Annotated in this window: 48 protein-coding genes and 3 pseudogenes (2 of these 51 only partly in view); 28 read left to right on the plus strand and 23 right to left on the minus strand. The window is 42.8% G+C overall.

What is annotated here, in order from left to right; all coding sequences use genetic code 11:
* The 3 genes from ACM0OT_RS09445 to ACM0OT_RS09455 form a co-directional block, all read left to right on the plus strand.
* Window positions 1-145: the final stretch of a caspase family protein gene (locus ACM0OT_RS09445; RefSeq protein ID WP_414564117.1), read on the plus strand. It extends 5,015 nt beyond the left edge of the window; the window shows 145 of its 5,160 coding nt (coding positions 5,016-5,160); its start codon lies off the left edge, out of view; its stop codon occupies window positions 143-145.
* Between the two features lie 46 nt (window positions 146-191).
* Window positions 192-686, plus strand: coding sequence for a peptide-methionine (R)-S-oxide reductase MsrB (gene msrB, locus ACM0OT_RS09450; protein ID WP_414564118.1), 495 nt, complete (start codon window positions 192-194; stop codon window positions 684-686).
* Window positions 687-883: 197 nt separating this feature from the next.
* Complete coding sequence (locus tag ACM0OT_RS09455; RefSeq protein ID WP_414564119.1) at window positions 884-1,624, plus strand: HAD family hydrolase; 741 nt, start codon at window positions 884-886, stop codon at window positions 1,622-1,624.
* A gap of 3 nt (window positions 1,625-1,627) precedes the next feature.
* On the opposite strand, the gene ACM0OT_RS09460 is transcribed toward ACM0OT_RS09455, so the two are convergent.
* The gene (locus ACM0OT_RS09460; RefSeq protein WP_414564120.1) at window positions 1,628-2,764 is read right to left on the minus strand and encodes a substrate-binding domain-containing protein; all 1,137 of its coding nucleotides are present in this window, start codon (window positions 2,762-2,764) and stop codon (window positions 1,628-1,630) included.
* A 128-nt stretch (window positions 2,765-2,892) separates the two neighbouring features.
* Here ACM0OT_RS09460 and ACM0OT_RS09465 point away from each other — a divergent pair, with 128 nt between their 5' ends.
* The 6 genes from ACM0OT_RS09465 to ACM0OT_RS09490 all read left to right on the plus strand — a co-directional run bounded on the left by ACM0OT_RS09465 (window position 2,893) and on the right by ACM0OT_RS09490 (window position 12,774).
* Window positions 2,893-6,705, plus strand: coding sequence for a GAF domain-containing protein (locus tag ACM0OT_RS09465; protein WP_414564121.1), 3,813 nt, complete (start codon window positions 2,893-2,895; stop codon window positions 6,703-6,705).
* Between the two features lie 714 nt (window positions 6,706-7,419).
* Window positions 7,420-9,543, plus strand: a complete 2,124-nt coding sequence (locus tag ACM0OT_RS09470; RefSeq protein ID WP_414564122.1) for an acylase — start codon at window positions 7,420-7,422, stop codon at window positions 9,541-9,543.
* An 81-nt stretch (window positions 9,544-9,624) separates the two neighbouring features.
* On the plus strand, window positions 9,625-10,656 hold the full coding sequence (locus ACM0OT_RS09475) for a FecCD family ABC transporter permease (RefSeq protein ID WP_414564123.1): 1,032 nt from the start codon (window positions 9,625-9,627) through the stop codon (window positions 10,654-10,656).
* Entirely contained in the window at window positions 10,653-11,693 is a 1,041-nt protein-coding gene (locus ACM0OT_RS09480; RefSeq protein ID WP_414564124.1) for a FecCD family ABC transporter permease, read from the plus strand. The genes ACM0OT_RS09475 and ACM0OT_RS09480 overlap by 4 nt, the downstream gene beginning before the upstream one ends.
* Window positions 11,694-11,711: 18 nt before the next feature.
* Complete coding sequence (locus ACM0OT_RS09485) at window positions 11,712-12,524, plus strand: ABC transporter ATP-binding protein (RefSeq protein WP_414564125.1); 813 nt, start codon at window positions 11,712-11,714, stop codon at window positions 12,522-12,524.
* Window positions 12,525-12,549: 25 nt separating this feature from the next.
* Window positions 12,550-12,774, plus strand: coding sequence for an MbtH family protein (locus ACM0OT_RS09490; protein ID WP_414564126.1), 225 nt, complete (start codon window positions 12,550-12,552; stop codon window positions 12,772-12,774).
* Window positions 12,775-13,002: 228 nt separating this feature from the next.
* On the opposite strand, the gene ACM0OT_RS09495 is transcribed toward ACM0OT_RS09490, so the two are convergent.
* On the minus strand, window positions 13,003-13,596 hold the full coding sequence (locus ACM0OT_RS09495; protein ID WP_414564127.1) for a Uma2 family endonuclease: 594 nt from the start codon (window positions 13,594-13,596) through the stop codon (window positions 13,003-13,005).
* A 180-nt stretch (window positions 13,597-13,776) separates the two neighbouring features.
* Between ACM0OT_RS09495 and glyS the strand changes: the two genes are divergently transcribed.
* The 3 genes from glyS (at window position 13,777) to ACM0OT_RS09510 (ending at window position 17,667) form a co-directional block, all read left to right on the plus strand.
* On the plus strand, window positions 13,777-15,927 hold the full coding sequence (gene glyS, locus ACM0OT_RS09500) for a glycine--tRNA ligase subunit beta (protein ID WP_414564128.1): 2,151 nt from the start codon (window positions 13,777-13,779) through the stop codon (window positions 15,925-15,927).
* An 83-nt stretch (window positions 15,928-16,010) separates the two neighbouring features.
* Window positions 16,011-17,381 (plus strand): UDP-N-acetylmuramoyl-L-alanine--D-glutamate ligase, encoded by a 1,371-nt coding sequence (murD, locus tag ACM0OT_RS09505; RefSeq protein ID WP_414564129.1) that lies wholly within the window; start codon window positions 16,011-16,013, stop codon window positions 17,379-17,381.
* A 151-nt stretch (window positions 17,382-17,532) separates the two neighbouring features.
* On the plus strand, window positions 17,533-17,667 hold the full coding sequence (locus tag ACM0OT_RS09510) for a hypothetical protein (RefSeq protein WP_414564130.1): 135 nt from the start codon (window positions 17,533-17,535) through the stop codon (window positions 17,665-17,667).
* Window positions 17,668-17,704: 37 nt separating this feature from the next.
* Here the strand turns inward: ACM0OT_RS09510 and ACM0OT_RS09515 are convergent, their stop codons facing one another.
* Both ACM0OT_RS09515 and ACM0OT_RS09520 read right to left on the minus strand, forming a co-directional pair.
* On the minus strand, window positions 17,705-18,250 hold the full coding sequence (locus ACM0OT_RS09515) for an SDR family NAD(P)-dependent oxidoreductase (protein ID WP_414564131.1): 546 nt from the start codon (window positions 18,248-18,250) through the stop codon (window positions 17,705-17,707).
* Window positions 18,251-18,258: 8 nt separating this feature from the next.
* Window positions 18,259-19,038, minus strand: a complete 780-nt coding sequence (locus ACM0OT_RS09520; RefSeq protein ID WP_414564132.1) for an MBL fold metallo-hydrolase — start codon at window positions 19,036-19,038, stop codon at window positions 18,259-18,261.
* Window positions 19,039-19,161: 123 nt separating this feature from the next.
* On the opposite strand from ACM0OT_RS09520, the gene ACM0OT_RS09525 reads away from it, so the two are divergent.
* Window positions 19,162-19,365, plus strand: a complete 204-nt coding sequence (locus ACM0OT_RS09525) for an RNA-binding S4 domain-containing protein (RefSeq protein WP_414564133.1) — start codon at window positions 19,162-19,164, stop codon at window positions 19,363-19,365.
* Between the two features lie 67 nt (window positions 19,366-19,432).
* On the opposite strand, the gene ACM0OT_RS09530 is transcribed toward ACM0OT_RS09525, so the two are convergent.
* The 5 genes and pseudogenes from ACM0OT_RS09530 to ACM0OT_RS09550 form a co-directional block, all read right to left on the minus strand.
* Window positions 19,433-20,440 (minus strand): S66 peptidase family protein, encoded by a 1,008-nt coding sequence (locus ACM0OT_RS09530; RefSeq protein WP_414564134.1) that lies wholly within the window; start codon window positions 20,438-20,440, stop codon window positions 19,433-19,435.
* Window positions 20,441-20,640: 200 nt separating this feature from the next.
* A complete protein-coding gene (locus tag ACM0OT_RS09535) occupies window positions 20,641-21,027 on the minus strand; it encodes a nuclear transport factor 2 family protein (RefSeq protein ID WP_414564135.1) in 387 nt (128 codons plus the stop codon).
* A gap of 59 nt (window positions 21,028-21,086) precedes the next feature.
* Window positions 21,087-21,302, minus strand: a pseudogene (locus ACM0OT_RS09540) (DNA-binding response regulator); the annotation flags it as partial.
* A gap of 136 nt (window positions 21,303-21,438) precedes the next feature.
* Entirely contained in the window at window positions 21,439-22,395 is a 957-nt protein-coding gene (era, locus tag ACM0OT_RS09545) for a GTPase Era (RefSeq protein ID WP_414542061.1), read from the minus strand.
* Window positions 22,396-22,627: 232 nt separating this feature from the next.
* Window positions 22,628-22,849 (minus strand): annotated as a pseudogene (locus tag ACM0OT_RS09550) (succinylglutamate desuccinylase); the annotation flags it as partial.
* 366 nt (window positions 22,850-23,215) lie between these two features.
* On the opposite strand from ACM0OT_RS09550, the gene ACM0OT_RS09555 reads away from it, so the two are divergent.
* The 3 genes from ACM0OT_RS09555 to ACM0OT_RS09565 all read left to right on the plus strand — a co-directional run bounded on the left by ACM0OT_RS09555 (window position 23,216) and on the right by ACM0OT_RS09565 (window position 26,696).
* Window positions 23,216-24,127, plus strand: a complete 912-nt coding sequence (locus ACM0OT_RS09555) for an ABC transporter substrate-binding protein (protein WP_414564136.1) — start codon at window positions 23,216-23,218, stop codon at window positions 24,125-24,127.
* A gap of 332 nt (window positions 24,128-24,459) precedes the next feature.
* Window positions 24,460-25,293 (plus strand): segregation/condensation protein A, encoded by an 834-nt coding sequence (locus ACM0OT_RS09560; protein WP_414564137.1) that lies wholly within the window; start codon window positions 24,460-24,462, stop codon window positions 25,291-25,293.
* Between the two features lie 233 nt (window positions 25,294-25,526).
* The gene (locus ACM0OT_RS09565; protein WP_414564138.1) at window positions 25,527-26,696 is read left to right on the plus strand and encodes a sugar phosphate nucleotidyltransferase; all 1,170 of its coding nucleotides are present in this window, start codon (window positions 25,527-25,529) and stop codon (window positions 26,694-26,696) included.
* Between the two features lie 120 nt (window positions 26,697-26,816).
* Here ACM0OT_RS09565 and speA read toward each other — a convergent pair whose 3' ends face one another.
* A complete protein-coding gene (speA, locus tag ACM0OT_RS09570) occupies window positions 26,817-28,832 on the minus strand; it encodes a biosynthetic arginine decarboxylase (protein WP_414564139.1) in 2,016 nt (671 codons plus the stop codon).
* Between the two features lie 241 nt (window positions 28,833-29,073).
* Between speA and ndk the strand changes: the two genes are divergently transcribed.
* Window positions 29,074-29,523: a nucleoside-diphosphate kinase gene (gene ndk, locus ACM0OT_RS09575; protein ID WP_414564140.1), complete on the plus strand. Its 450-nt coding sequence runs from the start codon at window positions 29,074-29,076 to the stop codon at window positions 29,521-29,523.
* A gap of 58 nt (window positions 29,524-29,581) precedes the next feature.
* Here ndk and ACM0OT_RS09580 read toward each other — a convergent pair whose 3' ends face one another.
* Together ACM0OT_RS09580 and ACM0OT_RS09585 are read right to left on the minus strand one after the other, a co-directional pair.
* Window positions 29,582-30,310 carry a TerC family protein gene (locus ACM0OT_RS09580; RefSeq protein WP_414564141.1) on the minus strand — a complete coding sequence of 243 codons (729 nt, stop codon included), beginning with the start codon at window positions 30,308-30,310 and terminating at the stop codon, window positions 29,582-29,584.
* Between the two features lie 161 nt (window positions 30,311-30,471).
* On the minus strand, window positions 30,472-31,824 hold the full coding sequence (locus ACM0OT_RS09585; protein WP_414564142.1) for a TIGR00341 family protein: 1,353 nt from the start codon (window positions 31,822-31,824) through the stop codon (window positions 30,472-30,474).
* A 1,052-nt stretch (window positions 31,825-32,876) separates the two neighbouring features.
* Between ACM0OT_RS09585 and ACM0OT_RS09590 the strand changes: the two genes are divergently transcribed.
* Complete coding sequence (locus ACM0OT_RS09590) at window positions 32,877-33,719, plus strand: lysophospholipid acyltransferase family protein (RefSeq protein ID WP_414564143.1); 843 nt, start codon at window positions 32,877-32,879, stop codon at window positions 33,717-33,719.
* Here ACM0OT_RS09590 and ACM0OT_RS09595 read toward each other — a convergent pair.
* On the minus strand, window positions 33,709-35,217 hold the full coding sequence (locus tag ACM0OT_RS09595; RefSeq protein WP_414564144.1) for a TrkH family potassium uptake protein: 1,509 nt from the start codon (window positions 35,215-35,217) through the stop codon (window positions 33,709-33,711). The two genes, ACM0OT_RS09590 and ACM0OT_RS09595, sit on opposite strands and share 11 nt — an antisense overlap.
* On the minus strand, window positions 35,214-35,615 hold the full coding sequence (locus tag ACM0OT_RS09600) for a potassium channel family protein (RefSeq protein WP_414564145.1): 402 nt from the start codon (window positions 35,613-35,615) through the stop codon (window positions 35,214-35,216). Before ACM0OT_RS09600 ends, ACM0OT_RS09595 begins: the two co-directional genes overlap by 4 nt.
* A gap of 113 nt (window positions 35,616-35,728) precedes the next feature.
* Here ACM0OT_RS09600 and mtnA point away from each other — a divergent pair, with 113 nt between their 5' ends.
* Both mtnA and ACM0OT_RS09610 read left to right on the plus strand, forming a co-directional pair.
* On the plus strand, window positions 35,729-36,760 hold the full coding sequence (gene mtnA, locus ACM0OT_RS09605; RefSeq protein ID WP_414564146.1) for an S-methyl-5-thioribose-1-phosphate isomerase: 1,032 nt from the start codon (window positions 35,729-35,731) through the stop codon (window positions 36,758-36,760).
* A gap of 227 nt (window positions 36,761-36,987) precedes the next feature.
* The gene (locus ACM0OT_RS09610) at window positions 36,988-37,746 is read left to right on the plus strand and encodes a hypothetical protein (protein ID WP_414564147.1); all 759 of its coding nucleotides are present in this window, start codon (window positions 36,988-36,990) and stop codon (window positions 37,744-37,746) included.
* Window positions 37,747-37,766: 20 nt separating this feature from the next.
* Here the strand turns inward: ACM0OT_RS09610 and ACM0OT_RS09615 are convergent, their stop codons facing one another.
* Together ACM0OT_RS09615 and ACM0OT_RS09620 are read right to left on the minus strand one after the other, a co-directional pair.
* Window positions 37,767-38,882, minus strand: a complete 1,116-nt coding sequence (locus ACM0OT_RS09615; protein ID WP_414564148.1) for an ABC transporter ATP-binding protein — start codon at window positions 38,880-38,882, stop codon at window positions 37,767-37,769.
* Window positions 38,883-38,954: 72 nt separating this feature from the next.
* Window positions 38,955-39,683, minus strand: a complete 729-nt coding sequence (locus tag ACM0OT_RS09620; protein WP_414564149.1) for a GUN4 N-terminal ARM-like repeat domain-containing protein — start codon at window positions 39,681-39,683, stop codon at window positions 38,955-38,957.
* A gap of 225 nt (window positions 39,684-39,908) precedes the next feature.
* On the opposite strand from ACM0OT_RS09620, the gene ACM0OT_RS09625 reads away from it, so the two are divergent.
* Together ACM0OT_RS09625 and ACM0OT_RS09630 are read left to right on the plus strand one after the other, a co-directional pair.
* A complete protein-coding gene (locus ACM0OT_RS09625) occupies window positions 39,909-41,330 on the plus strand; it encodes an NADP-dependent isocitrate dehydrogenase (RefSeq protein WP_414564150.1) in 1,422 nt (473 codons plus the stop codon).
* Window positions 41,331-41,413: 83 nt separating this feature from the next.
* Window positions 41,414-41,989, plus strand: coding sequence for a Uma2 family endonuclease (locus ACM0OT_RS09630; RefSeq protein ID WP_414564151.1), 576 nt, complete (start codon window positions 41,414-41,416; stop codon window positions 41,987-41,989).
* A 7-nt stretch (window positions 41,990-41,996) separates the two neighbouring features.
* Here the strand turns inward: ACM0OT_RS09630 and ACM0OT_RS09635 are convergent, their stop codons facing one another.
* Window positions 41,997-42,506, minus strand: coding sequence for a DUF29 family protein (locus ACM0OT_RS09635; RefSeq protein WP_414564152.1), 510 nt, complete (start codon window positions 42,504-42,506; stop codon window positions 41,997-41,999).
* A 328-nt stretch (window positions 42,507-42,834) separates the two neighbouring features.
* Between ACM0OT_RS09635 and ggt the strand changes: the two genes are divergently transcribed.
* Entirely contained in the window at window positions 42,835-44,601 is a 1,767-nt protein-coding gene (gene ggt / locus ACM0OT_RS09640) for a gamma-glutamyltransferase (RefSeq protein WP_414564153.1), read from the plus strand.
* A 1-nt stretch (window position 44,602) separates the two neighbouring features.
* On the opposite strand, the gene ACM0OT_RS09645 is transcribed toward ggt, so the two are convergent.
* Window positions 44,603-44,866 carry a hypothetical protein gene (locus ACM0OT_RS09645; RefSeq protein WP_414542054.1) on the minus strand — a complete coding sequence of 88 codons (264 nt, stop codon included), beginning with the start codon at window positions 44,864-44,866 and terminating at the stop codon, window positions 44,603-44,605.
* A 404-nt stretch (window positions 44,867-45,270) separates the two neighbouring features.
* Entirely contained in the window at window positions 45,271-46,926 is a 1,656-nt protein-coding gene (locus ACM0OT_RS09650) for a DUF3352 domain-containing protein (protein WP_414564154.1), read from the minus strand.
* Between the two features lie 195 nt (window positions 46,927-47,121).
* On the opposite strand from ACM0OT_RS09650, the gene ACM0OT_RS09655 reads away from it, so the two are divergent.
* From ACM0OT_RS09655 to ACM0OT_RS09665, 3 genes are all read left to right on the plus strand, one after another.
* The gene (locus ACM0OT_RS09655) at window positions 47,122-47,481 is read left to right on the plus strand and encodes a rhodanese-like domain-containing protein (protein WP_414542056.1); all 360 of its coding nucleotides are present in this window, start codon (window positions 47,122-47,124) and stop codon (window positions 47,479-47,481) included.
* A gap of 409 nt (window positions 47,482-47,890) precedes the next feature.
* On the plus strand, window positions 47,891-48,988 hold the full coding sequence (gene hrcA / locus ACM0OT_RS09660; protein ID WP_414564155.1) for a heat-inducible transcriptional repressor HrcA: 1,098 nt from the start codon (window positions 47,891-47,893) through the stop codon (window positions 48,986-48,988).
* Between the two features lie 12 nt (window positions 48,989-49,000).
* Window positions 49,001-49,666: a DUF2834 domain-containing protein gene (locus tag ACM0OT_RS09665; protein ID WP_414564156.1), complete on the plus strand. Its 666-nt coding sequence runs from the start codon at window positions 49,001-49,003 to the stop codon at window positions 49,664-49,666.
* 3 nt (window positions 49,667-49,669) lie between these two features.
* Here the strand turns inward: ACM0OT_RS09665 and ACM0OT_RS09670 are convergent.
* From ACM0OT_RS09670 to ACM0OT_RS09680, 3 genes and pseudogenes are all read right to left on the minus strand, one after another.
* Window positions 49,670-50,427, minus strand: a pseudogene (locus tag ACM0OT_RS09670) (ISL3 family transposase); the annotation flags it as partial.
* Window positions 50,428-50,795: 368 nt separating this feature from the next.
* Window positions 50,796-51,461 carry a molybdenum cofactor guanylyltransferase gene (locus ACM0OT_RS09675; RefSeq protein ID WP_414564157.1) on the minus strand — a complete coding sequence of 222 codons (666 nt, stop codon included), beginning with the start codon at window positions 51,459-51,461 and terminating at the stop codon, window positions 50,796-50,798.
* A 5-nt stretch (window positions 51,462-51,466) separates the two neighbouring features.
* Entirely contained in the window at window positions 51,467-53,524 is a 2,058-nt protein-coding gene (locus ACM0OT_RS09680) for a thioredoxin domain-containing protein (protein ID WP_414564158.1), read from the minus strand.
* A gap of 804 nt (window positions 53,525-54,328) precedes the next feature.
* On the opposite strand from ACM0OT_RS09680, the gene clpP reads away from it, so the two are divergent.
* Entirely contained in the window at window positions 54,329-54,940 is a 612-nt protein-coding gene (clpP, locus tag ACM0OT_RS09685; protein ID WP_414545979.1) for an ATP-dependent Clp endopeptidase proteolytic subunit ClpP, read from the plus strand.
* A 78-nt stretch (window positions 54,941-55,018) separates the two neighbouring features.
* Here the strand turns inward: clpP and ACM0OT_RS09690 are convergent, their stop codons facing one another.
* Window positions 55,019-55,861 (minus strand): hypothetical protein, encoded by an 843-nt coding sequence (locus tag ACM0OT_RS09690; RefSeq protein ID WP_414564159.1) that lies wholly within the window; start codon window positions 55,859-55,861, stop codon window positions 55,019-55,021.
* Window positions 55,862-56,728: 867 nt separating this feature from the next.
* Between ACM0OT_RS09690 and ACM0OT_RS09695 the strand changes: the two genes are divergently transcribed.
* Window positions 56,729-57,671, plus strand: partial view of a ribonuclease R family protein gene (locus ACM0OT_RS09695; protein WP_414564160.1) — the start only. The gene runs 1,415 nt beyond the window's last position; 943 of the gene's 2,358 nt are visible here — the first part of the coding sequence; its start codon is at window positions 56,729-56,731; its stop codon lies beyond the right edge, outside the window.

Here is a 57,671-nt window from a genome sequence, read left to right on the forward strand (position 1 = left end):
CACAATTAAATTGTGGAATTTACAGCAAATAGAACTGCAAACATCAAATCTCGATCAGCTGCTGGACTTAGCTTGCGATCGCCTGAGTAATTATCTGCAAACCAACCCTAATGTGACCACAGAAGAGTTCCAACTGTGTTTTTAAGAGGGTGACAGCACAGCGAAATATTTTTTCAAGATAAAATAGGTATATGAACAGACGCTATTTTTTAGAGAGTAGTGCAGTCATCATCGGCACCACATTTTTAGTACGCAATATCAACTGGGGTTCAGCAAACATGACAACTTCTCAAAGTAACTTTGAAATTACCAAAACAGAACAAGAGTGGAGTACCACTTTAACACCAGAACAATTTCGCGTTTTACGCAAACATGGAACTGAACCCGCCTTTACCAGCCCACTAGATAAACAATATGCTGAAGGCACTTTTATCTGTGCAGGCTGTGAACAACCACTATTTACATCTGAAACCAAATTCAACAGTGGTACCGGCTGGCCTAGCTTTTATCAACCAATTGACGGTGCGATCGCCACTACCGTAGATCGGTCGTTTTTTATGACCAGAACAGAAGTACATTGCAGTCGTTGTGGTGGTCATTTAGGTCACGTATTCAACGATGGCCCGGCACCCACTGGTAAACGCTACTGCATGAACGGTGTAGCAATGGAATTTATTCCTGCTTAGTGGGGAAAGAGGCAGGGGGTAGGGGGCGAAACCGAGACGAAGCTTGGACTCCGCCCCTTATGAGCATCCCAGAAGCGGCGCACTGAGCGGTTCGACCCTTCGGCAAGCTCAGGGCATCGCAGGCTCACTGTATCATTTGCTGAAGTGGACGGGGCTTGTACCCGTGTTCTGCTCTGCTCCACGCAGGAGAAAAGGGCTTGTTTACCCTGCCTCTTCCGGTCACTGGGATTCCCCACTCCCTACTCCCCACTCCCTACCAAATCAAAGGACTTAATGTGTTACCAAGTTTTCAAGCCGCAATTTTCGATATGGATGGTTTGCTTTTTGATACGGAAAGCATTGCTCGATGGGCTTGGAAGCAGGCTCTCAGTAATTTTGGCTATATTATGAATGATGATTTATACCTCGAAATTGTTGGTCGAGATTTGTCATGGCGGGAAAAATTACTCAAAAAGAAATATGGGGATAGCTTACCTTTTGATTCTGTGACCACAAAACGCATTGAAATAGGCGATGCACGAGAAATCGAAGAAGGTCTACCATTAAAGCCTGGTGTCTTAGATTTGCTGAAGCAACTCAGTAGCCTAAATGTAACTATTGGATTGGCAACCGGGACAGACCGCGTTAGAGCCATCCGCCGATTGACAAATGCTGATATTCACCAATACTTCACTACTATTGTTACTAGTGAAGATGTTGCCGAGGGCAAACCTGCACCAGATATTTTTTTAGAAGTCAGCCGCCGGATGAATATTGCACCTATGCAGTGTGTAGTTTTTGAAGACTCATGTGTAGGTGTGAAAGCTGCTTTTCAAGCAGGTATGTGTCCTATTATGATTCCCGATATAGAACAGCCATCTTGGGAAATTACAAATTTGGCTTATTGCGTATTTAACTCTTTAGAGCAAGTAAGCGCATTATTAACAGACATTAAATAAAAATTAGTCCTCAATTGTAGCCACAACTTCCCCAGTTTGGCTAGTATTATAACCACCTATAGCTTCTAACTGTGAGAGTACCCGGCGATGTCCTAAAGTGCCTAATAATTGTTGTACTGGGGCTTCGTCTAAGTATGACTTGAGAACCGCCAAATCATAGCGTGATTCTTGTAAAGGGATAAATCCTAACCCGAAGGCGGCGGCTACAGATGCAGTGCTAATACCAGATGTAACTTTTCCACTAGCCACTGCTTGGGCTACTTCTAGATGCCCGTGGACAATGTAGTCAAATCCTTTGACGGCTGTAAAAGGAATATTGGCATCGTTAAGCGATCGCTCTAAGACTTGGCGACTACCTGAACCTTCTTCGCGGTTGGCAATGGTCACACCAGGTTGTACTAAGTCTGCAATAGTTTTCAAACCTAGAGGATTATTTGGCTGAGTTAATATTCCTTCCTCCCAAACCCCAAGATTAATTAGTACAGCCGCTGCGCCTTGAAGAACAGAACGCACAAAAGGAGTATTATATTCCCCCGTTTGGGGATCGTACATATGCATCCCCGCAAAGTGAACTTCTCCCCGACGTAGGCGGTGCAATGCCGTCATACTGTTATCTAATGTCCAATGTACCCTCAAATTGGGATGCCAACGTTCCGCAGCCCGGGCCCATAAAGATAAAGCCGGCGCACAACCAGCTAAAATCACCGTCTGATGCAAATTACCGGGATCATCTAAGAGCTGGACACGAATTGTCTGTGTCCCAGGCAGGCGATCGCCTTCCCCATCAGCTGGTACCATCTCTGTACGAAAAGCATCTTGACCAATCAAGGGATGAGCAATCCATTGTTTGCCAACTTGAGCCAAAATTAACCGTAAACGCTGACCTAATGGCACATTGTAAGCGGGTACGGCTTCTATTTCTGGTAAATCTTGCTCTAACCAAAATAAATCTTCCACCTGACAACCCAGGGCTTTTGCCAACCGCAGGGCGATGGTGGTGGATGGTGCATATTGTCCTGATTCCACACCACTAATAGTTTGACGAGTCACGCTAGCCAAATTAGCCAAATCTTGCTGACTCATACCCAAGCGGATTCTCGTTTGCTTTAATTTGTTGCGAAGTTCGTCCTGTTTTACCACGTTTTAGTTTTTTGCGGTTATCCTTTTCCTTAAATTAGCGTGAATTGGTTAGGCACTCTAGCAGCAGGTAATAATAAGATAATTCCCATTACTTTCCAGCCTTCTACTCGCCCATTGACTCAACGTCCATGACTGAAACTTCCCCTAAACCCATTGCAACAACTACCCCTTTACCTGCAAATGAAGGAGAACGCTTAGAGGCACTGCGGCGATACAATATTCTCGACACACCAGCGGAAGTTGCCTTTGATCGCATCACTTCTTTGGCAGCGCGTTTATTTAATATGCCCATGGCACTGGTTTCCCTGGTTGATGAATCGAGAGGCTGGTTTAAATCTTCCTATGGCATTGATATACGTGAGGTGCAGCGAGATGCAACTATTTGCAGCTTGACGCTATTATCTAACGAGGTTTTAGTGATTCCCGACACCAGGCAAGACAATCGGCTCGCCTTTAATCCATTTGTCCAAAATGAACCGGGTTTGCGGTTCTATGCCGGCGCACCATTGCTGACTCCAGATGGCTTCAACTTAGGCGCTCTTTGTTTGTTAGATACACAACCGCATGATGGCTTAACTAATGAACAAAAAGCCGCCTTGGCGGATTTTGCCGCAATGGTGATGGATGAACTAGAACTACGACTGGTAGCCAGTAAAATTGCTCAAATCGATGCAGCATTGCTAGAAGTGACTCAAGGTGTTTCTGCTGTCACGGGTGAAGCATTTTTCTTGGCTTTGGTAGAACATTTGAGTAAAGTACTGGGGGTTGATTACAGCTACATTGGTTTGGTGGACGCAGATCAGCACGAAGCAATTCGGACGATCGCTGCCTATGGACAGGGGCAAATCATCGACAACTTTGAATACCAGCTGCATGACACCCCTTGCCGGGAAGTACTTCAGACAAAAAAATTGTGCTGCTATCCCCATCGAGTCCAAGCTTTGTTTCCCAACGCGCCGCTGCTGAAACCTCTCAAGGTGGAAAGCTATGTAGCAATTCCCTTTTTTGACGCAACAGGCGTACCTATGGGGCTACTGGGGGTGATGGATAGTAAGGCATTGACAAATGTTCAACTTGCCGAATCCCTATTGACCATCTTTGCTCTGCGGATCGCCACCGAACTGGAGCGACAGCAAACAGAAGCAGCACGGCAACAAGCCCAGCAGGAGTTGGAGCTTTTAGTTGCCCAACGAACGGCTGAATTATCCCAAGCCAACGAATTACTCCACTGGGAAATTGCCGAGCGGCAGCAAGCCGAAGCTGATTTGGCAACAGAACAGGAATTACTCAAAGTACTGCTTGATAATGTGCAGGCAGGAATCGTAGCGTGTAATGCCGAGGGAATTTTAACTTTATTTAATCGAGCCGCACGAAAATTTCATGGTTTGCCGGAGCAACCACTACCACCTGATCAATGGGCAGAATACTATGACTTGTATTTACCAGATGGCACAACGCTGATGCCCAAACACGAGATCCCGCTATTTCGAGCATTACAGGGTGAAATAGTTGAGAATGTGGAAATGGTGATTTCGTCCACACAGGGAAGGGCAAAAACGCTGCTTGCCAGTGGACAGGCCATCGTTGATAGCCAGGGCAAAAAACAGGGGGCAGTCGTTGTCATGCATGATATTACCGAACGTAAACAGGCAGAAGCCGAACGCGCCGAATTGATCCGGCAGCAGGTTCAAGAGCAAACTGCACGCATCAAAGCAGAAGCCGACCAGCAACGATCAGCATTTCTCGCAGAAGTCAGTACAGCACTAGCATCCTCATTGGATGATGAATGTACTTTAAAAAGTGTGGCGAATCTAGTGGTGCCATTCTTTGCGGACTGGTGTGCCATCGACCTGCTGGAAAACAATCAATTCATTCATCGGGTTGCAGTGGCTCACTGTGATCCCACAAAAGTGGCATTGGCCTGGGAAATTCATCGACAATATCCCAGACACATGGACGAAACAGAGGGAGTACCCAAGGTGCTACGAACTGGAAAAACCGAAATAGTGTCAGAAATTCCCGATGCTGTATTGGAAATGGTGGCTCAAGATCCTGAACATTTACAAATATTACGCGAACTGGGCTTAAGGTCTGGCATGATCTCACCATTAATTGCCCGGGGACAGATTTTAGGGGCAATTACCTTTGTCACGGCTGAATCCCATCGCCGTTATAGTCCAGCAGATGTATCCTTAGCAGAAGACATCGCCCATCAAGCAGCCATCGCCATTGATAATGCTCGCCTCTACCGGGAGGCACAGCAGTCGCAACAAGCCGCAGAGGAATCTGCCGAGCGCATTACCCGGCTTCAATCTGTAACGGCTGCTTTTTCGGAATCCCTAACTCCCATCCAGGTGGCAGATGTGATTGTAGATCAAGGAATTGCCGCTCTGGGCGCTAATTATGCCCTTGTGGCTTTAGTGGATGACAGTGGTACGGAACTCGAAGTCGTCCGCAACGTGGGCTGTAAACTAGAGCAACTCAACGGTTGGCAGCGTTTTTCGCTCGATGCGTCTGTACCTTTAGCAGAAGCCGTACGCACCGGACAGCCGATTTGGGCAGAATCATCACAAAAACGAGCAATGCGCTATCCGCATCTCAGGGAACAGTATCAGCGGTACAACTTTGAAGTCTGGATTTCCATTCCCCTGATGGTTGAAGGTCGGGCCATCGGAGGCATGTCCTTTGGTTTCACGGAGCCGCAACAGTTGGAGAGAGAGCAACAAGTGTTTATCTTATCCCTGGCCCAACAATGTGCCCAGGCGATTACCCGTACCCGCCTCTACGAAGCAGAACGAACAGCAAGAAGTGCCGCAGAAACAGCCAACCGAGTCAAAGATGAATTTCTCGCAGTGCTGTCCCATGAGTTGCGATCGCCTCTCAATCCAATTTTAGGCTGGTCAAGGCTACTTCAGAACGGCAAGCTAGATCAAGCGAAGACGGCACAAGCCTTGGCAACTATCGAGCGCAATGCCAAGCTACAATCGGAGCTGATTGAAGACTTGCTTGATATTTCCCGGATTTTGCAAGGAAAACTCAGTTTGAATGTCAGTCCAGTAAATTTAGCATCGACTATTCAAGCTGCCCTGGAAACCGTGCGACTGGCAGCAGAAGCTAAATCCATCACCATAGAAACAAGTTTGGCATCTCAGGTGAAACTTGTCTTAGGAGACTCTACTCGCTTGCAACAAGTAATGTGGAATCTGCTTGCCAATGCCGTTAAATTCACCCCCGCAGGCGGTAAGGTTGAGGTGCGACTAGAGCAGATAGATCATCATGCTCAAATCACCATCGGCGACAACGGCAAGGGCATTGCTTCAGATTTTTTGCCATACATCTTTGACTACTTTCGTCAAGCCGATAGTACTACAACACGTAAGTTTGGCGGATTAGGATTAGGATTAGCTATTGTACATCATCTCGTGGAATTACATGGTGGCACCGTGGAGGCAGACAGCCCCGGTGAAGGGCTAGGAGTCACTTTTACCATCAGGTTACCACTCCAGCCCATAAGTCCAGCAGCAAATCAAAAGGAGCAATTCTCCCAGTCATCCCTCAATTTGCAAGGCATTCAAGTTTTAGTGGTGGATGATGATACCGATACACGAGAGTTGATTGTGTTTTTGTTAGAGCAGGCCGAGGCCAGCGTCATTTCCGCAACTTCAGCCAGTGCAGCCTTGGCAGCGTTAACACAATCTCCGCCACATATCCTCGTCAGTGACATTGGAATGCCAGATATGGATGGCTACATGCTAATACGGCAAGTGAGAGCTTTGCCACCAGAACAGGGCGGGCAAATGCCGGCGATCGCACTGACTGCTTATGCTGGAGACTTTAATGAAAAACAAGCTCTCGCTGCTGGCTTTCAACGTCATATAGCAAAACCTGTGGAACCCAATGAGTTAATCAACGCCATCGTCTCATTGCTCGTTGAACACTAATTAGCCACAATTGAGATGACAAATCTGCAATTAACCTAGCTTTTCTGAGCAGGAATTTCCTGTAGAGAGAGTCATTAAAAGAGCGATCGCTCATCTCTGCATAAAGGTCAGAATTATCTCTGTACCAAGTTTGTACCATAAGTTACTAATTTGGGAGTTTCACTCGTATTTATTGATAGTATTTTTCTTTTATTCTTTAAAATAAAACCATTTGACGTAAATTTAAAGCAATAAATATTTATAAGATTAACTTTAGATTATAGCTAAAAACAGATGTAGTCTAGAATTGATCACAAAACTATTTACCCATAATAACAAAATATTGCAATTAATACTCGTATAATCTTGACACAGGTTCTGTTTTATTTTAGTGTTTATTAGTAATAAATTGCATTTAATTTCAACGCCTTGGCATCTTGTGTTGTTGCTGCGGCTGATTGCTACTGCTTGCATAATTTGCAGGAAAGTACCCCAGGTAACATCTAGTATCGACTTCGCTATTCATGTTCTAGCCTTCATTGTTTTTTAAATCGTGGTCGTTTTCCCCGTTTCTTGTTCTTGTCTGGTATCAACTATGGTATTTGCTTGGCGATCGCGGAGTGCGCCCTACGCCCCAACCAAGATCTCCTTGGTTGACCCAAATCAGAGATTTGGAAGGAAAAAACCCCTGGGCGCATACGAGCGAGCAGCCTTTAATCTGTAACTACAAATAAAATGCTTTTTACGGCTAAAACTAAGCTTGATAGTCCTTTAAGCTGGCAGAAACAATTAAAAAGATTTTTACCTTTTTTACTCACCATCATATTTACGGTGGTAGTGAGTAGCCAAAGTATCAGCTCTGCACCCAAAAATACAGAAATTCTCTGGGATACCTACGGCATACCTCATATTTACGGAAAAAATACCCAAGGTGCTTTTCAAGCCTTCGGTTGGGCGCAAATGCAAAGTCACGCTAACTTGCTGTTGCGCCTCTACGGACAAGCACGGGGACGGGCTGCGGAATATTGGGGAGAGGAATATCTAGATTCAGACAAATGGGTATTGACAATGGGCGTACCTAAAAGTGCTAGTGCTTGGTATCAAGACCAGAGTTCTGCTTTTCGCAGTTACATAGATGCCTTTGCCAATGGAATTAATACTTATGCCCAAGAGCATCCCAATTTAATTGACGATGAAGTAGAAGTAGTTTTACCTGTGACGCCAGAGGATGTATTAAGTCACCTGCAACGAGTACTGCTTTTTACTTTTATAGTCAATCCGGAGAGTGTTGCCGATCTCAGCCAGTCCCAGTCTCCAGGAGCCTCTAATGGTTGGGCGATCGCCCCAAAACGATCTGCTAGTGGTAAAGCGATGCTGCTAGCCAATCCTCACTTGCCTTGGGGAGATTTATTTTTGTGGTACGAAGCACAAATTACCGCCCCAGGTATTGATGCTTATGGGGCAACATTGGTGGGCATTCCAGTATTAGCGATCGCCTTCAACGATAATTTAGGTTGGACTCATACTGTCAATACTCACGATGGCTGGGATGCCTACGAACTGAAATTAAAAAACAACGGTTATCTCTTTGATGGCAAAGTTCGCCCCTTTCAAACAGCAAACTTTCCATTAAAGGTGAAGCAAAAAAATGGCTCGTTGCAGGAGCAAATATTCTCAGTCAAAAGTTCTATTCACGGGCCAGTTATTAAGCAGAAAAATGGTAAAACCGTGGCGCTGCGGGTTGTGGGACAAGACAGTCCGGGTGTTTTAGAACAGTGGTGGGATATGGCCAGATCTAAAAATTTCACCCAATTCCAAAAGGCTCTGCAGCGCTTGCAACTACCGATGTTTACCGTCATGTATGCCGACCGTGAGGGGCATATTATGCATTTATTCAACGGTTTGGTTCCCGTGCGTCAAGCCGGAGACTTTGCATACTGGCAAGGTATAGTTCCCGGCGATACATCCAAAACTTTGTGGACTAAAAATCACCCTTACCAAGATTTACCCAAAGTCATTGATCCTCCAAGCGGTTGGTTACAAAATGCCAATGATCCACCGTGGACTACTACTTTTCCCCCAGCTATCAAAGCAGCAGATTATCCATCCTATATGGCCCCACGAGGGCCAATGTACTTCCGGGCCCAAAGTTCTGCTTTGATGTTAGCTGAAGATAAAAGCATTTCTTTTGCAGAAATGATTGCCTATAAGCATTCTACAAAGATGGAACTGGCGGAGCGGATTCTCGATGATTTAATTGCAGCAGCCCAACAGCAAAAGGATGAATTAACACTCCGCGCCGCCGAGATATTGGCAGCATGGGATCGCAAAGCCGATGCTAATAGCCAAGGGGCTGTACTGTTTAATTTTTGGTTAGACGATATAGATTTTGATACATTGTTTAGCACTCCTTGGAACGAAAAATCCCCACACACAACACCTAAAGGCTTGGCTGACCCTAAAAATGCCGTAAAAGTACTGACAGAGGCAGCAAAAAAAGTAGAAAAAGCTTATGGAAAACTAGATGTCCCTTGGGGTGATGTCTTTCGGTTACAGTATGGCAATTTCGACTTACCTGCCAACGGCGGTGATGGTTATAACGGCATCTTCCGTGTAGTGAATTTCGCTCCAGCAGGTAATGGGCGCTTTCGACCAGTCGCTGGTGATTCTTATGTTGCGGCTGTTGAGTTTTCCCAACCAGTCAAAGCAATGGCTCTCACTAGCTATGGTAATGCCACTCAACCTCATTCACCCCATGTTGGCGATCAACTGGAATTTTTTGCCCGCCAGAAGTTACGTCCGGTATGGCGAACCCAAAAAGAAATTACAACCCACTTGGAGGAGCGTCAAGTATTTTAACTACAAGGTAGGAGGTTTCTGAACATCCCCAAACTGCGGTTTTGACTAGATATAGACTCATCAAGGCTAAATGTAGAGAGAATGGCAAAAGCAACCACAACTTTACCGAGAAAACTGAAACAGCCACCAATATCACCTTTAGTTGGTCTTGTTCTAGGACTAATTATCTTGCTCATCAGCTTGGTATACAGTGTAACTCTAGGTGCAGCAGAAATACCTTTAAGGCAGATTTTGGCATCCTTTGTCACCTTTGACGGTTCCTATGATCACCTAGTGATTCAGACCGTGAGATTACCGCGATCGCTAGTTGCTCTTTTAGTAGGTGCAGCCCTAGCAGTATCTGGAGCCTTAATGCAAGGTTTGACGCGCAACCCTTTGGCAGATCCCGGTATTTTAGGCATTGAGTCGGGGGCTGCATTGGCTGTGGTTGCCACAATTTTTGTGTTTGGCAGCTCTTCCTTGGGGGTTTTAACCGTTATGGCCTTTTTGGGTGCAGGTGTAACAGCAATGTTAGTATATTTCCTGGGTTCTCTGGGGCGGGGAGGCCCGACGCCACTGAATCTGACAGTCGCAGGTGCGGCGCTCACGGCTTTGATTTCTTCCCTCACCACGGCTATTCTGATTGTCAGTCAACGCACCTTAGAAGAAATTAGATTTTGGTTAGCTGGTTCTCTGGCGGGACGAGATTTTAACATCCTCTTGCAAGCATTACCTTTCGTTGTTATTGGCTTAGTAGTGGCCTTTGCCCTGGGTAGACAAATTACTACTATGAGTCTCGGTGAAGATGTGGCCAAAGGTTTAGGTCAACAAACAGCTTGGGTGAAAATCATGACAGCCATCAGCGTTGTTTTACTGGCGGGGAGTTCAGTATCTCTTGCTGGGCCCATTGGCTTTATTGGCTTAGTTGTTCCCCACATGGTGAGATTTTTCATCAAAGCTGATTATCGGTGGATTTTGCCTTATTCCGCCGTGTTAGGCGCAACTTTACTTTTAATTGCGGATATTGCCGCCCGGATATTACTTAAACCCCAGGAATTACCAGTGGGAGTTATGACAGCACTGGTTGGTGCGCCCTTTTTTGTCTACTTGGCTAAATCAAAGGTGAAAAAATGAAGGTTGATTGGCTCGTCATCCGTTCTGAGGCCATATCTTTGCGGATAGACCGACGCGTACCATTGATCCTGCTATGTCTGTTAGTAGTTATTGGGGTAGCGATGGTGATGAATGTGGGTAGGGGTGAATATCCAATTTCGCCCTTAGATATTATCAAAACTATCTTAAATCTAGATACAGGCAACCCAGACCATGCTTTCGTGATTCACAACCTGCGTCTACCCCGGACCCTTGTCGCGTTTATGGTGGGAGTGGCGCTAGCAATTTCTGGCACTATCTTTCAAGGACTGACACGCAACCCGTTGGCTGATCCCGGTATTATTGGCATCAATGCCGGTGCGAGTCTGGCAGCAGTGACAGTAATTATTTTATTTCCTTCAGCCCCAATTTACACTTTGCCGCTATCAGCCTTTGTCGGCGCTTTATTGATGGCTGTACTAATTTACTCCTTAGCTTGGAACAATGGTAGTTCCCCCATTTTGTTAATTTTAATGGGTGTGGGGTTGTCTGCGATCGCCAGTGCTTTCACCAGCTTGATGATTACCTTTGGCGAAATCTACAGCGTCAGTGATGCTTTGGTGTGGTTGGCTGGTAGTGTTTATGGACGCACCTGGGAGCAAGTCTTTTCCTTCTTACCTTGGTTAATTGTATTCGTACCGATGGCGTTGACATTGGCAAGACATTTGAACGTTTTAAATTTAGGGGATGATGTCGCTAAAGGCTTAGGTACTCGTGTGGAATGGCAACGTGGTTTACTCGTGCTAGTGGGTGTAGCCTTAGCCGGTGCAGGAGTCGCTACTGCGGGAATGATTGGCTTTGTGGGTTTAATTGCACCCCATTTAGGCAGACAGTTGGTAGGTACAAATCATGAAGGCTTGATTCCTACTTCTGCATTGTTAGGGGGAGTGATCGTCGTGGCGGCAGATTTGCTAGGAAGAACCTTGTTTGCACCTATTGAAATTCCTTGTGGGGTGGTAACGGCTGCTATCGGCGCTCCTTATTTTTTGTATTTGTTAATTCGTAACCGTAAAAAATAAATTTGAGAAATATTAATTATGAAAGGATTATCAACCAAGAGTCTGTCTTTAGCTTACGATGGTGCGCCAATTATCCGTGACTTGAATTTAGCAATTCCTTCCGGACAAATTAGTGCTTTAGTTGGTGCCAATGGTTGTGGTAAATCAACATTATTACGAGGTTTAGCAAGATTACTGAAACCTTGTGGTGGTAAAGTATATCTTGATGGCACTTCAATTTTCAATCTTTCTACCAAAGAAGTTGCACAGCAGTTAGGAATTTTACCCCAAAGTCCAGTTGCGCCAGAAGGATTAACAGTCAGAGATTTAGTGGCGCAAGGACGTTATCCTTATCAAAATTGGTTGCAGCAATGGTCAGCAAAAGACGAACAAATTGTCCAACAATCACTAGAAATTACATATCTATTAGAGTTGGCAGATAGAGCATTAGATACTTTGTCTGGTGGACAACGCCAACGAGCTTGGATTGCAATGGCACTCGCCCAGGATACAGATATTTTACTGTTGGATGAGCCAACTACTTTTTTAGATTTAGCCCATCAAATAGAGGTTTTGGATTTGTTATATGAGTTAAACCATACTCAGGGAAGAACTATTGTTATGGTATTGCATGACTTAAATCAGGCATGTCGTTATGCAGATTATCTAGTTGCTGTCAAAGAAGGTCGAATTTTTACGGCTGGAGAGCCGAATCAGGTAATGACTGAGGAGATGGTAAAAGAGGTGTTTGGATTACAGTGTCGTATTGTTCCTGACCCAGTTGTGAGAACACCAATGTGTATTCCCATAGGACGTAAGGGAGAAAGGACATTACAACTTCCGATACATTAATAGACAAATATGGAGAAAATAAATAATGAATAATGCAGATACAGAAGACCAAACTATTTACAAAGTTGTAGTTAATCACGAGGAGCAATATTCTATTTGGCCTGCTGATAGAGAAAATGCACTTGGTTGGAGAGAGGCAGGTAAAACTGGAATCAAATCAGAATGCCTGGAATACATTAAGGAAGTATGGACTGATATGAGACCACTAAGTTTGCGAAAGAAAATGGAGGAATTAATTAGTAAAAATTAATGATTAGAGGTTTACAGGACTTACGCAAAATCATGAAAAAACGTATAGCCTTCGGCATAGCTTCCGCTTACCGCGTAGCGTGCGCGCAGCGCATACCGCAAAGGACACACGCGCGCAGCGATGCCCGTAAGGGCTGTAGAACACTAAGGAAAGAGGGTTTCAAAGAGTTCTTGCGTAAGTCCTAGTTTAATATAAGTTGATCAATGAAAGTTTTCTGTAAGCTGTTAACTATGGATTTAAAATAATCGTTAAATCTAAAACAAAACCAGGTAAAACTGATTCACCGGAAAGTTGAGGAGGTTGATTAAAAGAAAAGTTTAAAACTTCTACGTTTTGTCCTGGTCGATAAATTTCTACTAAGGGAGTTTGCGGGTCAATTAACCAACCTAAACGCGCACCATTTTCTTGATATTCCCGCATTTTAGCGCGGAGCTTATCTAGGTTATCAGTTTCTGAACGCAATTCAATTACAAAATCAGGACAAAGAGGCGGAAAACGTCGTTTTTCATCTTTTGTTAAAGCTTCCCAGCGTTCTAATTTTACCCAAGCAGCATCAGGACAGCGATAAGCACCATTGGGTAATTTAAATTCGGTGGAGGAGTCAAAGACTTTGCCTGATTTGGTTTGACGGTTCCATAAACCTAGTTCAATATTAATATCGGAGTTTCTAATTCCGCTTTCTCCGCCTGTTGGGGGCATAATAATTAATTCTCCTGTGTGGGTAAGTTCTAATTGCCAAGGTTCGTTAGCAATGCAGAGTTGATAAAACTGCTCATCAGTTAAACCTACGGCTGGAGGTATATGTAAGGTGAGGGTTTCCATGATAATTTTTTTGTAGGCATTGATTCTATATTATCGTGGGTAAAATTCGCGTAAATCATATTTTAGATATCAGCCGCAACGCCAAATAACTGTCGCCCGTAGCATATGTCAGGCTGCCGACAAGGTAAACTTGGAAGTTGACTGATAAAGTTGAGCTACGCAAAGTTAAAATATAGTCCTATGCCTGCGTTTTTATTGGAAGTTGGTACAGAAGAATTACCCGCAAGTTTTCTCCGTGATGCCATATTACAATGGCGATCGCGTGTTCCCCAAAGTCTAGAAGCCAATACTCTCTCTAGCACTTCTGTGGAGGTTTACGGTACTCCCCGGCGGTTGGCGGTACTCATCACAGGTCTTCCCTCCCAGCAACCAGACAGGGAAGAGGAAATTAAGGGGCCTCCCGCCCAAGCTGCTTTTAAGGATGGTAAACCGACACCAGCGGCTATAGGGTTTGCGAAAAAGCAAGGTGTAGAACTGTCAGCTTTGGAAATTCGCCCTACAGAAAAGGGGGATTTTGTCTTTGTTAAAAAAAGTATTGCTGGTCGTCCAGTAGCGGATATCTTAACTGAATTGGTACCGCAGTGGATTTCCGGTTTAGAAGGTAAGCGGTTAATGCGCTGGGGTGATGGCGATGTGCGGTTTTCTCGCCCCATCCGCTGGCTGGTGGCTTTGTTAGATGAGCAAGTTTTACCTATTGAATTGGTTAACGGATCAAAGATAATTACAAGCGATCGCCTTTCTGAAGCTCATCGGGTTTTACATCCAGAATCTGTGACTATTGCCCAAGCTACAGATTATGTAGAAACTCTGCGTTCTGCCTATGTTATCGTTGACCAGGAAGCACGGGCTAAGATTATTCAAGAACAAGTGCAAGCCGCAGCGCAAAAAGTCGGCGGTTCGACGGTTATTTACCCAGATTTGTTAGAAGAAGTTACAAATTTGGTGGAATATCCTTCTGCTGTAGTCGGTAATTTTGAATCGGAATTTTTACAGTTACCCACGGAAGTAATTACCGAAGTGATGGTGACTCACCAGCGTTATTTTCCGGTATTTAAAGCTGAGGATAGTAAAGAATTATTGCCTCACTTCATTACAGTTTCTAATGGTGATCCTAGTAAATCGGATATTATTGCTGTTGGAAATGAAAGGGTAATTCGGGCTAGATTAGCTGATGGACAATTTTTCTACAAAGCTGATTTATCTAAATCTTTAGAAAGCTTTTTACCACAGTTAGAAACGGTTACTTTCCAAGAAGAATTAGGTTCGGTTCGTACCAAGGTAGATAGAATTGTTAAGATTGCTGATTACATTAGTAGCCAACTACAATTAGCAGAAAATCAACGCCAACAAAATCAACGAGCAGCTTTATTATGTAAAGCAGATTTAGTGAGTCAAATGGTGTATGAATTTCCCGAATTGCAAGGTATTATGGGTGAAAAATATGCCTTAGCTAGTGGTGAAGATGCGGAAGTTGCTCAAGCAATTGTAGAACATTATTTACCCACAGGTGCAGGTGGTGAGTTACCAGGAACTCTTACAGGTCAAGTTGTCGGTTTAGCTGATAGATTAGATACGTTAATTAGTATCTTTGGTATAGGTTTAATTCCTTCTGGTTCTTCCGATCCCTTTGCGTTGCGTCGGGCTGCTAATGCGGTAATTAATATTACTTGGTTTGCTAATTTGCAGATTAATTTAGAGCAGTTATTAACGCAAATAGCAGGAGATTTTGCGGCAACATACAACAAAGACCAAAATGCTTTAACCACAACCTTGCAAGAATTTTTCTTACAACGTATCCGCACCTTACTACAAGACGAAAAACAAATAGACTATGACTTAGTAAACGCTGTTTTGGGAGAAAATGACCCAGAATACACCCAAAGAGCGTTAGAAGACTTGCTAGATGTACGCGATCGCGCCTTATATCTGCAACAAATCCGCCGTGATGGTACTCTAGATAAAATCTACGAAACCGTCAACCGTTCCACCAAACTAGCCGCCCAAGGTGATTTAGATTTCCAGCAGCTAGAACCGCAAAATTTAATTAAACCAGAACTGTTCCAAAAGTCGTCAGAGCAAGCATTTTACAACGCCCTAGTAGAATTAGTACCACAAACCCAAGAAGCACAACAGTCCCGCAATTATCAACTCTTAATAGCCGCCTTAGCTAAAATCGCTCCCACCGTAGCTAATTTCTTCGACGGTGAAGACAGCGTTTTAGTTATGGACTCCAATCCCGACATCAAACGCAATCGGCTACACTTACTAGGATTACTGCGGAATCATGCCCGTGTGTTGGCTGATTTTGGTGCCATCGTCAAAAATCTGTAGCCAAAAGCAACAAAAGGTGGTGTAATTTTTGCCAATAAGCGTTAGGATAATGAGTGCTTAACCAGGGAACTCTGCTACAGTCTATGCCTAGAGCTTCAGTAATTGGATTGGGAAAGTCCGGTGTTGCTACGGCGAGATTGTTGAAACGGGAAGGATGGGAGGTAGTGCTAAGTGATAGTAACACCTCTCCTGCCCTCCTCGAACAACAACAAGCACTCGCTACCGAGCAAATAACCGTAAAATTAGGGCATTCCCCTGATTTGAATAGTACTGATTCACCCGATTTAATTGTTGTCAGTCCTGGTGTCCCTTGGGATATTCCCCTGTTAATTAAGGCGCGAGAACTGGGTATTGAAACCATTGGCGAAATGGAACTCGCCTGGCGACATATGCAATCTTCCCCGTGGGTGGGCATTACTGGCACTAATGGCAAAACTACCACCACAGCGTTAATTGCGGCCATATTTCAAGCAGCGGGATTAAATGCCCCTGCCTGTGGTAATATCGGCTATGCTGCCTGTGAAGTTGCTTTATCTGAAAAACTACCAGATTGGGTAATCGCAGAAATTAGTAGCTATCAAGTAGAATCTTCAGCAACTTTGTCTCCCCGCATTGGTATTTGGACAACCTTTACACCAGACCACCTAGCCCGCCACAAGACGCTAGAAAATTACTACAACATTAAAGCCAAGTTATTACGTCAGTCCCATTTTCAAGTATTTAATGGTGATGACCCCTATTTAAACAAAATGGGTATCAGTCATTGGCCTGATGCTTATTGGACAAGTGTCAAAGGGCAAGAATTTTTAGTTGGTGAACAAGGCTTTTATATTGAAGACGGCTGGGTTGTAGAAAAGTTAAAGCCAAACTCTACACCAGAAAGAATTTTATCAGCCTCGGCTTTGCGAATGGTAGGACAACATAACCTACAAAATCTCTTAATGGCCGTTGCAGCTGCGAGGTTAGCAGGAATTGCAGGCGACGCTATTGATACTGCAATTAGGAAATTTTCTGGTGTTCCCCATCGTTTAGAACACATTTGTACTTGGGAAGGGATTGACTTTATTAACGACAGCAAAGCTACTAATTATGATGCAGCAGAAGTTGGGTTAACATCTGTGGACAGTCCCGCGATTTTGATTGCTGGTGGGGAAGCCAAACCCGGTGATGATGCTGCTTGGTTAGCCAAAATAAAAGATAAAGCTGCGGCGGTGTTATTAATTGGTAGTGCAGCACCAGCATTTGCTCAACGTTTGCAAGAAGTAGGTTATGCTAATTACGAAATCGTAGAAACGATGGAGACAGCAGTTCCTCGGTCAGCAGAATTAGCTAAACAGCATCAAGCACCTGTAGTTTTGTTATCTCCAGCTTGTGCAAGTTTCGACCAGTACCCCAACTTTGAAGTACGTGGCGATGATTTCCGCAAGTTATGTCTGGCTTGGGTAGGTCAATAGGTAATTTTTTAACCGCCAAGTGCGCCCGCGCGCAGCGATGCCCTTAAGGGCTGTAGTGCGCCAAGTCCGAGTTTTTTTTACGCTAATCGTTCAAGGTGCATAAAAAGAGAATTTACGACTATAAATAATTAGACGTAATTTGCTCAAAAATATGCACATCCACATCTATACCAAACAGGGAAACATCGCCAAAGTAAAACAAGAAATTGCTAATGGTGTAGAAATTAATTGCGTAGATGAGTATACCTCCCAAACACCATTAATGACCTATGGGACTTCTACCTGATTGTGGTTTTTGGGAACGGGTTTGGTGGGTAAAAGTATTAGGTATGTGGGAATGGCGTAGTGCGATCGCAACGGCTTCTTGGTGGCAATTGTGTGTTAATCTGTTTTCTAGTGTGGGGGTTTGTGTCACGCAAAGACGCGGAGGCGCGGAGAGTACCACTAAAGGGAGTGCCTAGTTCCGGTTCATGGGAGTCACATGCAGAAATGTTGACAATCGCACCACCCCCTAATTGCCGCATCGGTTCTGTGACCAATCTTGCCATGCGAACAACACTTAAAAATAGCATTTCAAAATTTTCCATCCACATGGCATCGGAAATCGCCAGCAAATCAGGACGGGGTGGGTCGCCAAAACTATTTACTACCGCATCGATGCGTCCAAAATTCTCCAATGTAGTCTCAACCAAATTCTCTAAATCGTGCGGATTTGTCATCGACCCTTGAATCGCAATTCCACTTAACTCGGTTGCTAAATTCAGCACCTCAGGAGAACGGGCAATTAGTGCAACTTTATAGCCTTGGGTTGCCAACTCTCGCGCACAACCTGCCCCAATTCCCCGACTGGCCGCAGTGATAATTGCCACCCTGTTGATCATATTGCTAATGCCCGCTTTTGTAATTTTACTTCCAAGCGATCGCCTGGCGTTGTTTCCATCACCTGGGGGGCTAAATTATTCTGCTTGAGTAATGAACGAAACTCCTCAATAGTGCCTTCAGGATTCTGTAATTTGCCCAGGAAACCTTCATATATCAAATCTTTGCTAGCCGTTGTGGGTAGTATTACTTGGGGTTGCAACCACTGGGAAAGTTCTAACGCTTGAATCTTGCCTTTGATAAATGGCCCCACTATAGGTAGTGTGATATCAATAATTGGCACAATTAACACATCAACTGGTGCAAACTGTTTAATTTCTGGGGAATGATTCCCATGTGGCTCGTAGTAAAGCTTTAAACCACTGGTCAATTCGGTGATCAAATAACCATTTTCTACCAGGTTGTAGCCCACTGTGGAGCCACGTACAGCCTGAATTTCTACTTGGTTATTTAAAGTAAAACTTTCCCCAAAAGTCAAAGATGTGATAGAAGTATAACCCAATTCCTGCACTACTTTTGCTGCCGTGGGAGAAGCCACAACTGGAATTTGATGGTCAAGCTGCTGGAGGGTTGGTTTATGAGCATGGTCTGGTAACCCCTGAGACAGCAAAATCAAATCAATCTGGGCTGGGATAGCATGTTCTTGTGGTCGAGAACCTTTAAAGAACCATTCTGCATCGCCAAAAACTAAATTCCCCACCAGCCAAGGGTCAAGGAGTATACTTTGATTGCCAATTTCCAATAGCCAACTATTACCATCGAACCAAGTTAAGTACATAATCCAAGTAAAAATAACACCTACCTTTATTATTAAACATTGTTAAGAGTAGATGCTCGTGGCGGCGATGATATGACCCTAAAATTAAGTTGTGGCGCAGCATGAAATAAGACAAGTGACAGCATGATTAAACTCGACCAGTTTTTGAAGTTTGTGGGTATAACCTCAACTGGAGGACAAGCCAAAATAATGATTGTTGATGGTAACGTCAAAGTCAATGGCACAGTTGAAATCCGACGAGGACGTAAATTAGTATCAGGCGACCAAGTAACAATAGACGGGCGAACCTTTGATGTGGGAGAAATATTAGAGTCAGATTCTCAATAAAAAAACATTTCATCGCAGGGAGATGAGGATGAATATGTTCCTACTCCCTACTCCCCACTCCCCAGTCTTAACTCACCGCCGCCTCTAACATCTGTATTGTCCCAGCGTCGGCATCAATTTCTACTTCTGCACCTATGGGTAAGGTGAATTTATCTTTAATATGACCAATCATGGAACCATACCATGCAGGAATGCCCAAAGGCAGGATGTGATCTTGTAATACTTGCGTTAAGCTCAACGATGGTTCATCCCCCAGACTGCAATTAGTACATTGCCCAAATATCAGCCCTGCAATGTGGTTAAGTATGCCAGCATTTTTCAACTGAGTAAACATCCGGTCTACCCGATAAATATCTTCGTTGATATCTTCAATAAATAAAATACTTTTATACCAGGAAGGTAAGTAAGGTGAACCCACCATTGCTGAGAGTACCGACAAGTTACCACCAATCAGTTTACCCCTGGCTTTACCCGGTGCGATCGCCTGACTATGATCGAAATTTTCCATTGTCACGGCTTCTCCATTAAATAAGATGCGCTTGAAGTAATCCACCGTAAACTCATTCCAAATAGAAATAGCATTGGGGCCATGAAAAGTCATCACGCGACTCCGTGCATAAATAGCCAACAGCAGAGAAGTTACATCGCTATACCCCAAAATGATTTTAGGATGGGCGCGAATCAGGCTGTAGTTGAGGAAGGGTAAAATCCGATTACAGCCCCAACCGCCTCGCATAGTTATCATCGCTTTGACAGATTTATCCAGAAACATATTATTGACATCTGCGGCGCGGTGAATATCTTTACCCGCCAAATAACCGTAACTGTCTAAAATATGCGCTCCCAGTTTGACATTTAATCCTAATTCCGTAATGGCTTGTGTTGCTGCGGCGATATTTTCAGCCTTAACAATACCCGCAGGCGCAATCAATCCTACTGTATCCCCCAGTTGTAACCGGGGTGGTTTCAAAATAGTATGCGGGGACACTTGACTTTGAGCAATTAGTGGCGGGAGTTGGGTAGCTAAGGTAGCTAGTCCACAGGTTGTAATAAATTGTCGGCGGTTGATGATCATGATGGCGAATTATTGTAACATTCGCCACTGGGGATTGGGGATACAAGTCTTTACGCCCCATTCCCTAATAATTAAACGTGAGTTCGATGAACCTCTCCCCAACCCCTCTTTGACGCCGAAAGGGGCTTAAATATCCTTTATTACCTTGCAGGGGAGAGGAATGGCAGTGGGGTTTTGAAAATCCGTCGAACTGACGTTAATTAACCACGCAGCTGTGCCACCATTTGTGCAGGATTCCAGTAGGCGCGAGTTGTTTGAATTTTGCCAGCTGCGTTAATTTCAAAAATTGTAATTCCTTCAAATGTGACTGACTTACCAGTTTTACTTACACCATGCATTGTCCACTTCACCGCCGCCTCATTGCTAGCAACGAAAATATGGTCAGTTGTGGGTTCCAGTTTGGCAAAAAATGCTTGCAATTGCCCGATAAATTCCCGATATCCCTCATGAACTTTTGTTGGTGGTTCACCGACAGGATCATGACTAACTGCATCTTCGGCAAAGTTATCTACCCAGCCTTCTGGATTCATACTTGCTATGTTGGCAAAGTAAGCGGCAATAATGGTTTCAATAGGTTCGGGTGACATGATTTGATTTTTTTTGTATGAGGTTATGAACGGTTTTAGATTATCGCTTTTGTGTTACTGTGACTTAACCCTTCTACCACGAGTTTCAACACTTCTAACTCCCGTGTAGAGAGGTTGGTGGTGTTTCCCTTTGGTGACGGAGGTTTGAGATTTTCTATGACTTACCGCGCAATCTGAGGATCGAGGTAGATTGCACCATCAACGGCAGGTGCGATCGCACTTAATAACCGCTCTACACTTGCACCTTTGATACAATAGGCATCGGTACCAAAAGAATTAATAGTATATTCAGACATTTGAATGTCCTATCAAAAATTCAAAAAAAATCGTAATTCAATGTTTAATCCGAATTACGAATTACGAACTACGAATTACGAATTACAAATTACGAACTACGAATTACGAATTATCCTATTCTTCCACCCGATAACCCAATTCAGACAATCTAATGCGAGATTGCCGCCATTTTGGTTGTACTTTCACAAATAGTTCTAGGTAGACTTTGCCAGCAATTAGCTTTTGAATTTGTTCGCGGGCTGCACTACCAATAGCTTTGAGCATGGAACCACCTTTGCCGATGAGGATTCCTTTTTGGGAATCTCGTTCAACATGGATGGTTGCCAGTACACGGGTAATGGTGGGTGTTTCTTCTACTAGATCAATGGCGATCGCTACTGAATGGGGAACTTCTTCACGGGTTAATAGCAAAATCTGTTCCCGAATCAATTCGCCCATGATAAAGCGTTCTGGTTGGTCAGTTACCAGATCGGGGGGATAGTAAAATGGCCCCGTATCTAAATGTTCAATTAATAACTGTTGGAGTTGCGGTATTTCTGCACCAGTTTTGGCAGAAAATTTAACTATCGGCCAATGATTAGGTTCAGCTAAGGCGTGGTAACTGTCATCAATTACCTGGAAATTTGGCGATTGTTCGTCAATTTTGTTTAGCCCTAAAATCACTGGTGTTTGACTGCGAATCAGTAAATCGGCAATAAAGCGATCGCCTGCACCACAAGCTACTGTACCATCTACTACAAATAGCACTACATCTACTGAGTCGATGGCAATTCTGGCATTTTTCACCAGTACTTCCCCCAATTGATGATGGGGTTTATGAATTCCTGGTGTATCGACAAAAATTAACTGTGCTTCTGGTGTAGTTAAAATCCCTCGCAAACGATTGCGTGTAGTTTGTGCTACTGGAGATGTAATGGCGATTTTTTGCCCTACTAATTGATTCATTAAAGTAGATTTACCGACATTTGGGCGACCAATAATGCCGATAAAACCTGATTTAAACTCAGGAGGAGCCTGGGGGATAGATACTTCTCCTGAAAAAGAGAAGGTGTGATTTTCAATACTAGTCACCTTTAGCTCCGCCGTTATATTTTACAGATGGGATGAGTGGGGTTTTCTCGAAGATACACAACAAACATAATTTCACCCTGGCATTTGTGAGGGATTACCCTTGATCAAGTTTAATCTACTAGTGACTTACCGATAAATATCTTCAAGTATCAGATATGGATTGTTGATATTTACCCATATGTTCTACCGAGGTAATATTTTTAATAACTAACATCTAGCTTTCAAAGAAAATTTACTGAAGAATTCTTAAAACAAACTCACCTTGATTTACGGCTTGATTAGTAGCAATATCATAAACAAATCCCTTTTCTTCAGCACAAATATCGATCACAGTTGGTAATTTATTTTCTTTATTAAAACTGAGAATTTGATACCATCGGTCTCCGGCTTTAACGGTGCTGCCCAACTCTACTCTAGATTGAATCATGCCGCCTGCGATCGCATAATACTTTTGGCTCTCCCAGAGTAGTTATGTTAAACTAACATAAATAAATCAAACATAGCTTCTGTAATTAGCAGTCAATAGTGGTGGTAAAGTATGCAGGGAGAGCAAAACAAAACAAAATCATAATATAAAGCAAAAGAAAAATTAAATATAAAACTACTATTTTAATAAATATGCCATCTAATCCCCTACTTCATTTTATTACTAAAGTTATTAATATTGAAGATATCAAGGTTATTAATTACGACTTTATCACTGATGATGAAATCGTCATCGAAATTCAAAATCAGTCAAAACTTGGTCAATGTCCTCGCTTTTGACATATTATGCCCAGTTTGCTTTTATTTAAATCTATAGTTATTAAGGAAGTTTAGTATGTACAATCGGAGGATTTTATCTGCGGTAGCATTTTTGTTGAGTATATTTTTAATTGCTTGTAATACTACAACCACTCAGCAGCCATCAGCACAATTGAATCCGACATCGCAACCATTAACAGCAGCATCTGCTAAAAGAGTTGTGGCTCTTTCCTCTCTGGCTACAGATATTATTTATAACCTCGATGAAACCAAGCTAGTAGGTATTACGGGGAGTAAATTATTTAATGATGATCCAAGGTTTAATAGTCTTCCCCGTGTCAGCGAAGGCCAAAGTCCTCCTAATTTAGAAAAAATTATTGCCCTCAAACCAGATTTAGTTATTGGTGCAGAAGGTTTCTCTACCCAACCAATTCAGAGAGTCCAGGAGTTAGGAATTTCTACTTTTCTCACAAAAGTAAATAGCTGGGATTCTTTAGAAGAACTCACTCAAAAACTCGCTCAGTTAATTGATGCTGATCCCCAACCTTTGTTAAATCGGTACAAAAAATGTTTACCAGATAATTTGACTCAGAGTCCTTCTACTTTAGTTCTGGTTAGCCGTCAACCGATTTTAGCACCAAATAAAAACAGTTGGGCTGGGGATTTGTTGACAAAATTTCAAGCAAAAAACTTGGCGGCAGAATTACAAGGTCAAAGTCCAGTTGGGGGCTATGTAACTTTATCGGCCGAGAAAGTTTTAGAAGCAAATCCAGAGGTAATTATTGTGGTCAATCCTCCACAAGGTGGTTCAGAACAGGATGTTTTAGATTCATTTAAAAAAGAACCTTTTTGGCAGCAATTACAAGCAACTAAAAATAATCGAGTTTATCTGTTCGACTATTACGGATTAGTCAATCCCGGTAGTATTAATGCTATCGAAAAGGCTTGTCAACAGCTTATGCAAGATGTAATAGAGATTAGAGGTTAGAAGTTAGAGGTTAGGGGGCCAGTACAAAACGGCGTAAATAGGGATACGGTTTCAAAAATTTCAAATCCCAAAATAAAAGCCTTTTGATTTCCGCACAGCGTTACCTGGGGAATGTCTAGGTTTTTTGCACCACGCTACACTGTGTCGAAAGTATTTTACTAGATTATGATGCTACTGTTAACAGATTCAGAGGAGTGCCTTCATCCTACTGAGGAATAGGCGATACCTTGATTGTGGAATGCTACGTAAACGTGGGCTTTGCCAACGCCCCAACTCAGTGGTTTTGCATATAGCCAGAAAATCCTTAATCAAGATTTTTTACAAAAAATTTTATGGATGCTTCCGAGTTATTAGATACCATCACACACCTGATTGACCAAGCCGAACAAGGAGAAATAGATCCTTGGGATGTCCAAGTAATTGCGGTGATTGACCGTTACCTAGAACTAATGGCACCGCAGTCCACAGCTAGAGGTTATGAAGCTGATTTGTCGCAATCTGGACAAGCTTTTTTATCCGCATCGATGCTTGTATTGTTCAAGGCTAATACTTTGATGCAATTATCTTCAGTAGAAGAGGCACAGGAAGATATAGCGGATGATTTGATGTCAGAAGGGGAAGATGGGTTATTACATCACGCCCATCGTCTGCAATTAGAACGACATATCCGTCGCCGTCCGTCAGCAATGCCACCAGCAAAGCGCCGTGTCACCTTGCAAGAGTTAATCAAACAATTGCAGATTATGGCGAACCAGCTAAAACTGGCTCAGAAAGTCAGCAAACCTGTCCGTCCCAAGCGTCAATCCAGTGTGCAAAACATGCGAGAAGCGTTAGAGTTAGCACACCAGGAAAATCTGACGGAAGTAGCTGGGGAGTTAGAACAAGTATTGCGTTGTTCGGCAAGAGAGTTCCTGATAGAACAAAATAGTTTGAATCTTGAACAACTTGTACAGTTGTGGACTCAGACAAAGCAACCACAGCCAAATAATTCTGCCCATCACTCAGAACACAGCCACCTAGTTAGTGTGTTCTGGGCCCTCTTACTGCTGTCAGCTCAATCCAAAGTAGAGTTATCACAAGATGAGTTTTATCAAGAGATTCAAATTCGCTTACTCACAGATGCGACTAACACTGCCAAAGCCTTGACGGCCGAAGAACTCAACTAGTCTCAACCATTCCTATAGCTAACTTATAGCCTTGTATTTATCCAAAACCAAACTGCCAGTATATTGAAACGATCCGCGATCGCTTGTAATCTGGCCATACCTGAGAGGTTGCAATAACTAGTCCATTACTGTTATCCCTGTTTTTAGGAGTTACTTTAGAGCAGCAATCAGAACTGATGATTAAGTACCACTCAATAAAAGTAAACTGGCTTGTGGTTGAGGAATAAAATTTTATGAAAGCGATGATTCTCGCAGCGGGTAAGGGTACTCGCGTTCGTCCCATTACCTACACAATTCCCAAACCGATGATTCCCATCCTGCAAAAGCCAGTGATGGAATTTCTCTTGGAACTTTTACGTCAACATGGATTTGACCAAATTATGGTCAATGTTAGCCATTTGGCAGAGGAAATTGAAAATTATTTCCGTGACGGTCAAAGGTTTGGCGTAGAAATTGCCTATTCTTTTGAAGGCAAAATTGATGATGATGGCAAACTGGTAGGAGAAGCAATTGGTTCTGCTGGAGGAATGCGCCGCATTCAAGACTTCTCACCATTTTTTGATGATACCTTTGTAGTCTTGTGTGGTGACGCGTTAATTGACCTAGATTTATCTGCGGCTGTGAAGTGGCATAAATCCAAAGGGTCAATTGCAACGATTATTACCAAAACCGTTCCACCCGAAGAAGTTTCTAGTTACGGTGTAGTCGTCACTGACGAAGAAAGTCGTATTAAAGCTTTCCAAGAAAAACCCTCTACAGAAGAAGCTCTCAGCACCAATATCAACACTGGTATTTATATTTTTGAACCAGAGGTGTTTAAATATATACCTTCTGGTGTTGAATATGACATTGGTGGTCAGTTGTTTCCTAAACTAGTAGAAGTTGGTGCGCCCTTCTACGCCATTGCTATGGACTTTGAATGGGTAGATATTGGTAAAGTACCAGATTACTGGCGAGCAATTCGCGGTGTCTTACTAGGCGAAATTAAAAACGTCCAAATTCCTGGTAATGAAGTCGCCCCCGGTATCTATACTGGCTTAAATGTTGCGGTGAATTGGGACAAAGTGGATATCACAGGCCCAGTTTACATTGGTGGCATGACCAGAATAGAAGACGGAGCTAAAATCGTTGGCCCAGCCATGATTGGGCCGAATTGCTGGATATGCAGCGGCGCCACAGTAGAAAACAGCGTCATTTTTGAATGGTCACGCTTGGGCCCAGGTGCAAGACTGGTTGATAAGTTAGTGTTTGGTCGTTACTGCGTCGATAAAACCGGAGCAGCCATAGATGTCCAGGCTGCTGCTTTAGACTGGCTAATTACCGATGCTCGTCAAGCACCACCATCGGAAACTCCGCTGGAACGTCAAGCAATTGAGGAATTGCTGGGGACGAATGCGACTTAGGGTGTAGGGAAGGGGGGTAGGGATCAAGGAGCAGGGAGCAAGGGGGAAAGATTTTCGGTGAGTATCAACATCTTTGTTTTTATCTTCCTCATCTTCCTCATCTCCCCTTCTCCCTAATTTCTAGCTATTAAGATACGTATATCTACCTAAGCTTTGCTCGTAAGTTTGTAGTAATCTTTGGGATTCTGCTAGAGTGATGTGCTTTTCTTCTAAGGCTTTTTCACAGCGCTTGCGGATATTTTCTACCATGTCTTCAGCGTCATACTGTACATAGCTGACGACTTCGCTCATGGTGTCACCTTTGACAACGTGTTGAATTTGGTATCCTTTGGGTGTCAATTGGATGTGAACGGCGTTGGTATCACCAAATAAGTTATGCAAGTTACCCATAATTTCTTGGTAGGCTCCATTGAGGAACATGCCTAGATAATAGGGTTCTCCGGGTTTGAAGGTGTGCAGTTCTAATACTGATTTGACATCACGCAGGTCAATAAAGCGGTCGATTTTGCCATCACTGTCGCAGGTGAGGTCTGCTAAAATCCCTCGCCGTATAGGTTCTTCATCTAGGCGATGTATGGGCATGATGGGGAATAACTGGTCGATAGCCCAACAATCTGGTGCTGATTGAAACACCGAAAGATTGATGTAGTAAATGGAAGCCATGATTTTTTCAAGGTCTTCCAATTCATCGGGTACGTATTCCTGCTGTCTGGTGATGTCAAGAATTTTCTGACAACAAGCCCAGTAAAGACGCTCGGCTTTGGCGCGTTCTTGCAGGCGCAGAATTCCTAAATTGAAACGGCTGATGGCTTCTTCTTTGAATTGGGCTGCGTCGTGGTAAAACTCTTGATAATTCTCTTGGTTGATGGATTGATAAGTTTCCCACAAGTATTTGATGACGGGGGATTCTCCCTCTTGTGGAGGATCTGGTAACTCTAGGGGAACATCACTAGTACTGAGAACATCGAAAATTAACACAGATTGGTGTGAGGCGATCGCTCGACCACTTTCACTCACAAGTGTTGGTACGGGGATTTGTCGCTCTGCACAAGTATCTTTTAACTCTGCCACAATATCGTTAGCATAGTTTTGCATGTTGTAGTTTTTGGAGGCGTAGAAGTTGGTTTGTGAACCGTCATAATCTACACCCAAGCCACCACCGACATCCAGATACTTCATATCTGCACCCAACATTGCTAACTCTACGTAAATACGGCTAGCTTCTTGGATGGCATCTTTAATCACATTGATGGCAGAAATTTGTGAGCCAATGTGAAAGTGCATTAACTGCAAAGAGTCCAGCAGTTGAGCGTCGCGTAGCTTGTTAACAGCTTCCATGATTTCCGGAATTGTCAACCCAAACTTAGCGCGATCGCCTGTAGAAGTACCCCAGCGGCCCATACCTTGGGTGCTTAATTTGGCACGAACTCCCAAAATCGGTTTAATTCCTAACTGGCGATGAGCAGCAATTACCAAATCCACTTCTTCTACCTGTTCTAGGACGATGATTGGTGTTTGTCCTAGTCTTTGGGATAGCATTGCTGTTTCGATGTATTCCCGGTCTTTATAGCCGTTGCAAATGAGCAATGCTCCCGGTGTATCCAACAAAGCCAGAGCAATCATTAATTCGGGCTTAGAACCGGCTTCTAAACCAAATTGATGGGGTTTGCCAAATTTAACTAAATCCTCAATTAAATGGCGTTCTTGGTTGCATTTAACAGGAAACACGCCGCGATAAACCCCAGGGTAATTGTAACGGGCGATCGCTTTACCAAAACAAGCATTCAACCGCTCAATCCGGTCTTCCAAAATATCAGAGAAGCGAATTAACAAAGGCAGTCCCAAGTTACGTTGCTTCAAGGCGTTGACCAATTCAAACAAGTCCAGAGAACCCCCGCGATCGCCCTTGGGGGAAACTGTGACATGTCCCGCAGCATTAATGGAAAAATAAGGCTCTCCCCATCCTTCTATGCGGTATAGTGCTTCGCTATCCTCTATTTTCCAGGAACGAGGTAAATCTCCTGTAGGATTACTAGGTGGTAGCAGCTTTTTTTGCTTGTGATTTTTTACTTCCGACTTGTGTCCATTGGAAGGCATTACTACCTCCTCTGATGTAGCAGTTGATTCAACACCCATTTCTTCGTGACCTCTGTGTTTCACCCACGAATTAACAATTTAACGCATTCAACTTGCAACCGATATGCACTCAGAGATAATTTCTGAGATAAACTCTGATTGGTCATTGCTTACGTGTCATTAGTCATGAATTATTTGTCATTAATCAAGAGTAAAATCTCTACACTGTGAACAAAAGACACAAGACCAAGGACACAAATAACGACCAAATAAAAAATGTATTAAGTTTTGGGAGATAGCTTTGGAACGCACATTCTTAGCAATTAAGCCTGATGGCGTACAGCGTGGACTAGTAGCGGAAATCATCCGTCGCTATGAAACTAAAGGTTTTACCCTTGTGGGTTTAAAGTTTATGAAAGTCAGCCGAGAACTAGCAGAACAGCATTATGATGTTCACCGGGAACGACCTTTTTTTGCTAGCTTAGTTGAATTTATCACCTCCGGCCCCGTAGTAGCGATGGTCTGGGAAGGTGAAGGCGTTGTGGCTTCTGCCAGAAAAATTATTGGGGCCACAAACCCCTTAACCGCAGAACCAGGAACAATTCGGGGCGACTTTGGCACCAATATTGGTCGCAACCTGATCCACGGTTCTGACGCTTTAGAAACCGCACAAAGGGAAATAGCCCTGTGGTTTAAAGAAGAAGAATTAGTTAGTTGGCAACCACATTTAACACCGTGGCTGAAAGAATAAATTAGGGACTAGGGACTGGGGCGCTGGGTAACATCTCTCATACTCTAGCCCCTAGCCTCTAGCCTCTACTTTCTACTTCACTCTTCTTTGGTTCTACTTCAGCTACTTCAATGACATTACGCACAGAGAATCCCCAGACTAGAATCAGAGCGATCGCCGAAATCACAACCCATTCTGGTGGGACTAAATTATCGTTCACAACTCTCAATAACAAGCGCAAACCCACAAACGCCACAGTTATATAACCTGCATCTTCGAGGTTTTTAAATTCATCTAACCAACGGATAAATAATCCCGTCATAAATCGCAGGGTGATAATCCCAATTGTCGCACCTGTGAGTACTAGCCACTTTTCTTGAGAAACCGCGATCGCAGTTGTCACACTATCCAAAGAAAATGCCAAATCTGTAAAGGCAATTACAGGTATTGCTTGCAACAAAGAGTTAAAACGCGGGCCGTGATGATGGTCGTCGTCGGCTTCTTCTGAGGTAAAGTGCTGGAATACCAACCACAGCAGATAAGCAGCACCTAATAATTCAAATTGCCAGTATTTCTGTATCCAAGTGGCAGTAAGAATTAAGCTGATTCGCAACACATAGGCAACCACTAAACCAAAGTTCAGGGCTTTACGTTCTAGTTCTTTGTCTTCTAGTCCTTGGGCGATCGCAGCCAGGGCGATGGCATTATCAGCAGATAGCACCGCCTCTAATAAAACCAGGATCAGCAGGACTATCGGGGCTTCAACGCTGAAATTAAAGTGCAGATAATCAAAAATTTGGTCTAGCATTCCGGGTTTCTCAAGCAGGAAAAATTAAAAATTAACAGAATCAGCTAATTTGGAGATCAAAAGTGCAATAAAAAGCTACTTTTACCCAGCTTAACGCGTGGCTGCTGCATTCTCACGGTGTGGATATCCAGGCGCTATGGTATTACCCTAAAAGATTTTCCCTAAAAGATTTTATTGGCTGTAGCCTGTTCTCCCCCTTGTTCCCTGCTCCCCTGCTCCCCTGCTCCCCTGCCTCTTCTGACAGTTGGGGTTTCTAGAACATTCACATCAACTAAAGGTGTGACGTTAAAGTCTTGTTGCAATAAATGAGTTTGAATTGATTGAGTGAGGCGATCGCGAATTTCTTCAGCAGAAGCTGTAACTTGGGGTTGACGCTGTACATAAACCACACAAAGCAGAGTATCTTGATCTTCAATATCGGAACGAGTGAAGCGCACATTTGACTCGACTAATTTTGCTAAACCAACTTGTGCCACAGTTTTCTGAACTTCAGCGTTGGCACGTTGGGCAAGACTAGAGCGTTGTAAATTAGGAGAATTAAGAAACTGCCAACTCAGCAACCCTGCCAATGCGATGACAGTAATTACCAAGGAAATGCCGAATACCCGTTTTTTACCACGCTGATAGCGAGTTCCTTGGGCAGACAGCCCAAATAATCGGAACACAAGCGTTGCTGAAAAGTTGATACCGCATAGTTGCAATAACAGTAAGAACACCCCCGAAATTACCATATCCCATCTGCCAACGGCACTTGCCATACCCACAATTCCCGCAGGTGGAGCTAAGGAAGCGGCAACTAACATTCCGGTTGCGGCTCCAGATACTAAACTACTCCGCTCTGATTGAACTAAGTTGAGCGCTCCTGCTGCTCCGGCTGCCAATGGTAAAATTACTGCCACTGCTGAAACTTGGCTATTATCTAGCATTAAAGAGGTGGGAATTTCTTGCTGTAATATCAGGCTAAGTAGCCAAGTTATGACTATTGTCACCCCTAAAGCTGCAAAATAGCGAAGAATACTCCGCCCCAGGAGTTGGCGATCGCCCCATGCAGTGGCAATTGCTGTATTCATCGCCGGGCCTGCAAATGGTGCAATCAGCATCGCTGCCACCAGCAGATAAGGTGTATTAGTATACAAACCAATCCAGACGACAAAGCCTGCGAGTGCGGCATAACCGAGAAAGCCTTGCCAAGAGCCAACACTTTGCAAACCGGAGAGCAGAATCTCAATCGGGCTGCGTTCCTCCACATCTACAACCTGCTGTGGTGCTTCCGACGCTGGGGGTTGCAGAGTCATTACACCCGTGGGGATGAGAGTAATTTGTGCTTTGGGTAAATCTTGCAATTCCTCTAGGACTTTCCCAACTTCTTGATTAGAAACGTGGATAATCACCACGTCAATGGGTTCGTCTGCATTCCCTTCAAATCGTGACAGGTTGGCGCCATTGTGAGATTTAGCAATTTCAATAACTGCTTTTCCGTTTCCTCGCGGCACTTGGATAATAAGTTGACGCATTTTCACCTCCTACCGTTAACCATCTTGCTTGAGGGGGCGACAACACTACTACCCAAAGAAAGATTTGATTGTCCATATAGGGACTAGAGAAGAAAAAAAGGATTGTATTGCTCGGGGTGTCTCATCAAAATAATAAAAGAGGCTTGGCTCTTCACCAAACCTCACTATAAATCCAGTGCATAACAACATCCCGGACTAATTTACCTATTATTTTCCTACTTGGTCATCTTCCCATAGGATGTGTCCAAATACCCGAAAAACTGATATTACTTAAATTTGGTATTTTAAACTACATTCAAACTTGAATTTCTATTGTCTGCCTAATATGGTTGGGTGAAAGTTAAAAAAAAAGACGGGTTTGATCCCGCCGATATAGCTTGAAAGAGGTAATACACCTTGAACTATCTAAAATAGCAAAAATTAAATTTAATAGGTTATCAGGAAAATTTATTATATATACAAAAATCACAAATATTTTATGTTGTACTCAGTGTTTTAATCATAAGCAATTCCGGTAATACTTATCAACATATCACATCAGAACTTTCATAAATTGCCATTTTGGCAACTAGAAATAAATCAAAAAACTAAGTTTAATTCTGCTGTAATGACTGACAAGACAGAGATTTTTTTAATGTGAGTAGTTTCCACAAAATTTTTGATAATAAAACTCAGATATGTAAATCTGTAAAAAAAATCACAATTATTTTTTGTATATATGCTATGCCACTAGGGAATGAATCAATTCAAAATTCAAAATTCAAAATAAATGTGTGTATGAAAAATAACTCAAAACAGTTATAATTTTGCTATCAGACACTGATAAAAATTTGCAGTTTAACCGAAAATTCCAGGCATTGACTGGCATATTTTGGGTTTTTATCCTGCCCACTCTCTAATAACCAGAGAGTTTCCCTCAAATCTTGGTGGTTTACGCAGATACTAGTTGAGAAATATAGCTTTAAAAACAGTATTCCTCAGTAAAGTCATCATGCTTTAAACCGCAACAAGAGATGTAGTAAGAGTTTCACTAACCTTGTTCAGATGCCTGGATGTTACAAACGCAACTTAAAAGCAACACAAAACTTGGTTGGACTCTAGATGAGAGAGATCCAAAGTTCATCAAATCGATGATGCCCTTCTTGAGCTTTTTATATCATTACTATTTTCGAGTTCAAACTAGTGGCTGGCATCATATTCAACCTCACGAAAAAGTCTTATTTGTTGGTTCTCACAATGGAGGACTGGCAGCCCCCGATATGATCATGATGATGTACGACTGGTTCCGCAGATTTGGTGTTGAGCGGCCTGTCTACGGTCTCATGCATCCCAAAGTATGGGAGGTTAGCCCGCCAATAGCCCAAATGGCTGCCAAAACTGGGGCAATCATAGCGCATCCAAAAATGGCTTATACTGCTTTACGTGCTGGAGCTAGTTTACTTGTCTATCCAGGTGGCGCAGAAGATACCTTCCGGCCGCATCATTTGCGGAATAAAATTTATTTTGCTGGACGAAAAGCATTTATTAAGCTGGCGCTACGAGAAAATGTGCCCATTGTACCTGTAATTTCTGATGGTGCCCACGATACGTTGTATGTGGTGACTGACATTTATAATGTTTTGCGGCAATTTCATGAATGGGGAATGCCTTGGCTATTTGGCATTGATCCCGTAGTTTTTCCGATTTATTTAGGGTTACCTTGGGGATTAGCAATGGGGCCACTACCCAATATTCCCTTACCTGTACCCATTCAAACACGGGTTTGTCCACCCATTATTTTCCCACGCTATGGTCGGGAAGCAGCAAGCGATCGCCTGTATGTCGATGAGTGTTATGAATTAGTTGTGAGGAAGATGCAGCAAGAGTTAGACCATTTAATCAAACTTAATGCTTGATCTGATTCCACGCGCCCAGCCAGGAAGAAAACAAGACTAACACAGGGATAATTTCCAATCTTCCCATCCACATCAACACAATTAACGTCAGCTTACCTAGCCAGTGTAAATCTGGCCCGGTAATGCCTACAGATAATCCGACACTTCCTAAAGCAGAAGCAGTTTCAAAGACTATATTAATCAAGCTAGCTTCAGGGACAAGATGAAGTAATATCAAAACTCCCAGGGCGATGGCTCCTATCCACAAGATAGCCAAAACAGCAGCAGATGCGATCATATTATTGGCTGCGGATTCAGTTAATACTTTATTATCTAGTTGATAGCGCATGAGTTGATGGGGTTTGAGGTCAAGTTGCCGAAACCGCCAGATTACTGCTTTGTAAAAAACTACCAATCGCCGCAGTTTCAGTCCACCTACTGTAGAACCAGCTGTCCCACCGATAACCATAGCCAAACTCAACAATAGTTTGCTACTAGGACTCCAAGAATCTAAATCAACAGTTTCAAAGCCACAGGTTCCTAAAGCAGAAACCCATTGAAACAAGGAATCTAACCACAGCACTGTACCACTAAACCAATAAGTTTCTAATAACAGCGCTAGCACTCCTAAAAACAACAATAGCCACAAAGCTCGATGTTGTGAATCTTGCCAAAGTATAGACAAGCGCCGTTGAGTGATTAACTGGTAGTGGATAGGAAAACTAATAGCTCCAGTAATCATCAGGGGAATGACAGCCAACTGAATCATGGGACTGTAACTACCTAGACTTTGATCACGGATACTAAAACCACCTGTAGCAATGCCTGTGAAACCGTGGTTAATGGCATCCCACCAAGGCATTCCGGCTACGTGCAGCAATATCATCCCTAAACCAGTGTAAATTAGGTAAACCCACCAAATGCGGCGCACTGTTTCCTTAACAGTCAAACCAATGTGCTGTTGTCGTCCCTCGGAACGATAAAGCTGATCAGATCCAGTACTAGGTTCCAGCACAGAAAGCACCAAAACAATTATGCCTACGCCCCCAATCCATTGTGTAAAAGAACGCCACCACTGCAAGCTCCGAGGTAGTTCATTTTCATGTAGTGTTACCGTCAGCCCTGTACTAGTAAATCCTGAGAAGGCTTCAAAAAGAGCATTATCCAAGTGCTGAAACTCAAGTACAGTTGGCGATGTTTGCAAATTAGCATTGATGGCCATCGCCCAAAATGGAATTGCTCCTAAAAGTGGGATGATTGCCCAACTAATGGCAGCAATCAACATGGCATGACGGAGACGAATTGGTTGAATGTGACGAAATAGACGGTAAAAGAATTGACCAGTAGTGCCAGACGCGATCGCAGTTGCTAAGAATGGCCAAATAGCATCATACTCGCCAAACCAAATGCACACAGGTAATGAAGCTAAAGCCATAATACCTGGTACATGTAGTAACAAACCTACATAGTGCAAAATTGATTGAATACCAGGATGGAAATAGGGAAGCTTAATCTTCACGCTTGTGGCAGCAAATTGTAGAGAGAACGGGCAATAATAATGTCTGGGTCTACAATGACATGAACACCCAACTTTTCAAACAATGTCTGATGTTCCTTGTGATTAACCATACTAATCAGTGTGGAAATATGGCGTTCTTTGCCGAGGAACATAGTCATAAGGTTGGCTGAATCATCACTAGTTGTAGCAATTAAAGCATCTGCTTGATCAGTCCCTACTTCATCTAAAATGCCTCCCTGAGCAATATCAGCGTGAAATACCTTGACGTTGTATTTTTGTAACACTGCTTGTGCCTTCTTCTTTGAGGCGTCAATAATTGTCACATTATGCCCGTCTTGCAGCGCTAATTCTGCCAAAGCAATTCCTCTGGAACTAGCACCGACAATAATCAAGTTCATAGATCGATTTGCATGAAGTGTAGGAAGTTACCGCAACCAAAGGTAAATATTTCATCAACAACCTAGTAGGTTGATAATACTTATAATATCGTCCTCATCTGCCCAATTCCTCAATGATTTACCCCGTTATTTGGCACAACAATTCAGTTACTTTAATTGACCAAACCCGTTTACCCAACGAATATGCTGTAGTAGAGATTCACCGTAGCGAGGATATGGCAAGAGCCATTAAAACTATGATTGTCCGTGGTGCGCCGGCCATTGGTGTAGCTGCGGCTTATGGGATGTATCTGGGCGCGAGAGAAATCGAGACAACAGATAAGCATGAATTTTGGGAAGGCTTAGAAAAAGTTGCTCAGTTATTACGTTCCACTCGCCCGACAGCGGTAAATTTATTTTGGGCAATTAGTCGCATGATGAAAACTGCCTACGAAACCCCAGGGACAGTAGCAGAAATTCAGCAAAACCTCTTGCAAACAGCCCAAGCCATCAATGCTGAGGATTTACAAACTTGTCAAGCAATTGGTGATTATGGGTTGGCAGTATTACCCACTACACCAGCAAAATTAACTATCCTGACCCACTGTAACGCTGGGGCGTTAGCAACTGCTGGGTATGGTACAGCTTTGGGTGTAGTGCGTTCTGCTTGGCGAGAAGGGCGGTTAGAACGTGTATTTGCTGATGAAACCCGTCCTCGTTTACAAGGTGCCAAACTGACTGCTTGGGAATGTGTGCAAGAAAAGATTCCTGTAACGGTAATTACTGATAATATGGCTGCCCATTGCATGAAACAGGGTTTAATTCATGCTGTAGTTGTGGGTGCCGATCGCATTGCGGCCAATGGCGATACTGCGAATAAAATTGGTACTTATAGTGTGGCGATCGCAGCTAAAGCCCATGATATTCCTTTTTATGTAGCCGCTCCCCTATCTACTATTGATTTTGATTTAGCTGATGGTAGTCAAATTCCTATTGAGGAGCGGAACCCAGAGGAAATATACCAAGTCGGCGATACTATGCTGACACCGTTGGGGGTGGAATTTTATAATCCAGCCTTTGATGTTACCCCGGCTGAGTTGATTACAGCCATAATTACGGAACAAGGTGCTTTTCCTCCTGATGAGTTAGTAAAATTACAGTTGTAATTAGTAGCTTGAATCACTTATATAGTCATTAGACAAGATAAAATGGCTTGTTTGGTCAGGCTTGGGACGAAATTTTTGCTAGGTGTGTGTAGTTTATAGAGCAATACAGTTCATGTATTGGTTTATAGAGTCAGACTATATTTGGATTTTAGATTGGGAATCACCAAGCCGCCCGCGCGCAGCGATGCCCATAAGGGCTGTAGTACACCAAAACCATAAAAAGAGAGATGAATAAGCTAATTCCGGCTATTGTGTTAATTATTTGCTCAATCGGAATTACGAGTTGTGGTAATTCGCCAACTGATACGGTTACCCAAAATCAGCTGCAACCTACACCAGAAAACACTACACCCCCCCAGACTACTAATAATCAAGTTCAACCAGTTGCCAATAAACAACCACAAATTGGTACAGTCACAGAATTGGTAACAGGCGATATTATCTGCTACGCCACCATAGTAGATGAACAAGGAATTGAACATCATGTAGGTGCATCATTTGAAATTTGTGCTGAATCAGAAAAATATTTAAATAAGAAAGTCCGCGCTTCTTATGAAATTGCTTCCTTGAATGATTGCGAAAGTATTGAACCATGTGGCAAAAGTCGCCAAGAATCTATTATTGCCAGTATGGAAATTTTGAATGAGAAATCATCAAATAAACCCGCAGCTAGCAACTCACAAACCCTCAGCAATGGGAAATGGACAATCACCATTGGTAATAGAGATTCTTGGACAGGAGTTAATAATACAGGGAATCTGACTTATAAAGGATGTGATGTCAAAGGCAATTGTCTAGATTTAAAAGGTGGGAAAGTCACCTGTCGGGATGGTACATGTTTTACAGGTTGGGTGAATGGAGATTATCGCTATATTTGGTCACAAGCGATGACAGAAGATGGTAATGCTTCTCCCACCCTCATTGTCAAAAAAGGCGACACGGAAATCCTGAATGCTACAGGATTTAAACTTGTGCCTACTAGTTAAATTTGTTGACACGACTATCGCTAATCTAAAGGCGAAATTCGATCACCAGTTTTAGGATCAAACACAAACAACTGACTTAAATCTAATTGTAGAGACAAGCGATCGCCTGGACGAGGCCGGACATTGGCATTAGTTTGAATATTCAACACCGAAGTCAAACCCGGTACACTAGCACGAATCAAAGTCTCCCTTCCTAGAGGTTCCACCACCTGCACCTCAACCGTTAACCCTCCTAAATTACCCTCTTTATGTTCTCCTTGTCTGTGTGGTTCGTCAATATAAATATGTTCGGGACGAATCCCCAAATCAAAAGTTTGACCTTGACGTAACTGCACATTTTCCCTCACCGCAGGTGGAACATTCAATGACTGGCCATTCACATCAAACACATTATTTTGATAAATTGCAGGCAAAATATTCATGGGAGGATTCCCCAAAAAAGTTGCCACCATGCGATTAGCCGGACGCGCGTAAATACCTTGGGGATCACCAATTTGTTGAATTTTTCCCCGTTCCAGCACCACAATTTTATCAGCCAAGGTCATGGCTTCGACTTGATCATGGGTCACATATATAGTAGTAATTCCTAACTGGTGATGTAGCTGTTTTAACTCCGCTCTAGTATCATCGCGCAACTGGGCATCTAAATTAGACAGAGGTTCATCTAGTAAAAATACTTGGGGTTCACGGGCGATGGCTCGTCCTAATGCTACCCGTTGTTGCTGTCCTCCAGAAAGCTGTTTGGGTTTGCGATCTAGTAGGTGTTCCAAAGAAAGCGATCGCGCCACTTTCACCATGCGTTCTTGAATCAGCTTCTGGTCAACCTTCCGCATTTTCATCCCAAAAGCGATGTTTTGCGCCACCGTCATGTGCGGATACAAAGCATAATTTTGGAATACCATTGCAATATCCCGTTGTCTAGCCGGCACATTATTCATTAGGCGATCGCCAATATACAGATTACCTGATGTGGCAGATTCCAAGCCCGCGATGGTGCGTAAAATTGTAGACTTCCCACAACCCGATGGCCCCACCAATACCCAAAACTCACCATCGGGAATTTCAAAGGTAATATCCTCGATGGCGGAGACGTTGTTAAATTTACGTCTAATTTCTTCTAGTTGAACTTTTGCCATAAGCCGATTTCAAACTTCAATATTCGATTTATGCAGATAGATGCGGGTAAACTCCTTTTAGATTACCATTCATTATTTTTTTGCACTCGTAGACCAAGCAGGGTGAGACAACAACGAAGCAAACACACGCACTCCCCGCAGTTGATTAGACAGGGGTAAATGACCTTTAGGGGCGTTTAAATCCCAAGTAAACTGGTTGGGGTATCGCGTCCAGTTATTGCCGCTTTTCCAGCCAATTTTCGGCCAGAAATTATCCCAATTTTTGCCTAAACTCAACCAAATTTCGCGCTGCACCGAAAAGCCAAACTTGCCCTCGGAGTGGACTATCCAGAGGTGGTTAATAGTTTGTAAATCCACAATTGGTGCATTTTCTACTTCAGTAAAATACAACCATTTTCTTTGTACAGCCGTTGGCCCTGCTAGTTCACACAGATTTTGGATAGTCATGCGATCGGCTGCTTGGAAGTCCTGGACAGCAAGTAGCTGTTGCAAGGGATTGTAATTAATCCCTGACTCTGATTTTAGAGGTACAATGCCTTCAGGGAAGTCTGTTTGCAGAAATTCTTTGACTTGGGGTGCATCGCAATTGTAGAGGACTTGATAAGTTTTGCCATCGATCCAAGTCGCTGGGTGATCACGTCGTTGCCGTAAAAATTCCATCAACACATCTAATCCCTCATTACCCAAGTTAGCTAACTGTGGGATAATCTGTTGTTGGACTTGAAGAGACCCAGCGATTAACGATTGTCGTAGGGAGTCGATGTCATTAGCAGTGCCTGATAAAATCATTGGGTCTGTCATGCCATTACTCTTGTTAGCGTTCAGTGAAAAAGTGATTGGCTATCGATTGTTCTCCAAGGTGAAGCACTGATAGCGAAAAGTAGTTTACCCCCAAATACTGTACAAGGGGAATGAGGGAAAAATCTGCACCTTGTGTCTAGGTAAACAAAAGACATAGCAAAATCTGCAAGCCTGTCAAAGAAAGAATTTTGGACTGGCGGCGTATCGTTCAGGAGTGTTTGAAGTATGTACGACAAGATTATCCCCCCCACAGCCGGAACAAAAATCACCTTTAAAAATGGTGAGCCAATTGTGCCTGACAATCCAATTATCCCTTTTATTCGGGGCGATGGCACAGGTATTGATATTTGGCCTGCTACCCAAAAAGTGCTAGATGCAGCAGTAGCCAAGGCATACAATAATCAACGTCAAATTAGTTGGTTTAAGGTTTACGCTGGGGATGAGGCTTGTGATTTATACGGCACGTATCAGTATTTACCTCAGGATACGTTAACGGCAATCAAAGAATATGGTGTAGCCATCAAAGGCCCCTTGACTACTCCCGTCGGCGGTGGGATTCGTTCTTTAAATGTAGCATTGCGGCAAATTTTTGATTTGTATGCCTGTGTACGTCCTTGCCGCTATTATGCGGGTACACCCTCGCCCCACAAAAACCCAGAAAAACTAGATGTAATTGTTTATCGGGAAAATACGGAAGATATTTATTTGGGTATCGAGTGGAAACAGGGAAGTGAAATCGGCGATCGCTTGATTAAAATCCTCAACGAAGAACTCATTCCCGCCACCCCAGAACACGGCAAAAAACAAATTCCCCTCGATGCGGGTATTGGAATTAAACCCATCAGTAAAACTGGTTCTCAACGTTTAGTGCGACGCGCCATCAAACACGCCTTACTGTTACCCAAACACAAGCAACAAGTGACCTTGGTGCATAAAGGCAACATTATGAAGTACACCGAAGGCGCTTTTCGTGATTGGGGTTATGAATTGGTAACCAGTGAATTTCGCACTGAATGCGTTACTGAACGGGAATCTTGGATTTTAAGTAACAAAGAGAAAAATCCTGATATCTCCTCAGAAGATAATGCCCGTGAGATTGACCCTGGTTATGATTCCTTGACACCAGAGAAAAAAGCGCAAATTGTCCAGGAAGTGGAAACAGTTCTCAACTCAATTTGGGAAACCCACGGTAATGGCCAGTGGAAAGATAAAATCATGGTCAATGACCGGATTGCTGACAGTATTTTCCAACAAATCCAAACCAGACCCGATGAGTATTCGATTCTGGCGACAATGAACTTAAACGGTGATTATTTATCTGATGCGGCTGCGGCCATTGTCGGTGGTTTAGGAATGGGGCCAGGGGCTAATATTGGCGATGCTTGTGCCATATTTGAAGCTACCCACGGAACCGCACCCAAACACGCCGGCTTAGATCGGATTAATCCTGGTTCAGTGATTTTGTCTGGTGTGATGATGCTGGAATTTATGGGTTGGCAAGAAGCCGCAGACCTAGTAAAGAAAGGTTTAGGTCAGGCGATCGCTAGTAGTCAAGTCACCTATGATTTAGCCCGGTTACTAGAACCACCAGTAGAGCCTTTAAAGTGTTCTGAATTTGCCGACTCAATTATCAAACATTTTGGATAAATGATGATTAGGGTGGGAATATCCCGCCCTATCGCTAATATTAGGTTAATGCGAAAAAAGCGATGATTAACTAGGTAATTTATATGATTACTAGTCCTTTTAAGTTAAACTTAAACACCGTTGATCTCACAGACGAACAGTTTTATCAGCTATGCCAAAATAATCAGGAGTTAAAATTTGAGCGGACATCTACCGGAGAATTAATTATTATGCCACCTGTGGGGGGAGAAAGCGGAAATCGAGAAGCCGATTTAATTATTGATTTGGGAATCTGGAATCGACAAACAAAACTCGGCTACACTTTTAGTTCTTCGACTATATTTAAATTACCTAATGGTGCAGACCGTTCTCCTGATGCGGCGTGGATAAAACGTGAACGATGGGAAGCTCTTACTCCTGAACAAAAACGTAAATTTTCTCCCATAGCACCAGATTTTGTCATGGAATTAAGGTCAGCTACAGATGATTTAGCAACTCTGCGTCAGAAAATGCAGGAATACATGGATGCAGGGGTAAATTTGGGATGGTTAATTAACCCTCAACAGCAGCAAGTAGAAATTTATCGCTCAGGAAAAAACGTAGAAGTGCAAGATTTGCCTACAGTGTTGTCTGGTGAAAATGTCTTGCCAGAATTTAGCTTAACTTTATCAACTTATTAGGTATTTTCTAACGCCAAATTTCTCCTCCAGGTAACTGACTCAGATAATTATCCATAATTGTTGGTAATTCCTTGGCAGAATAAGCATAAGTTAAAGCAAGAAATTGAATTGCTGTAGTTATGACCTGGGTTTTATTCACAATTGCTGATAATTGCGAGCGCGTATATTTGCCATTCATCACTTCCACGCTGGCATCAGAGATGGCATCTTCAATGACTTCTTCTAATATCAAAATTTCCCATTCATCTTGATTGACGTAATAGGATGTTTTATTTTCTTTGGTATTCAGTTTTTGAATTTCTCGGATTGAGTTGCGAATAGATGCCATCCAAGAATTTGTTAATCGCTGTTCTATTTGATTTTTAATTAAATGAATTAACAAGATATTTACATAAGACTGTATATTACGCAAAACTGCTTGCTTACTCATCCCCTCTAACTCATCCACAATTGCCAAAGCATCTGCGTAACGTCCTTGTAAAATGCTATTTCTGAGGTCAGTTAATTCCTGTGTCATTTTTACGAACCTTCATCAAGGAATGCCTTAAATCTCTGCTACTGGTGATATTTCGCTGTTATTTGCTATGAGCGATCGCATCGCATCGCAAAATTAGTGCAAAAAAATTCTAGTTGAGGCTTTGCAAAACCCAAGGCTGTCAATGATGTTGGGTTTCCCACGTCAAACGCCACTTCACTCAAGTCGGGAAACCCGCCCACGTGAGTGGCTCCCCAACCTACATCTAATACACTATTTTAGCCTTGCCACGCCACTAGGGCTTGCTGAAAAAGAAAGAAAAGGCGACAGTATCTAAGGTAATCAATAATTACTTACACAAAATCATAAAATGAGTATTTTTGGTAGATACCGAGGCATTGCTATCACTGTCTTTTCCTTCGGTGTTGTCTTGTGCAACCAATCAGCAGTAGCAACTATTACAGTACCTCTACGCAGCCAAAAGGGAATGGTGGTTTCAGCACATCCCCTCGCCAGTGATGTGGGAATTGCGATGTTGCGTCAGGGTGGTAATGCTATTGATGCAGCAGTAGCTACAACTTTTGCTATTTCTGTTGTTGAGCCTTTTTCAGCAGGAATTGGCGGTGGCGGATTTTTATTGATGCATTCTGGGGAAACTGGTGAAATCAAAGCGCTAGATTTTCGGGAACGCGCACCTATCAAGGCCACAAAAGATATGTATCTGGATGCAACAGGTAAGGTGCGTCCCAATGCAAGTGTCAATGGTCATTTGGCGGTGGCGACACCAGGGACGGTGGCAGGTATGTATGAAGTGCATCGTCGTTATGGTAATTTACCTTGGCAAGAGGTAATGAAACCTGCCATCGCTTTAGCTAAAGATGGCTATATTCTCAGCCGGATTCTCTCTCCTCGTTATCTACAAGTCAGTGAGTCTTCCAGACACCCAATTTTCGACAATCCAGCAGCACGGGACATTTTTACTCGTAACGATGAATTTTATCAACCAGGAGAAAGACTGGTACAGCATGACTTGGCAAGGACTTTAACAGAAATTGCCCGCAATCCCCAAAGTTTTTACACAGGTGGTATTGCTTGGGCGATCGCCTCTGATATGGCCAAAAATGGTGGTTTAATTACCCTAGAAGACCTCAAAGCTTATAGACCAATTTGGCGGACTCCTGTGTGTGGAAAGTTCCGTCAAGCAAAAATCTGCTCAATGCCACCACCTTCATCGGGGGGTGTTCATTTATTGCAGATGTTAAATATTATTGGTGAAACTGATTTCAAGTCTTTAGGTTGGCGTCATCCCGATGCTTTGCATTTAATGATCGAAGCCATGAAGATTGCTTATGCTGATCGCTCAGTACATTTAGGTGATCCCGATTTTGTCAAAGTCCCTGTACAACAACTAATCAGCCCAGAATATGCCCAAAAACGTCGTCAAGAAATTGATATGGAAGTGGCGAAACCGGCATCTAAGGTGCAGCCAGGAAATTTCAACTCTTTCCCCACTCCCAACTCCCTATTCCCTATTCCCACTCTCATTAAAAGTGAATCTACTGAAACCAGTCATTTAACTGTTGTCGATGCACAACGTAATGCTATCAGTCTCACATTCACCATTAACTTAGGCTTTGGTGCAAATGTCGTTACACCGGGGACAGGGATAATTCTCAACAACGAAATGGATGACTTCGCTGTTGCACCAGGAGTGCCGAATGCTTTTGGTCTAATAGGTAATGAAGCTAATGCGATCGCACCTCGCAAAACTCCTTTATCTAGTATGACTCCGACAATAATCACAGAGAATGGCCGCCTGCGGATGGCGGTGGGTACTCCTGGTGGTAGCACTATCATCACTCAGGTATTACAAATTATCCTGAATGTGCTGGAATACGAAATGGATATTGGGGCAGCTGTGTCCGTTTCCCGCATACATCATCAGTGGTTACCCGATAATTTAGGTGTGGAACGTTGGGGATTAGATGCACTAACTTTGCAAGAGTTACGCCGTCGCGGACACAATATTAAGGAGATTAATTCTTGGGGTAATGCTAACGCGATCGTTGTCACCAAAGATGGCAATTTAGAAGGTGCCGCCGATCCTCGCGGTGAAGGTTTCCCCAGAGGTTGGTAAATTATGAATTTTGCAGTCTTGATTCGACATAGCTGCTGCTACCAAATTCGTTTGCCCGTGCGCTATGTACTAGAGTCCAGCCTGCTTTGAGAAGTTTTTGATAAGTTGCCCAACCTTTAGATCCACCAGGAATTTGATAATCTGGTACTGCAAATTGAGGAAAAGCTGTGTAGGGTCGCCAAGGCTGATTAGGTGAGGCTTGCAAATGCAAAATTTTCTCTCCATCACTGCCGGACTTAGATAACCAGCACATTTGTCGCTGCATAGCAAACTCCTTTGCGTTTCGCTTATTTTGCATAATGACAGATTTTTGTCAATACCTGCCTCGGCCTTGTGGGATAATTTTTTATCTCCCTAGTATGTGTGAGCAGAACTACTAACTAAAACAGCACAATTACTTAATTCCTGATAGATCATTTGCCTGTCTGGTAATGAAATGCCAAGACCGACCAGCAGAACAAGTATTTGTCCTGAACTTAGTTTGAGTGCAAGTTTTTTCTAATGGTATATGTGGTTATTGCTAGTGTATGTAGCAATAACTACGTTTTAGGTATATGGCTCAGGGTGAGTAAGCTTGTTTTGCTGGCTACAAGAGTGTGAATTCCTGATATTAGCTACTTTTCCAGTTCCTAAAAATATTTCTCGTATTTTTCCCTCCCAGAAAATTTATCAGTTATGGAATCGGAATAACACACCGCCTTTGAGCAATCCTGTCTCATGACCGTAACTGCTAACAGTAAGCGATCGCAGGTTGTTAAAAATTGGTTTACCAACTACTTCTACTAGCTTGAGAATCGGTAGTTGACGCTCTAACAAAGTTTGACTTTTTTCCCAGTCCAGATATATATAGCCTTGATTGGGTTGGGGAATAGCCGCGATACTGTCTTGAAAATTGCGATCGTTAATCAAGGAATTTTTCTTGGCTGTAATTACTTCGTTTAAGGTTTCCAAGTTGGAGGCGAAAATTTCGTAATTTCCCAGAGTAGTATGTACTCCTTGGACTTTAGCCTCAATAGCGAAGGTGGGGCGTTTTTTGGTATCGGTTTGTTGAGTCGCCGCCTTTAACTCCGTCCAGGCAGAAATTTTTTGTTGATTCAAGTTAAAAGAACTAATATTTAGCCCATGATCTGAAGCGATCGCATCTAAATGAGATATACCTTCTGGTACATTTTCTAATCTTTCGACCACAAAAACCCAATCAGGATTACCTTGTCCTTCTTGAGGTAACAATGCTAAGGCGTATTCTCCTTTTACCCAGCTAAATATATCTTCTGCTAAGTTAATATCCTTGGTTTTCTGTAGTTCTATCAATGGTTGTACCAGTCTGGAAATAATATCTGTTCCAGAACCAGATACGACTATTTTCGCTTGTGTCCAGAGTTGGGCTAAATCACTATTACCCAAATTTTGTAAATCAGAACTAGCAATTACCATACTTGCAGCCGCAGGAATATACTCTAATGCTCCTACAGGTTTATCTAAGGCTGGGGATAAAGGTAGAATTTCCGAGTTCGTCAAAAAGTTAGTTTCTGCTAGCACTCCCTGGGAGTTCAACGACAAAGAAATAATTTGACTATCATAGGTGGCTTCGGGTAATTCTAAACCTTGCCATTCTGCCAAAATCGGCAGATTAAAAAAAGTCGTAGCAAAGGCTGACTGGGGCAATTTTTCGACAGCTTTTTGGTATTGGGGAGAACTACTCAAATTCAGATCAGGCGCTTGGACATTATTAATCGCATCTCGCAACACCTTAGGATCATTGGCAAACAACACAAAGCCATCCACAACTGCACCTGCAAGTGCATCCTGCTGTGGTAGGAAATCGTCATAAATCAGCTTTGCGCCTTCATATTGTTCAACAGCCAAGTTGGCGCCAGATAACACCCGCCGAGAAAACAACAAATCTAAAAACTCGCGGCTTTTCTCTGGTTTATCGGTGGCTAGCGCCATGAGATACCCTGGTTGCTTACCATTTTCCGCATCGCGGTCAATATCCAAGGTAGTCACAGAAAGAGTAATTTCATTTCCTAGCCAGGGTTGAATATCTTGTTTGTAATCGATGCCACTCTTAGCAAATAAACTAGTTTTGAGCTGAGATAACTCTCCTTCACGCTCCAAAGCCTGTAACCTATCAGGATTCGCCAGCAAAGAAACCATCACCGGAGCCAGTTTCGACACAAATATGGCAGCACCAGGCTGGGAATTAGACGCCAATTTAGCCGGACTTCTAGCGAAAAACCAAAAACCGGCCATCGCCACTAACAGAGCGATCGCCCCTGCAACCAAGAAACCAAATAATGAGCGTTGACTACTTACATTAGACATACTAAACCAGCAGTTTTACAGCCATTTAACCAGAAAGCCTCATTTGTTGGAAGTGGGGACTAGGAAGAAAAAAAAGATTACAGTAATACTGCAAAGTCTTTCCCCCCACTCCCTACTCCCCTAGTAATAGATGCTCATGCTAGGGGAAGAATTTTCTGTCACCATAAGGAAGATAAAGTTGTTTACCAAAAACGCATGACAGGGAATCCTTCTGGTCTAACCATTACTCAGATTAGTGTAGAGGAACTGGCGCAACGTCTGTCTTCTAATGATGCAACTATTCAGTTAGTAGATGTGCGCGAACCGCAAGAATTAGCGATCGCTAGCATTGAAGGCTTTGTTAACTTACCCCTGAGCGAATTTGTGGAATGGGGCGATCAAGTCCCGACGATGTTCAATCCCCAAGCGGAAACCCTCGTGCTTTGTCACCACGGCATTCGTTCTGCCCAAATGTGTCAGTGGTTAATGGTTCAAGGTTTCACAAATGTGAAAAATATTGCTGGTGGTATTGATGCCTATTCTCTATTAGTTGACTCTTCAGTTCCCCAATATTAGCTAACAAAATTGTTGAGATGTCATAGTAACACCATCTCAACAGCGCTATCTTTGATACACTAATATTTCAGGAAATTATTAGGGTTAAAACTCCTCAATCTGCATATCAGGGTACATTTACTGAAGCTATATATATTAACTTCTACTAAAAAGTAGTAGTATAAAATACAGCTTTTTGGAAAAGAAGCTGCAAAAATACGGAAAAACTCCCAATCATTAGATCTAGCGAACTTATCTTGGTGAACAACAGTCAAGCTATAGCAACACTAATCACAGAACTTTACCTTTCGCAACTACAATAAAATTACATAACTTGCTATGTTAATTAATTATTATTTAACTTTTTGGCTTTCAAATCCCAAATTTTTTTAAAGTTTGATTAAAATTTGCGTTCAGCAAAACATATCCTATGGAAGTCCAGTTGACAAATCGACAACAGCATATACTTTGGGCAACGGTACGTCACTACATCGCTACGGCAGAGCCGGTTGGTTCAAAAGCGTTGGTCGAGGAGTACGACCTAGGTGTGAGTTCAGCGACAATTCGCAATGTCATGGGTGTCTTAGAGAAATCTGGGTTACTTTACCAACCACACACATCCGCCGGCAGAGTACCGTCGGACTCAGGCTATCGCATTTATGTTGACCAGCTAATTACACCTTCTTTACGAGATGTTACGCGCACGGAAATTTTAACTAAAGAAGTAGAACTAGCACTACAACAGCGTCTGCAATGGGAAGATTGGAGTTTGGAAGCCACACTACAAGGAGCAGCGCAGATTTTAGCAACTTTGAGTGGTTGCATTAGCTTGATTACCATGCCACAAACCAACACAGCAACTTTGCGACATTTGCAATTGATGCAAATTGAAGTTGGACGAATCATGTTGATTGTGGTGACGGATGCTTACGAAACCCATTCTAGATTGATGGATTTATCACCCGTGAATGTAGAAACACAACCAGATCCAGAGGTGATAGATCATGAATTGCAAATTGTCTCTAACTTTTTGAATACCCACTTGCGGGGCCGGAGTTTATTAGAATTAGCTAGTCTAGACTGGAGCGAATTAGATCAAGAGTTCCAGCGTTATGGCGAATTCTTGAAAAGTTCAGTTGCAGAATTAACCCGACGCACTCTAGCACCAAATACGACCCAAATTATGGTTCGGGGTGTAGCCGAGGTGTTGCGTCAGCCAGAATTTTCTCAATTACAGCAAGTACAGACAATTATCCACCTGCTGGAAGAAGAACAAGACCAACTATGGCGATTAATCTTTGAGGAACCAGAAATAGAAGAGACTGGTAAGTCCAGGGTAACCGTTCGCATTGGCGCAGAAAACCCACTAGAGCCAATACGCACCTGCACGTTGATTTCTTCTACCTATCGCCGGGGTTTACTACCTGTCGGAAGTGTGGGAGTATTAGGGCCGACACGCCTAGATTACGAAGGTGCGATCGCAGTTGTAGCAGCAGCAGCTGATTACCTCTCGGAAGCTTTTAGTTAATTTCTGGAGAAGATGCTCAGAAAAATTACTTTTGGGGTGCTATGGCTAGGATTTATTACTTATGCATTTATTTTTGCACCTCCCGATCAACCAAATACATTCGAGTTGATCCAAAACCTATCTCTGGGACAATGGCAAGGTATTAACCCCTTAGTCATTGCCTTATTCAATGTCATGGGCATCTGGCCTCTCATCTACAGCGCAGTATTATTTATTGATGGTAGAAGTCAAAAAATACTAGCTTGGCCTTTCGCTACTGCTGCTTTTGCCGTTGGTGCTTTTGCCCTTTTGCCTTATTTAATTCTCCGCAATCCCAATCAAGAGTTTGTTGGGCAAAAAAATCTCTTGCTCAAATTCCTAGATTCTCGTATTACTGGCGTTGTCTTGACTATAGCCGCAGCGATTCTAGTTGCTTACGGTTTACAAGGCGATTGGGGCGATTTTGTGCAGCAGTGGCAAACTAGCCGCTTCATCCATGTCATGAGTTTAGATTTCTGTCTCCTGAGTTTATTATTTCCCTCATTACTAGGAGATGATATGGCACGTCGCGGTTGGGAAAATCAGCCAATTTTCTGGTTAACCTCCTTAATTCCATTATTTGGCCCCTTAATTTATTTATGTCTGCGTCCACCACTATCAGCAGCAAAAGTAGAAATGACGCCTAGTAAGTTGGACTAGTACTAACTCCTGATTGATTTGTTTCATGACATGAAACCTATCGGCTACTACTTGAGCATTAGGCATCATTTCTTGAATGAGACTTTTATAAGGTACCCATAAATCTATACTGACTTCTTCTATTTGATTCAATACCTTCGAACCTAGACTTGATAGGTATTCCGCTATAATTGCTTTATTTCTTTTCTCTAACAATGCTATTGGTCTTCTTGTTTCTAAATCTACTAATACTGCGGCATAATTTTTTCCTCCTTTCAACTGCGTAATTTCATCTATCCCTAACTTTTTTATCTGTTTTTTATCTGTTTAGGTTTTTCTTTTAGTAAATCTGATTCCAATTCTTTTAATATTGTTTCTATCTCAGATGAAGTCATTCTATTTCTGATAGCTGCATTCTCTACATCGGTTTCTAAAACTTCCTTCATTACTTTGTTTGCTAATCTTTTTGTATAGGTTCTTCTGGTTTTTACAAAAGACAGTTTTTCACTAAACACTTTTTGACATTCTGTACATTTTAGTTGCCGACGATTTACTTTTAAAAATACTTGATAATCACTCATTGGTATATGATCAGAGATATACCAATGATTTTGATGCGTTTTAGAGGTGGTGTTTCCACAGCGAGGACATTGACCAAGTTTTGACTGATTTTGAATTTCGATGACGATTTCATCATCAGTGATAAAGTCGTAATTAATAACCTTGATATCTTCAATATTAATAACTTTAGTAATAAAATGAAGTAGGGGATTAGATGGCATATTTATTAAAATAGTAGTTTTATATTTAATTTTTCTTTTGCTTTATATTATGATTTTGTTTTGTTTTGCTCTCCCTGCATACTTTACCACCACTATTGACTGCTAATTACAGAAGCTATGTTTGATTTATTTATGTTAGTTTAACATAACTACTCTGGGAGAGCCAATAATGTTATTTGCTGTATAGTAAGATGTGAAAAAGCGAGTAAAAATGTCAGCAAATATCCTATCCAGAAAATTTAGCTGCACTACTCGCCTGGGTCTATACAAGGTTTATTTAGAAAAGCTTTAATTAATATATAGTAATATTCCCCAAAAGTATTGTTGAATAGATCACAAATATAGATAATTTATCGTCAAATACAGAATTATTTTGAGGAGATGAAAGCCCAATCTTCTGGGGTATTACAGTTAAATAACATCTCAGACGCGGGGAAAGGCAAAACTTTTACAGGATGCTGATGCAACCACTTTTGAAACGATCGCCCGCCTTGATTGATAAAATCTAACAGTAGCGGTAAACAGCGCCGGCGATAGAAGCCACATAAAGGTTCCCATCCTTGAGTATGCTGCACCAAAGCCGCAATCGCCTCATCATCTACATTATCCAGTTCAGCCGCCCAGGACTGCAATACCCCAACCTGTAATCGAGGCAAATCACAAGCTAGCAGCAACACCCAATCTGTTTGTACTTGCGCCAACCCTTGGGCAAATCCTACCAGTGGCCCGTGGGTTTGGGGAGATTGATTTTTCTGGCTTTGTGCTTTTTTGTCATCTAAGAGCAAAGATACTTCTTTGATAAATTGACAACGAGGTAAAACTAAGTATTGATACCGTTCCGGCCAAGGGGTGACTATATAAATAGTCTTGGCACAATCAGCTGCAACACTACAAATCCGTTGCAACAACGGTATTCCCTCAACAGCCATCAAAGCCTTATCCTGTCCCATACGAGAACTTTTACCACCCGCCAAAATAATAGCACTTAAAAGTCCTGAATCCTCAGTCTTCAAGGAACTATGATTTATCCCCATCTCCCTCACGCCCTAATCTGACTCTGCTGCACTTGCTGTAACAATTGCTCGTCACTTGCTGCTGGTTCTAGACACTGCAAACCTTGGCAAACTAAACCAATACTACCTGCTGGTAAATTTGAGATTACAGAAAACACAGAAACAGGCAAATACTGGGGAATCAGAGGAATTATCTGGTCAATAGTACTACGAATCAAAGTAGCATTACGATACCAATCTAAGGCTGTAAACAAGCTAGGACAGGCTTGGGGAGTGCTACCCATTACACTACTAAACGCCTTTAATGCTTGTTCGGCTAAATCAAGGTAATGGAGATTATCTGTAAGTAAAGCCAGACGAACTAAGTTAGCGATCGCAATTCCATTGGCTGAGGGTGTAGCATTATCAGCATAACTGCGTTCCCGCACAATTAAATCTTGACTGGCATCACTGGCGGTATTGTAGTAACCACCTAATTCTATACTCCAGAGATACTCATTAAATTCGGTTTGTAGTGCGATCGCCTTTTCTAACCAGTATTCTTCCTCAGGGCCACAAGCCTGTAAATCCAGCAGTGCTTTAATAAAAAAGGCGTAATCTTCAGACTGGGCTAAAACATGCGGTTGTCCTTGATAGTTGAGTCGGTGGAAACGTCCATCCACAAACTGATGTTCTAAAATAAACTTGGCTGCATTGGCGGCAATTTCCGCATATAACGGTTGTTGAAACACACCAGAGGCCCTAGCCAACCCAGAAATCATCAAGCTATTCCAAGCCACAATCATCTTCGTATCAGTCACCGAAGGAATACGCCCTGGCCAGTTAACAGTTTTTGCTTCTTGATTGTTGCTAGCCGGAGGAAAAGTTTTCAGTGACTCTGGCTTTTCACCATAACGAGCCGCAAATAACTTGCCCAATGCAGTTTCCAATGTGGTACTTAGTTCTCCCGGATGGCGACGTTGTAAAACATTCTTACCTTCAAAGTTACCCTGAGGAGTTACCGTAAACTGTTGTTGTAATTCCGTCAGTTCCTCTGACGTTAACAGTTGTTCTAGTTCGCTGTAACTCCAGACATAAAATGCTCCTTCTTCCGGTTCCACATCTGTGGGGCTAGTGAAACTATCAGCATCTTGCGCTGCATAAAAATAACCTTCTGGGGCAGTCATTTCTCGTTGTAGCCATTCCACAGTACCCGCTACCGCCCGTGCAAATGCTGGTTCTTGTACTTTATGACTCCACAAATTCGCTAGATACTCGACAATCTGACCATTGTCATAGAGCATCTTTTCAAAATGAGGCACTGTCCAAGTGGGATCAACAGTATAGCGGTGAAAACCTCCACCCACGTGGTCATAAATACCTCCCAAAGCTAAATCTAGTCCCCGTTGAGTGCAAATTTGCTTGCCATCATCACGAGACGGAAACATAAAACGAGTTCCCCGCAATGCCAATTCTGTATAGGGAATCATGGGAAAACTATTACCAGATTGATTGGGCGTAATTATACCCGTGCTAGTTTCCCAACCTTGCTGGAGTAATTCATGTTCTTGAACTTCTGGTGCAGCACTATTTTGCAACACCGCAGAGGTGAGGAGCGATTCAATAATTATGGCTTTGCGTTGGCTTAAATCTGCTTTTTCTGTATCGTAGTAGCGGCGCAGGGCTTGCAAGACTTGTAAAAAGCCAGGACGACCATAGCGAGCTTCTAAAGGGAAGTAAGTTCCAGCGTAAAACGGTACTAAATCATCTGGAGATAAAAAGACATTTAAGGGCCAACCTCCTTGACCACTCATCATTTGCAAAGCCTGCATATAGATGCTGTCAAGGTCAGGTCTTTCTTCTCTATCTACTTTAATCGGCAGGAAATTGGCATTCAGATACTCAGCTATTGCTGAATCAGAAAAAGCCTCACCTTCCATGACAGTACACCAGTGGCAACTGGAATAACCAATAGAAAGAAAGATAGGTTTATTTTGTCCCCTAGCAGTTGCGAGAGCTTCATCACACCAAGACCACCAATCAATAGGGTTTTCGGCGTGTTTACGAAGATAGAGACTCTGAGCTTCAGCAAGGCGATTAGTCATAATTCTATACAGATAGTTGCCTTCTTTGCTCAGTCTAGCCTTTTCCTCCGAGTCTTAGCCGAGATCCACCTCTATAAACATCAGAAAATTGACCAGTGACTTAGATATTAGGGTATCAAAGTATTGATTGGTCAACCTACGTATTAACTAGCTAACTACTACTTAAAAGGACTTAACAGCAAACTGACAAGTGTTGCTGGCGTGTCTGGTGTCGATGATGTTGCCCTCATCTGCATTCTAGCCTCGGGGCTAAGTCCTGCTATCAGGTGCAGTAAAAAGGTAATGATGGCGGCTTGCACAAGTTTTTGTAACATGGCAGTTCTCCTTCTGTGAGTAGCATTTCAAGTAGGATGAATCACTGTAAATACACGCCGTACTATTGGTTTACCGGAATTGATAAAATGCACCGGATAATTGCTCAACAATAAACTAAAAAAATATTTAAATATTTACCAATAGTTGACAGAAGTTTACTAAAAAAACTTTTTTCCCGTAGTCTGCTCACTACGCTACCAAAATCAAAAATTATCCAAATTATTTAATAAATTTAATTCCAGAAATTGGTGTGAACGTACCGGGGCATATCTACAGGGTTAATAGTGAACATCACTAGAGATTTTAAATTTTGCCTCCCTAACCGTGTGGAGATATATATTTAGACGTTGCTCCTCTATAAAAAGTGCCCAAAGGCGTTTTTTACATCCGCCAATTAGATGATAGATTGATTGACTTTTGGGTGAGGACAGCAATCAGCCGCTGACATAGATAAGATAGATGTAAATAAAATAGCTATAAGCACGCTGCATGATTCCTATCGTTGTTGAACAATCGGGTCGAGGCGAACGCGCCTTTGATATTTACTCACGACTGTTGCGTGAGCGCATTATCTTTTTGGGACAACAGGTCGATAGCAACCTGGCAAATTTGATTGTTGCCCAACTGCTGTTTTTGGATGCCGAAGACGCGGAGAAAGACATTTATATGTATATTAATTCTCCTGGTGGTTCGGTAATGGCTGGCATGGGCATTTTCGACACCATGAATCATATCCGCCCCGACGTCTGTACCATTTGTACTGGACTAGCAGCCAGTATGGGCGCTTTCCTCCTCAGTGCAGGTGCTAAGGGTAAACGGATGAGTCTACCCCATTCTCGGATTATGATTCATCAACCTCTAGGTGGCGCTCAAGGACAAGCGACTGATATTGAAATTCAGGCGCGGGAAATTTTGTACCACAAGCGGCGACTAAATGAATATTTAGCCGAACATACTGGTCAACCAATTGAGCGCATTGCTGAAGATACCGAACGCGACTTCTTTATGTCACCAGAAGAAGCCCAGGAATATGGCTTAATTGACCAAGTGATTGACCGTCACGCTGCGGGTAGTCGTCCCGCTGCTGTTCTCAATAATTAGATGGGAGTAGGGAGTAGGGAGTAGGGAGTAGGGGGAAGAATTTAGGCTTCTACCACAATTACCTCCCCTGTCCCCATCTCAAAACCCCGCCACTGGGTCTGGCTGAGATTCCAGATATTTGAGAAACCCATATAATTCTTCTTCGGTTAGCAAAGTGCGTCCTCGCTTACCGTAGGTTTTAATTAAATGTTCTCGTCCTTGTTCTGCTGTCCAGCCTAAGCGCTGAAGTTCCACATCGGTTTTGGCAATGACATCAGATAAATCTACTGGTTCGCTTTTCTTCTTTTTCTTTCCTCCCCCGGTGTGCGTGGCCACATTCTCTGGCGGGGTATAACTGCGTGGTGTAAATGGTGTGACGTTGCTGGTAAAACTTTCTGACAAGTTTGTCTTTTCTGGTGGGTTATCAGCCATCATTTCCCAGCTTTCTACTGGGGTATCAAATTCTGATTCCCTGTTGTCAGTCATGGGCAAGTCTGAATTTATATCCTGCTTGTAAGTTTCACTGATGACTGTTTCTGGTTTGATGTTCTGTTCATTGACAGGCGGTAAAGATATTTCTTTGCTACTGGACTTAGACCACGGACTACTGCCAAAGTCTTCATCGATGACCGGGGAATAGGTCGGCTCATTTAATCCCACCTTTGTGGTTGGGGAGGGAGGATTTAACGGCACTGGGGATGTTGATTTTCTCGCAAATGCTACCGAGGTTTGTGGAGAATTACTGATTCCTAAAACCATCAATGCTCGGTTTCTGGCTTGGTCTTCTGCTGCTTCTACGGTTTCAGCCCCAGCCATACCAGTAGCACGGGTTACGTTTTCAATTTGGACACTGACCCGGACAATATATTTTCCTTGAAAAATTTGGACTAATTCCGAAATAATATTGCCGTTGGGATATAAGCTCTGGAATTGAGCCAACATAATACTGCCACCAATTTAAACTCTGTTCTGTACTAAACAGTAGACTACTTTTTCCTGTGTCTCTCACAAAAAAACAGAAGTTTCTTTCTGACTTAGCCCTGATAACTCAGGACTCAGCACTCAACTGTGTCCCGATTGTAGCAGTAGGCGTTGGTTGCTCCAATTTTTATTTAATGATAACTAACTCTAGGTGGTTACCCCTTAAATGCTATACTAATTACCCAATTCTATATCCGGAACTATTTCCTGGAAGTACGCTCTAAATCTACAATAATGGAGATAAGGTTCATCCTCACTGCTTGCTAAACTGCTTACTCGATTGTTACCGATTCTACATGTGGGAAAATCGGGTCTATGGGCAGTTTGTCCTTATGATAAATCAGAGTCTCATGGTGTGAAATTACCTTCAAGCTCAACAATCAAACATCTATAGTTTACCCTGATAGCGCTTTTGGGCAGTGTGGAGAGTAATCCCAATCCAGCCTCTCAAAAACCCTAAGCGCAATTACCTAGTAGGGCACATGCCATCAGGCGTACTGTATTAAGTTTGGGTTACTTTAAGGAAATTAAACTCATGTGAACTTTGAAATTACTTTGCAGTGAGAAGTTTGTAGATGCAAAGCGGCTTTCTGTAAAGGTGTGTCGGCTTCCTTACCTGAAACATGAACCCTGCCTTAAGGCAATTCGTTTCCGGCTAGTGCAGTTGGGTAGAAGTAACCGACCATCTGACAACAAGTCGAAAGCTACAGATAAATAAGTCTTTTGACTTTTAAGGTAGCAGCACTAGTTTCTGTAAGCCTTGAGGGTATACAGAAAAGAACCAGATTAAATGAAAAATGATGTTTTGACCAAAGGTCGGTTCACTGCATGGAATTTTCTATCGCTACACTCCTTGCCAATTTCACTGATGATAAATTGGTCGCTCGTAAAGTTTTGGAAAAGAAACTAGGTTGCGAGGATGAAAATAGTTTACAAAAACTTCACATTGCTCTGGAAGTACTGGAAAAAATCGGGATTTTGGTGAAAGAACGCGGCAAATATCGCCGGGTGACAGAAGAGGGAATGATCGAAGCAAAACTCCGTTGTTCTAGTAAAGGCTTTTGCTTTGCTATTCAAGATGTAGAAGGGGCCGAGGATATTTATATCCGCGAAAGTCATTTAAGTAATGCTTGGAATGGCGATCGCGTTTTGGTAAGAGTTCTCAAAGAAGGAAGTCGTCGCCGTTCTCCCGAAGGTGAAGTCAAACTGATTCTCGAGCGTTCTAACCACACTTTATTAGCACGAATTAAGCCAGTAGACAGTGGATTCCGGGCTGTACCTTTAGATGATCGACTGCTGTTTGAATTGAAATTGCAAACAAACGGCATGAAATTAGAAGAAGCAATTGATCATTTAGCCCATGTGGAAGTGTTGCGTTATCCCTTAGCACAATATCCTCCCTTGGGTCGAGTGGTGCAAATCTTGGGTAGCGATGCCGAGGCAGCTGCTGATATAGATTTGGTAACTTGTAAGCATGACCTATCCCGTAATTTTCCCGAAACGGTTTTAGATGCAGCCGCCAAGTTGCCTAAAAGACTGTTAAAAGCAGATCTAAAAAACAAACTAGATTTACGCAATTTATTTACCTTCACCATTGCAGGTGTAAATGGTGACAGCAAGGTAGTAGAAAATGCTTTGAGTTTAGAAAAAACAGAAGAAGGTGACTGGCTTTTGGGCTTTCATATTGCTGATGTTTCCCATTATGTACAACCTGATGAAGCTCTAGATAGAGAATCAGTGAAGCGGGGAAGGTCGGTGTATTTGGGAGACT

It is taken from the genome of Anabaena sp. CCY 9613, from assembly GCF_963920895.1.
Classification (GTDB): Bacteria; Cyanobacteriota; Cyanobacteriia; order Cyanobacteriales; family Nostocaceae; genus Cyanocohniella.

What these genes read in the sequence shown, in the direction of transcription:
- ACM0OT_RS09470 (WP_414564122.1), top strand. Translation starts at nt 7,420, where the DNA reads ATGCTTTTTACGGCTAAAACTAAGCTTGATAGTCCTTTAAGCTGGCAG.
- ACM0OT_RS09480 (WP_414564124.1), top strand. Translation starts at nt 10,653, where the DNA reads ATGAAGGTTGATTGGCTCGTCATCCGTTCTGAGGCCATATCTTTGCGG.
- ACM0OT_RS09590 (WP_414564143.1), top strand. Translation starts at nt 32,877, where the DNA reads ATGTTACAAACGCAACTTAAAAGCAACACAAAACTTGGTTGGACTCTA.
- ACM0OT_RS09665 (WP_414564156.1), top strand. Translation starts at nt 49,001, where the DNA reads ATGCTCAGAAAAATTACTTTTGGGGTGCTATGGCTAGGATTTATTACT.
- ACM0OT_RS09510 (WP_414564130.1), top strand. Translation starts at nt 17,533, where the DNA reads ATGCACATCCACATCTATACCAAACAGGGAAACATCGCCAAAGTAAAA.
- ACM0OT_RS09555 (WP_414564136.1), top strand. Translation starts at nt 23,216, where the DNA reads ATGTACAATCGGAGGATTTTATCTGCGGTAGCATTTTTGTTGAGTATA.
- ACM0OT_RS09465 (WP_414564121.1), top strand. Translation starts at nt 2,893, where the DNA reads ATGACTGAAACTTCCCCTAAACCCATTGCAACAACTACCCCTTTACCT.
- hrcA (WP_414564155.1), top strand. Translation starts at nt 47,891, where the DNA reads ATGGAAGTCCAGTTGACAAATCGACAACAGCATATACTTTGGGCAACG.
- ACM0OT_RS09615 (WP_414564148.1), bottom strand. Translation starts at nt 38,882, where the DNA reads ATGGCAAAAGTTCAACTAGAAGAAATTAGACGTAAATTTAACAACGTC.
- ACM0OT_RS09620 (WP_414564149.1), bottom strand. Translation starts at nt 39,683, where the DNA reads ATGACAGACCCAATGATTTTATCAGGCACTGCTAATGACATCGACTCC.
- msrB (WP_414564118.1), top strand. Translation starts at nt 192, where the DNA reads ATGAACAGACGCTATTTTTTAGAGAGTAGTGCAGTCATCATCGGCACC.
- ACM0OT_RS09520 (WP_414564132.1), bottom strand. Translation starts at nt 19,038, where the DNA reads ATGTACTTAACTTGGTTCGATGGTAATAGTTGGCTATTGGAAATTGGC.
- ggt (WP_414564153.1), top strand. Translation starts at nt 42,835, where the DNA reads ATGAGTATTTTTGGTAGATACCGAGGCATTGCTATCACTGTCTTTTCC.
- ACM0OT_RS09625 (WP_414564150.1), top strand. Translation starts at nt 39,909, where the DNA reads ATGTACGACAAGATTATCCCCCCCACAGCCGGAACAAAAATCACCTTT.
- ACM0OT_RS09690 (WP_414564159.1), bottom strand. Translation starts at nt 55,861, where the DNA reads ATGTTGGCTCAATTCCAGAGCTTATATCCCAACGGCAATATTATTTCG.
- ACM0OT_RS09675 (WP_414564157.1), bottom strand. Translation starts at nt 51,461, where the DNA reads ATGGGGATAAATCATAGTTCCTTGAAGACTGAGGATTCAGGACTTTTA.
- ACM0OT_RS09580 (WP_414564141.1), bottom strand. Translation starts at nt 30,310, where the DNA reads ATGCTAGACCAAATTTTTGATTATCTGCACTTTAATTTCAGCGTTGAA.
- mtnA (WP_414564146.1), top strand. Translation starts at nt 35,729, where the DNA reads ATGATTTACCCCGTTATTTGGCACAACAATTCAGTTACTTTAATTGAC.
- ACM0OT_RS09645 (WP_414542054.1), bottom strand. Translation starts at nt 44,866, where the DNA reads ATGCAGCGACAAATGTGCTGGTTATCTAAGTCCGGCAGTGATGGAGAG.
- ACM0OT_RS09475 (WP_414564123.1), top strand. Translation starts at nt 9,625, where the DNA reads ATGGCAAAAGCAACCACAACTTTACCGAGAAAACTGAAACAGCCACCA.
- glyS (WP_414564128.1), top strand. Translation starts at nt 13,777, where the DNA reads ATGCCTGCGTTTTTATTGGAAGTTGGTACAGAAGAATTACCCGCAAGT.
- ACM0OT_RS09585 (WP_414564142.1), bottom strand. Translation starts at nt 31,824, where the DNA reads ATGCGTCAACTTATTATCCAAGTGCCGCGAGGAAACGGAAAAGCAGTT.
- ACM0OT_RS09485 (WP_414564125.1), top strand. Translation starts at nt 11,712, where the DNA reads ATGAAAGGATTATCAACCAAGAGTCTGTCTTTAGCTTACGATGGTGCG.
- ACM0OT_RS09680 (WP_414564158.1), bottom strand. Translation starts at nt 53,524, where the DNA reads ATGACTAATCGCCTTGCTGAAGCTCAGAGTCTCTATCTTCGTAAACAC.
- ACM0OT_RS09495 (WP_414564127.1), bottom strand. Translation starts at nt 13,596, where the DNA reads ATGGAAACCCTCACCTTACATATACCTCCAGCCGTAGGTTTAACTGAT.
- ACM0OT_RS09600 (WP_414564145.1), bottom strand. Translation starts at nt 35,615, where the DNA reads ATGAACTTGATTATTGTCGGTGCTAGTTCCAGAGGAATTGCTTTGGCA.
- ACM0OT_RS09530 (WP_414564134.1), bottom strand. Translation starts at nt 20,440, where the DNA reads ATGATCATCAACCGCCGACAATTTATTACAACCTGTGGACTAGCTACC.
- ACM0OT_RS09535 (WP_414564135.1), bottom strand. Translation starts at nt 21,027, where the DNA reads ATGTCACCCGAACCTATTGAAACCATTATTGCCGCTTACTTTGCCAAC.
- clpP (WP_414545979.1), top strand. Translation starts at nt 54,329, where the DNA reads ATGATTCCTATCGTTGTTGAACAATCGGGTCGAGGCGAACGCGCCTTT.
- speA (WP_414564139.1), bottom strand. Translation starts at nt 28,832, where the DNA reads ATGGGTGTTGAATCAACTGCTACATCAGAGGAGGTAGTAATGCCTTCC.
- ACM0OT_RS09565 (WP_414564138.1), top strand. Translation starts at nt 25,527, where the DNA reads ATGAAAGCGATGATTCTCGCAGCGGGTAAGGGTACTCGCGTTCGTCCC.
- ACM0OT_RS09635 (WP_414564152.1), bottom strand. Translation starts at nt 42,506, where the DNA reads ATGACACAGGAATTAACTGACCTCAGAAATAGCATTTTACAAGGACGT.
- ACM0OT_RS09560 (WP_414564137.1), top strand. Translation starts at nt 24,460, where the DNA reads ATGGATGCTTCCGAGTTATTAGATACCATCACACACCTGATTGACCAA.
- ACM0OT_RS09655 (WP_414542056.1), top strand. Translation starts at nt 47,122, where the DNA reads ATGACAGGGAATCCTTCTGGTCTAACCATTACTCAGATTAGTGTAGAG.
- ACM0OT_RS09630 (WP_414564151.1), top strand. Translation starts at nt 41,414, where the DNA reads ATGATTACTAGTCCTTTTAAGTTAAACTTAAACACCGTTGATCTCACA.
- ACM0OT_RS09650 (WP_414564154.1), bottom strand. Translation starts at nt 46,926, where the DNA reads ATGTCTAATGTAAGTAGTCAACGCTCATTATTTGGTTTCTTGGTTGCA.
- ACM0OT_RS09525 (WP_414564133.1), top strand. Translation starts at nt 19,162, where the DNA reads ATGATTAAACTCGACCAGTTTTTGAAGTTTGTGGGTATAACCTCAACT.
- ACM0OT_RS09490 (WP_414564126.1), top strand. Translation starts at nt 12,550, where the DNA reads ATGAATAATGCAGATACAGAAGACCAAACTATTTACAAAGTTGTAGTT.
- murD (WP_414564129.1), top strand. Translation starts at nt 16,011, where the DNA reads ATGCCTAGAGCTTCAGTAATTGGATTGGGAAAGTCCGGTGTTGCTACG.
- ACM0OT_RS09610 (WP_414564147.1), top strand. Translation starts at nt 36,988, where the DNA reads ATGAATAAGCTAATTCCGGCTATTGTGTTAATTATTTGCTCAATCGGA.